Source organism: Cohnella massiliensis (genome assembly GCF_900169535.1).
Classification (GTDB): Bacteria; Bacillota; Bacilli; order Paenibacillales; family Paenibacillaceae; genus Cohnella; species Cohnella algarum.
Genome location: NZ_LT821242.1, coordinates 57,672 through 115,342 on the forward strand (window position 1 = coordinate 57,672; position 57,671 = coordinate 115,342).

At 56.1% G+C, this 57,671-nt stretch carries 52 protein-coding genes (2 of these 52 cut by a window edge); 13 read left to right on the forward strand and 39 right to left on the reverse strand.

What is annotated here, in order from left to right; genetic code table 11:
- From purB to B7E11_RS00735, 8 genes are all read right to left on the reverse strand, one after another.
- On the reverse strand, positions 1-657 hold the 5' end (the start) of the coding sequence (gene purB / locus B7E11_RS00690; RefSeq protein WP_080831737.1) for an adenylosuccinate lyase. Its footprint begins 723 nt before the window's first position; the window shows 657 of its 1,380 coding nt (coding positions 1-657); it begins with the start codon at positions 655-657; its stop codon lies beyond the left edge, outside the window.
- Positions 658-1,586: 929 nt separating this feature from the next.
- Positions 1,587-2,954 (reverse strand): MmgE/PrpD family protein, encoded by a 1,368-nt coding sequence (locus tag B7E11_RS00705; RefSeq protein ID WP_080831740.1) that lies wholly within the window; start codon positions 2,952-2,954, stop codon positions 1,587-1,589.
- Positions 2,951-4,117 (reverse strand): amidohydrolase, encoded by a 1,167-nt coding sequence (locus tag B7E11_RS00710; protein WP_080831741.1) that lies wholly within the window; start codon positions 4,115-4,117, stop codon positions 2,951-2,953. Before B7E11_RS00710 ends, B7E11_RS00705 begins: the two co-directional genes overlap by 4 nt.
- 21 nt (positions 4,118-4,138) lie before the next feature.
- A complete protein-coding gene (locus B7E11_RS00715) occupies positions 4,139-4,459 on the reverse strand; it encodes a 2Fe-2S iron-sulfur cluster-binding protein (protein ID WP_080831742.1) in 321 nt (106 codons plus the stop codon).
- Positions 4,456-6,165: an L-aspartate oxidase gene (locus B7E11_RS00720; protein WP_080831743.1), complete on the reverse strand. Its 1,710-nt coding sequence runs from the start codon at positions 6,163-6,165 to the stop codon at positions 4,456-4,458. The genes B7E11_RS00715 and B7E11_RS00720 overlap by 4 nt, the downstream gene beginning before the upstream one ends.
- Positions 6,166-6,190: 25 nt before the next feature.
- Positions 6,191-7,687 carry a tripartite tricarboxylate transporter permease gene (locus B7E11_RS00725; RefSeq protein ID WP_080831786.1) on the reverse strand — a complete coding sequence of 499 codons (1,497 nt, stop codon included), beginning with the start codon at positions 7,685-7,687 and terminating at the stop codon, positions 6,191-6,193.
- A 43-nt stretch (positions 7,688-7,730) separates the two neighbouring features.
- Positions 7,731-8,210, reverse strand: a complete 480-nt coding sequence (locus B7E11_RS00730) for a tripartite tricarboxylate transporter TctB family protein (RefSeq protein WP_176220555.1) — start codon at positions 8,208-8,210, stop codon at positions 7,731-7,733.
- Positions 8,210-9,271: a tripartite tricarboxylate transporter substrate binding protein gene (locus tag B7E11_RS00735; RefSeq protein ID WP_080831745.1), complete on the reverse strand. Its 1,062-nt coding sequence runs from the start codon at positions 9,269-9,271 to the stop codon at positions 8,210-8,212. Before B7E11_RS00735 ends, B7E11_RS00730 begins: the two co-directional genes overlap by 1 nt.
- A 592-nt stretch (positions 9,272-9,863) precedes the next feature.
- Between B7E11_RS00735 and B7E11_RS00740 the strand changes: the two genes are divergently transcribed.
- Positions 9,864-10,421 carry a hypothetical protein gene (locus tag B7E11_RS00740; RefSeq protein ID WP_139787022.1) on the forward strand — a complete coding sequence of 186 codons (558 nt, stop codon included), beginning with the start codon at positions 9,864-9,866 and terminating at the stop codon, positions 10,419-10,421.
- Between the two features lie 98 nt (positions 10,422-10,519).
- On the opposite strand, the gene B7E11_RS00745 is transcribed toward B7E11_RS00740, so the two are convergent.
- Positions 10,520-11,428, reverse strand: coding sequence for a cell wall hydrolase (locus B7E11_RS00745; RefSeq protein ID WP_176220556.1), 909 nt, complete (start codon positions 11,426-11,428; stop codon positions 10,520-10,522).
- Between the two features lie 220 nt (positions 11,429-11,648).
- Between B7E11_RS00745 and B7E11_RS00750 the strand changes: the two genes are divergently transcribed.
- Entirely contained in the window at positions 11,649-12,179 is a 531-nt protein-coding gene (locus tag B7E11_RS00750) for a hypothetical protein (RefSeq protein WP_080831748.1), read from the forward strand.
- Here B7E11_RS00750 and B7E11_RS30825 read toward each other — a convergent pair.
- Positions 12,096-12,560, reverse strand: a complete 465-nt coding sequence (locus tag B7E11_RS30825; RefSeq protein WP_080831749.1) for an ISAs1 family transposase — start codon at positions 12,558-12,560, stop codon at positions 12,096-12,098. The two genes, B7E11_RS00750 and B7E11_RS30825, sit on opposite strands and share 84 nt — an antisense overlap.
- Positions 12,541-13,836, reverse strand: a complete 1,296-nt coding sequence (locus B7E11_RS00760; RefSeq protein WP_051318378.1) for an ISAs1 family transposase — start codon at positions 13,834-13,836, stop codon at positions 12,541-12,543. The genes B7E11_RS30825 and B7E11_RS00760 overlap by 20 nt, the downstream gene beginning before the upstream one ends.
- 145 nt (positions 13,837-13,981) lie before the next feature.
- On the opposite strand from B7E11_RS00760, the gene B7E11_RS00765 reads away from it, so the two are divergent.
- The gene (locus B7E11_RS00765) at positions 13,982-14,251 is read left to right on the forward strand and encodes a hypothetical protein (RefSeq protein ID WP_080831750.1); all 270 of its coding nucleotides are present in this window, start codon (positions 13,982-13,984) and stop codon (positions 14,249-14,251) included.
- 105 nt (positions 14,252-14,356) lie between these two features.
- Here B7E11_RS00765 and B7E11_RS00770 read toward each other — a convergent pair whose 3' ends face one another.
- The 5 genes from B7E11_RS00770 to B7E11_RS00790 are packed head-to-tail and all read right to left on the reverse strand — an operon-like array spanning position 14,357 to position 19,924.
- Positions 14,357-15,661, reverse strand: a complete 1,305-nt coding sequence (locus B7E11_RS00770) for an ABC transporter substrate-binding protein (RefSeq protein WP_080831751.1) — start codon at positions 15,659-15,661, stop codon at positions 14,357-14,359.
- A gap of 57 nt (positions 15,662-15,718) precedes the next feature.
- The gene (locus tag B7E11_RS00775) at positions 15,719-16,828 is read right to left on the reverse strand and encodes a glycoside hydrolase family 172 protein (protein ID WP_080831752.1); all 1,110 of its coding nucleotides are present in this window, start codon (positions 16,826-16,828) and stop codon (positions 15,719-15,721) included.
- Between the two features lie 26 nt (positions 16,829-16,854).
- The gene (locus B7E11_RS00780; protein ID WP_080831753.1) at positions 16,855-17,700 is read right to left on the reverse strand and encodes a carbohydrate ABC transporter permease; all 846 of its coding nucleotides are present in this window, start codon (positions 17,698-17,700) and stop codon (positions 16,855-16,857) included.
- A gap of 13 nt (positions 17,701-17,713) precedes the next feature.
- Positions 17,714-18,589: a carbohydrate ABC transporter permease gene (locus tag B7E11_RS00785; protein WP_080831754.1), complete on the reverse strand. Its 876-nt coding sequence runs from the start codon at positions 18,587-18,589 to the stop codon at positions 17,714-17,716.
- A gap of 45 nt (positions 18,590-18,634) precedes the next feature.
- Positions 18,635-19,924, reverse strand: coding sequence for an extracellular solute-binding protein (locus B7E11_RS00790; protein ID WP_213084111.1), 1,290 nt, complete (start codon positions 19,922-19,924; stop codon positions 18,635-18,637).
- A gap of 193 nt (positions 19,925-20,117) precedes the next feature.
- Here B7E11_RS00790 and B7E11_RS00795 point away from each other — a divergent pair, with 193 nt between their 5' ends.
- Both B7E11_RS00795 and B7E11_RS00800 read left to right on the forward strand, forming a co-directional pair.
- Entirely contained in the window at positions 20,118-22,016 is a 1,899-nt protein-coding gene (locus tag B7E11_RS00795; protein ID WP_176220557.1) for a cache domain-containing sensor histidine kinase, read from the forward strand.
- On the forward strand, positions 22,013-23,620 hold the full coding sequence (locus B7E11_RS00800; protein WP_080831757.1) for a response regulator transcription factor: 1,608 nt from the start codon (positions 22,013-22,015) through the stop codon (positions 23,618-23,620). The genes B7E11_RS00795 and B7E11_RS00800 overlap by 4 nt, the downstream gene beginning before the upstream one ends.
- An 862-nt stretch (positions 23,621-24,482) precedes the next feature.
- Here the strand turns inward: B7E11_RS00800 and B7E11_RS00805 are convergent.
- From B7E11_RS00805 to B7E11_RS00835, 7 genes are all read right to left on the reverse strand, one after another.
- The gene (locus tag B7E11_RS00805) at positions 24,483-25,970 is read right to left on the reverse strand and encodes an extracellular solute-binding protein (RefSeq protein WP_080831758.1); all 1,488 of its coding nucleotides are present in this window, start codon (positions 25,968-25,970) and stop codon (positions 24,483-24,485) included.
- A gap of 65 nt (positions 25,971-26,035) precedes the next feature.
- A complete protein-coding gene (locus B7E11_RS00810; protein ID WP_080831759.1) occupies positions 26,036-26,929 on the reverse strand; it encodes a carbohydrate ABC transporter permease in 894 nt (297 codons plus the stop codon).
- Positions 26,930-26,931: 2 nt separating this feature from the next.
- On the reverse strand, positions 26,932-27,894 hold the full coding sequence (locus B7E11_RS00815) for an ABC transporter permease (RefSeq protein WP_080831760.1): 963 nt from the start codon (positions 27,892-27,894) through the stop codon (positions 26,932-26,934).
- A 4-nt stretch (positions 27,895-27,898) separates the two neighbouring features.
- On the reverse strand, positions 27,899-29,182 hold the full coding sequence (locus tag B7E11_RS00820; protein ID WP_080831761.1) for a Gfo/Idh/MocA family protein: 1,284 nt from the start codon (positions 29,180-29,182) through the stop codon (positions 27,899-27,901).
- Positions 29,183-29,227: 45 nt separating this feature from the next.
- Positions 29,228-30,328, reverse strand: coding sequence for a DUF4832 domain-containing protein (locus B7E11_RS00825; RefSeq protein WP_080831762.1), 1,101 nt, complete (start codon positions 30,326-30,328; stop codon positions 29,228-29,230).
- Between the two features lie 4 nt (positions 30,329-30,332).
- Entirely contained in the window at positions 30,333-31,628 is a 1,296-nt protein-coding gene (locus B7E11_RS00830) for an acyltransferase domain-containing protein (protein WP_080831763.1), read from the reverse strand.
- A gap of 8 nt (positions 31,629-31,636) precedes the next feature.
- Complete coding sequence (locus tag B7E11_RS00835) at positions 31,637-32,971, reverse strand: DUF4832 domain-containing protein (RefSeq protein ID WP_080831764.1); 1,335 nt, start codon at positions 32,969-32,971, stop codon at positions 31,637-31,639.
- 355 nt (positions 32,972-33,326) lie between these two features.
- Here B7E11_RS00835 and B7E11_RS00840 point away from each other — a divergent pair, with 355 nt between their 5' ends.
- Complete coding sequence (locus B7E11_RS00840) at positions 33,327-34,349, forward strand: LacI family DNA-binding transcriptional regulator (RefSeq protein WP_080831765.1); 1,023 nt, start codon at positions 33,327-33,329, stop codon at positions 34,347-34,349.
- 498 nt (positions 34,350-34,847) lie between these two features.
- Here the strand turns inward: B7E11_RS00840 and B7E11_RS00845 are convergent, their stop codons facing one another.
- From B7E11_RS00845 to B7E11_RS00865, 5 genes are all read right to left on the reverse strand, one after another.
- Positions 34,848-35,942 (reverse strand): Gfo/Idh/MocA family protein, encoded by a 1,095-nt coding sequence (locus B7E11_RS00845; protein WP_080831766.1) that lies wholly within the window; start codon positions 35,940-35,942, stop codon positions 34,848-34,850.
- A 186-nt stretch (positions 35,943-36,128) separates the two neighbouring features.
- Positions 36,129-36,755 (reverse strand): spore coat protein, encoded by a 627-nt coding sequence (locus tag B7E11_RS00850; RefSeq protein WP_080831767.1) that lies wholly within the window; start codon positions 36,753-36,755, stop codon positions 36,129-36,131.
- A gap of 68 nt (positions 36,756-36,823) precedes the next feature.
- Positions 36,824-37,312 (reverse strand): DUF1259 domain-containing protein, encoded by a 489-nt coding sequence (locus B7E11_RS30010; protein WP_342744433.1) that lies wholly within the window; start codon positions 37,310-37,312, stop codon positions 36,824-36,826.
- Positions 37,313-37,425: 113 nt separating this feature from the next.
- A complete protein-coding gene (locus B7E11_RS00860) occupies positions 37,426-38,277 on the reverse strand; it encodes an SPFH domain-containing protein (protein WP_080831768.1) in 852 nt (283 codons plus the stop codon).
- 527 nt (positions 38,278-38,804) lie between these two features.
- Positions 38,805-39,290 (reverse strand): C40 family peptidase, encoded by a 486-nt coding sequence (locus B7E11_RS00865; protein ID WP_080831769.1) that lies wholly within the window; start codon positions 39,288-39,290, stop codon positions 38,805-38,807.
- A 430-nt stretch (positions 39,291-39,720) separates the two neighbouring features.
- Between B7E11_RS00865 and B7E11_RS00870 the strand changes: the two genes are divergently transcribed.
- Positions 39,721-40,068, forward strand: a complete 348-nt coding sequence (locus B7E11_RS00870; protein WP_080831770.1) for a hypothetical protein — start codon at positions 39,721-39,723, stop codon at positions 40,066-40,068.
- Between the two features lie 102 nt (positions 40,069-40,170).
- Here B7E11_RS00870 and ltrA read toward each other — a convergent pair whose 3' ends face one another.
- The 4 genes from ltrA to B7E11_RS00895 all read right to left on the reverse strand — a co-directional run bounded on the left by ltrA (position 40,171) and on the right by B7E11_RS00895 (position 45,454).
- Positions 40,171-41,589, reverse strand: coding sequence for a group II intron reverse transcriptase/maturase (ltrA, locus tag B7E11_RS00875; protein ID WP_080831771.1), 1,419 nt, complete (start codon positions 41,587-41,589; stop codon positions 40,171-40,173).
- 384 nt (positions 41,590-41,973) lie between these two features.
- The gene (locus B7E11_RS29300; protein WP_080831772.1) at positions 41,974-42,333 is read right to left on the reverse strand and encodes a sortase family protein; all 360 of its coding nucleotides are present in this window, start codon (positions 42,331-42,333) and stop codon (positions 41,974-41,976) included.
- Positions 42,334-42,443: 110 nt separating this feature from the next.
- Entirely contained in the window at positions 42,444-43,220 is a 777-nt protein-coding gene (locus B7E11_RS00890) for a hypothetical protein (RefSeq protein ID WP_080831773.1), read from the reverse strand.
- A 128-nt stretch (positions 43,221-43,348) separates the two neighbouring features.
- Entirely contained in the window at positions 43,349-45,454 is a 2,106-nt protein-coding gene (locus tag B7E11_RS00895; RefSeq protein WP_080831774.1) for a pectate lyase family protein, read from the reverse strand.
- A 470-nt stretch (positions 45,455-45,924) separates the two neighbouring features.
- On the opposite strand from B7E11_RS00895, the gene B7E11_RS00900 reads away from it, so the two are divergent.
- Entirely contained in the window at positions 45,925-47,145 is a 1,221-nt protein-coding gene (locus B7E11_RS00900) for an IS256 family transposase (protein ID WP_080831775.1), read from the forward strand.
- 117 nt (positions 47,146-47,262) lie between these two features.
- Here the strand turns inward: B7E11_RS00900 and B7E11_RS00905 are convergent, their stop codons facing one another.
- The 5 genes from B7E11_RS00905 to B7E11_RS00925 form a co-directional block, all read right to left on the reverse strand.
- A complete protein-coding gene (locus B7E11_RS00905) occupies positions 47,263-47,556 on the reverse strand; it encodes a helix-turn-helix transcriptional regulator (RefSeq protein WP_080831776.1) in 294 nt (97 codons plus the stop codon).
- 7 nt (positions 47,557-47,563) lie between these two features.
- On the reverse strand, positions 47,564-47,827 hold the full coding sequence (locus tag B7E11_RS00910) for a type II toxin-antitoxin system RelE/ParE family toxin (RefSeq protein WP_176220558.1): 264 nt from the start codon (positions 47,825-47,827) through the stop codon (positions 47,564-47,566).
- Between the two features lie 409 nt (positions 47,828-48,236).
- Complete coding sequence (locus tag B7E11_RS30015) at positions 48,237-48,557, reverse strand: nuclease domain-containing protein (RefSeq protein WP_240353222.1); 321 nt, start codon at positions 48,555-48,557, stop codon at positions 48,237-48,239.
- 308 nt (positions 48,558-48,865) lie between these two features.
- Positions 48,866-50,314 carry a transposase gene (locus B7E11_RS00920; RefSeq protein WP_080831778.1) on the reverse strand — a complete coding sequence of 483 codons (1,449 nt, stop codon included), beginning with the start codon at positions 50,312-50,314 and terminating at the stop codon, positions 48,866-48,868.
- 317 nt (positions 50,315-50,631) lie between these two features.
- Positions 50,632-51,180 (reverse strand): TetR/AcrR family transcriptional regulator, encoded by a 549-nt coding sequence (locus B7E11_RS00925; RefSeq protein WP_080831779.1) that lies wholly within the window; start codon positions 51,178-51,180, stop codon positions 50,632-50,634.
- 729 nt (positions 51,181-51,909) lie between these two features.
- Here B7E11_RS00925 and B7E11_RS00935 point away from each other — a divergent pair.
- The 3 genes from B7E11_RS00935 to B7E11_RS28665 all read left to right on the forward strand — a co-directional run bounded on the left by B7E11_RS00935 (position 51,910) and on the right by B7E11_RS28665 (position 54,386).
- A complete protein-coding gene (locus tag B7E11_RS00935) occupies positions 51,910-52,650 on the forward strand; it encodes a transposase (protein WP_245809588.1) in 741 nt (246 codons plus the stop codon).
- 20 nt (positions 52,651-52,670) lie between these two features.
- Complete coding sequence (locus tag B7E11_RS30020) at positions 52,671-53,009, forward strand: hypothetical protein (RefSeq protein WP_240353220.1); 339 nt, start codon at positions 52,671-52,673, stop codon at positions 53,007-53,009.
- A 1,173-nt stretch (positions 53,010-54,182) separates the two neighbouring features.
- Positions 54,183-54,386, forward strand: a complete 204-nt coding sequence (locus B7E11_RS28665; protein WP_139787023.1) for a DUF5316 family protein — start codon at positions 54,183-54,185, stop codon at positions 54,384-54,386.
- Between the two features lie 34 nt (positions 54,387-54,420).
- On the opposite strand, the gene B7E11_RS28670 is transcribed toward B7E11_RS28665, so the two are convergent.
- Positions 54,421-55,179, reverse strand: a complete 759-nt coding sequence (locus B7E11_RS28670; RefSeq protein WP_139787024.1) for a hypothetical protein — start codon at positions 55,177-55,179, stop codon at positions 54,421-54,423.
- Positions 55,180-55,495: 316 nt separating this feature from the next.
- On the opposite strand from B7E11_RS28670, the gene B7E11_RS00940 reads away from it, so the two are divergent.
- Both B7E11_RS00940 and B7E11_RS00945 read left to right on the forward strand, forming a co-directional pair.
- Positions 55,496-56,068: a PadR family transcriptional regulator gene (locus B7E11_RS00940; protein ID WP_080831780.1), complete on the forward strand. Its 573-nt coding sequence runs from the start codon at positions 55,496-55,498 to the stop codon at positions 56,066-56,068.
- Complete coding sequence (locus B7E11_RS00945) at positions 56,052-57,032, forward strand: BtrH N-terminal domain-containing protein (protein WP_080831781.1); 981 nt, start codon at positions 56,052-56,054, stop codon at positions 57,030-57,032. Before B7E11_RS00940 ends, B7E11_RS00945 begins: the two co-directional genes overlap by 17 nt.
- On the opposite strand, the gene B7E11_RS00950 is transcribed toward B7E11_RS00945, so the two are convergent.
- Positions 57,021-57,671: the 3' portion of a LysR family transcriptional regulator gene (locus tag B7E11_RS00950; RefSeq protein ID WP_080831782.1), read on the reverse strand. It continues 264 nt past the right edge of the window; only the last 651 of its 915 coding nucleotides appear in the window; the start codon falls outside the window, past its right edge — the gene reads right to left on this strand; the stop codon is at positions 57,021-57,023. The two genes, B7E11_RS00945 and B7E11_RS00950, sit on opposite strands and share 12 nt — an antisense overlap.

The window sequence follows — 57,671 nt, forward strand, 5'->3', positions numbered from 1 at the left end:
CAGTCGCTCCATCGTCAGCCGCTCCACTTCAGGACCTTGCGGCCCGAACGAAGCGTACGTCCCGACGCCGCCGCCCATCACGCCGGCAAACACGCGGGCTTCGGCTTCGCGCAGCCGGTCCAGATGGCGGATGACCTCGTCGAGCAGCACGGCGACTTTGAAGCCGAACGTCGTCGGCAAGCCCTGCATGCCGTGGGAGCGTCCGGCCATCGGCGTTTCCCGGTGCTCGCGCGCCAAGCGGGCAAGCTCGCGGGCTACCGCGCGCAAATCGCGCACGATGATGCGATGGGCTTCCTTCAGTTGCAGCATCATCCCGGTGTCTACGATGTCCTGCGTCGTCGCGCCGTAGTGCACCCATTCCCCGTGCTCGGGACCGCACAGCTTTTGCAGCGCCTTCAGCGTCGGCATCAGGGAATGCTTGACCTTCAGCACTTCCAGCGCGATTTCCTGGATGTTCATCAGCTCTACCTTCGCCTTGTCCGCAATGACCGCCGCCGCTTCGGCGGGGATGAGGCCCAATTCCGCTTCCGCAAGGGCGAGCGCCGCCTCGACGTCCAGATGCTTCTGCAGCCGGCTCTCGTCCGACCACACCTGGCGCATTTCCGCGGTGCCGAAATTGTTTTGAAGCATGATCATATCGATGACATGTGACGGCATGTTGGTTTCCTCCTAGTTGATCGATCTCGAAGTCATATCGCAAATATTCCAACGTTTCACGGTGTACCTATTCCCAGCGGCACTTCGAAGATATCGCGTCCTGCCCGAGGCAACCGGCTTCTTTCGCCGCTTGTCCGTGACCCACCATATCGAATTCGTCGTAATCGGCAAAATCATGAATTCTGTGCGATTTCTCGTACAAATTTATCGATTCCGTCGCTCCGCCGTCGCCACGTCTGACGGCTATGCGCGCGATATTGTATGATTTTTCGTACAAAAGTCTCGCATCTGCCGCTTTCGCGCATGTCTTTGTATGAATTTTCATACAAAACCCTCGCTTCTGCCGGTTTCAAGCGCGATTTTGTACGATTTTCGAAGAAGGACGGCTTTGCCGCTCTCTGCCGGTTCAATTTCATTTGGCGGGCTCGGCTTCGTTGGATTTTGTCCAATCGAAAGCGGCCTTTTCGCGAAAATTCGCCAGCTCCGTTGGATTTTGTCCAATCAGGCAAGGCTTTTTCGAAGATTGCGTCCGGAATTCCCTGTCCTCGTTAGATAAAATCCACTATAGACCGAGGTTTCCTCGTTTCTCACTCCGTCGATTGGATAAAATCCAACATAGGCTCAACCGCCCGGGTCGTTGCAACAAGGTTTCCAGCGACATGAAGCTTATTCTTTCTGAATCGCGAACAGAAACCCATTATCTGCCGCTTCGCGATTCTCATTGTACGACTTTCAATCAAATTCCCCGTTCCCGTCCATATGCCCAGGTCGGCGTTCGAGCGACCCCCCCGCCTTTTCCGAACCGCGCTCAGCTCCCGGAGCGCGCCGGGTTCATCGCATCGCATATGACGGTCGACTCTCGAACCACGTTCTGGGCGACGCATTCCCGTCAGGCCGGCTTCGGCAATCGGATGCGCTCGAACGAACGGCTAGATGTCGGGAATCAACGCAGATAAATCTGCAAGCTGCTCGAACCGGGCCACCCGGCCCGGCAATTCTCTCCAAGCGTCGGGAAGGCCGCGCACGGCGTCCTCGTATTTGGCCGTTCGCTCCGCCGCCGAAAGCGGGCGTCCCGGCGCTCCGCGCGGGCAATCGACCCGCTCCGTCCATGTCGTTCCGTCGGTTAGCGCAACGCTCACGACCGTGAATCGCCCTTTCGGCATCGCGTTCGGCGCGGGGACGAGCTCGCGGTCGCAACGGCGCTCCACCTTGGCCGCCAGCTCCGCAAGATCGGGGCGAATCGGCTTGTCCGAAAACGTCTCGACGCCAAGGTCCCCGTCCGTCAGCGCGGCCGCGACGACGTATTCGACGCTGAACCGCCCCTCCACTCCCGTCTTCGGCTCCCGGATGACGAGAGCGGCGTCTCCGCCGGGCGGAAAGCTGACGGTCACGCTCTCGATGTCCGCCGGCGCCGGCCTGCGGGCCGCCCGGATGGCCAGCGCCGCATCCGCGGCATGGTGCGCCGCGGAGCAGCAGGGATACAGCTTGAACCACATGCCCGGTTCGACGATTTGCCACGGCTGTCCCCAGTCCCGGACGGCCCTGCCGGGAGTTGCCGTTCCCCCGCTGAAAACCGAAAGAAAACCGAGCGGGCCGTCCAGCGGTTCCGCCGCTCCCGCGACTCCCGCGGCGGCCAGTCGCGCGGCCAGCATGCCGGAACGGGCGGCGAAGCCTGCATGAAGCGGCTTGACGTCGCTGCCGAAATGAACCCGGAGGCCGCCGGCCTGCGTGCCGGCCAAACCGAGCGCGCGGCTCGTCGACTCGACGTCCAGCCCGGCAAGGCGCGCGCAGGCGGCAGCCGCTCCAAGCGCTCCAAGCGTGGCCGTGCTGTGCCAGCCGGCCTCGTAATGCCGGGAACCGAGCGCCATGCCGAGCCGGCACATCGTCTCTACCCCGACGATGTACGCCGACAGAAACGCGGCGCCGGTCGCGCGGCGCTCTTCCGCTTCCGCCAGCAGCGCGGGCATGAGGACGGCGCTCGGGTGGCCCCGGACGCTCTCATGAACGTCGTCGTAATCGAGCGCGTGGCTGAGGTAGCCGTTCACGAGCGCAGCATCGGGCGCGGCAAGGCGATACCTCCTGCCGAGCACGGATGCGGCGCCGGCGACCTTCCGATCCGCGCCGACTCCAAGCGCCGACGCGATCTTGTCCGCGCCCGCGTCGTCTCGGGCGGCCAGCGCCGACGCCAGCCAGTCCAGTACGGCGGCGCGGGCGGCTTCCGCCGCCCGTTCGTCGCGCAACGGATCGGAACGGACGATCCGTTCCGCGAGACGGCGCGTGAGGGAATCCGCGCTCATCCGACCGATTTAAGCGCCTGTACGGCCGCTTCGGCGAACAAGGCGGCGCTGATCGAAAGCGCGTCTTCGTTCAGCGTGAACTTCGGATGATGCCACTGCTCCGTCCCGCCGGTTCCCATCCAGATGAAGCAGCCCGGCAGACGCTCCTGATACAGGGCGAAATCCTCTCCGCCCATGGAAGGGGCGGCTTCGACGATTTGCAGCCCTTGGGCAGCGGCGGCCGAATGCATGATTTCCGCCATTCTCGCGTCGTTGTTCACCGCGGGCAGCATCGAAGTCCACTTCAAGCGAGCCTCGGCCCCGTATCCGGCGGCGACGCTTTCGACGACCCGTTTCATTTGCCCGGGAATTTTTTCTCTCGCTTCCCGCTGGAACGTTCTCACCGTTCCTTCCAGAACGCCCGTATCCGGGATCACGTTCCAGGTCGATCCGGCTTGCAGCTTGCACACGCTGACGACCGCCGCATGCTGCGGGCTGGCGTTCCGGCTTACCAGCGTCTGCAGCGCGCCCACGATCGCGCTGCTGACGACGACCGGATCGATCGTCGTGTCGGGCATCCCGGCATGCCCTCCTTTGCCGAACCCCTCGATTTCGAAGCGGTCGACCGACGCCATCAAGGGCCCCGTCCGGATGCCGCCCGTCCCGACGGGAAGCCCCGGCTTGTTGTGCATGCCGAACCCCGCGGCACCGCCTTCGAGCGCCCCCGCCTCGATGACCGCGCGGGCGCCGACAGCCAGTTCCTCCGCCGGCTGGAACAGGATGCGTACCGTCCCATGAAGCTCGCCGGCATGCTCCTGCAGCAGCTTCGCCGCTCCGATCATCGATGCCGTATGGAAATCATGGCCGCACGCATGCATTTTCCCGGGGACGGTCGAAGCGAACGGCAAGCCCGTCTCCTCGTTAACCGGCAGGGCGTCGATGTCGGCGCGAAGCATGATCGTCGGTCCGGGATGAGTTCCCTTTATCTCGGCCAGCACGCCGGTCGGCAGCTTCAAATCCAGCATGCGAATGCCCGCTTCCGTCAACCATGAACGGATCCGCGCCGTCGTATCATGCTCCTCGTTCGAAAGCTCGGGATGCATATGCAGTTCCCTGCGCATCTCGATAAGCCGAGACCCGAGCGATGCGGCTTGCTCCCGGAAAAAAGCGGATATCGTCGTCATTGTGCATTGCTCCTTTGGTTTTCATAGTTGCGAATCGGCCGGCCAAAAGTCTTTTGCGGTTTTGAGCGCGGGCTCCAGCCGCAGCGGACCGTCCGGAACGAGCACCCTGCAGGAAAGGCTGTTTTTGCCGTTGACTTTAACCAGACAGCTCCCGCAAAATCCCCGTTTGCAGGAGTGGTCGTAGAAAGCGAACGTTCCGTCCAACTCGTCCGCGATATGGCGCATCAGATCCAGAACGGTCATTCCTTCCCGATAAGGAACTTCATAGGCCGCGAAAGTCGTCTCTCCCTCGGCGGAAGCCTTGCGCGCAACCTCGCAATTCACGATCGTTCCCCTGGTCATGGGCGCTTCACCTCTTTGTGCCAAAGCTTGCGAAATCGAGCCGTCCCGCCGTCCAAACGGAGCGCGAGACTGCACGTCCATTCTTCGTCCGGGTCCGGAGCATCAAGGCGCACATGCGCCCCGCGGCTTTCCCGTCGTTCCAGGGCGGCAGTTGCCACGCTCCAGCCGGTCTCGACCATATTCCGCAAATCCAGCGCTTTGCCGGCATCTCTATTGTAAACCAACGACGAATCCCGCAAGCCCAGGCGCTCCGGCAGCTCTTCCCGCAGCGCGGCCAAGCGCCGGTTCGCCGACTCCAGGCCTTCGGCGGTCCGGGTCGCGCCGACGAAGCGCTGCATGAGCGACTGGACCTCGGCCCATCCCTCCTGCGGCTTCTCCGCCGCGCCCGCCCCGGCGCCCCGGCGGCTTAATATCCGCCGGACGGGCTCCAGCGCCTCCGCAAGCGCCGGAAAATTCCCGGGCGCCGCGGCCGGAAGCGGATGCCGCAGCGCGAACGCGGCCGCGTTCCGGCCGGCGATGGCGCCGAACACCTGATTTTCCGACAACGCGTTTCCGGCCAGCCGGTTTGCGCCGTGAATCCCGCCCGAACATTCCCCTGCCGCGAATACGCCGGGCAGGCTGGTCGCCGCGTCCGGCTCCATCCGCAAGCCGCCCATGAAATAGTGCGCTCCGGGCGCGACTTCCCGGTCCACGGCGTCCGGGGCCACCCCCAAATCCTCCAGCAGCTTCTGCTGCATCTGCGGAAACTCGTCCGGATCCATCCCCCGGGTGCTGATGTACAAGCCGCCCGCATCCGTCCCTTTTCCCGCGGCAATCTCCTGGGACATGACGCGGGACATCACGTCGCGCGTCGCTTCCTTCAGAGGGCCCGCCCCGTGCCGATCCCAGAAATCCTCGCCGTCGCGATTCAGCAGCCGGGCGCCTTTGGGAATCAAAATGCCGGAATTGAACATCAGGCCTCTTGCGCCGGGCGGGGACACCATGACAGTCGGGTAATGCTGAACGAATTCCATGTCCGCCAATTCGATGCCGGCGCGAAGCGCGAGTCCGTACCCGTCTCCGGTCGCCTCGAGCGGATTCGTATTCAGTTCGTAAATTTGGCTGCCGCCGCCGGTCGCCACGATGGCTGCCGGAGCTTCGTACATCCGAAGCTCTCCGCTGGGCAAATGATACGCGGCCACGCCCCGGAGATGGCCGCCGTCCACGATCAAATCCGTCGCATAGGTAAACGAATGGATGGGGATGCCGGCTTTTCTGACCGCCTTCAGCAGCACCCGGACTACCTCGCGCCCGACGGCGTTTCCGACATGAACCGCCCGGGCGTGCGTATGGCCTGCCAGCCAGCCCAGGTGAGGCTCGCTGCTGCCGGGTTCCGCCGGATCGAAGATTACGCCCAGCCGCTGGGCGAAAGCGACCGCCTCGCCCGCCTGCTCCGCCAACACCTTGACCAGCCGCGGATCCGAAATGCCTTCGCCCGAACGGATGATATCCTCCGCGAACAGCTCCGGACTGTCGCCCGGCTTCGCAGTCGGCAAAACCGCGCAAAATGAATAATGGGCCGAGAGAGTACCTCCCGACCGCTGCGGCTCGCCTTTCGTCAATATGACAGGGCGAGCCCCTTGCTCCGCCGCAGCGAGCGCTGCGCGGAGCCCGGCGCCGCCGCTTCCGATGATCACGACATCGTAACGTTCGCGAGTGATCTCCATAGATGCCTCATCCCTTTTCGTATGATCAAGCTTTGATTCGCCGGGACCGAACCGCTTTGAACAGACGACCGACGACCGGCCAGATCGTCACGATCAGCCCGATGACCAACAGAGTCCCGGAAATCGGACGGGCAAACAGTTGCCACAAATCCCCTTGGAAGATCAGCGCCGATTGGCTGAGCGAATTTTCCAGCGTCGGGCCGAGGAGAACGCCAAGCACGAGCGGCGAAGGCTCCATCTTCGCTTTCCGCAGCAAATAGCCGAGAATGCCGAAAATCATCAGCACGATAACGTCGAACATGCTGCTTCTTACGGAGTAAGCGCCGATAATGCAGAAAATCATGACGATCGGCATCAATACTTTCGGAGGAAGGTTGGATACTTTCGCAAACAACCCGACCATCGGCAGATTCAGAATCAGCAGCATTACGTTTCCGATGTACATGCTCGCGATGAGCGCCCAAAACAGCGTCGAATGCTCCTGCATCATGAGCGGTCCCGGCGTAATACCTTGAATCATGAACGCGCTGAGCAAAATCGCCGGCAGCGGCGAGAACGGAACGCCTAGCGACAGCAGCGGCACCAGCGCGCCGGTGCTGGCCCCGTTGTTGGCGGATTCCGGCCCCGCGACGCCTTCGATCGCTCCATTTCCGAACTCCTCCGGGTGCTTCGAAAGCTTCTTCTCCATCCCGTACGACGCATAGGTGCTGAGAATGTTGGCGGGCCCGGGGATGAGCCCCATCAAAAAGCCAAGCAAGCCGCCGCGGACGATCGGCCCCGAGCTGCGGCGCATTTCCGTCTTGGTGGGCAGCAGCTTCCGGAGCGAAAGATCGGCTTTGACCGGTTTCACGTACGCCTGCTCCATCGATCCCAGCACTTCCGACATGCCGTAAAGCCCCATAATGATCGGAACGAAATCGAGCCCGTCGATCAGATACGGCGAATCGAACACCAGCCGCAGCGAACCGCTCATCTGGTCGATCCCGATCAGGGAAAGCACGACCCCGAACGCGATCAAAAGATAGCTTCTGACGAGCGAAGTGTCCGTCAGTCTCGACAGCACCAGCAGGCCGACGAGAACGATCGCGAAATACTCGGGCGGGCCGAACTGCAACGCCATCCGGGCAAGCGGCGGCGCCAGCAGCGACAGCAAAATCATGCCGATCGTTCCCGCCACGAACGAACCGATCGCCGCGATGGAAAGCGCCGCGCCCGCTCGTCCTTTTTGCGTCATTTTATACCCGTCAAGCGTCGTCACGACCGATGCCGCTTCCCCGGGCACGTTGACGAGGATCGACGTCGTCGAACCTCCGTACATGCCGCCGAAATAGATGCCGGCGACCAGAATCAGGGCGGCAGTCGGCTCCATGGAGAAGGTGAGCGGCAGCAGAAGCGAAATCGCCCCGACGGGCCCCAGTCCGGGCAATACGCCGACCAGCGTGCCGAGAGCGACGCCGACCAGGCAGATCAACAAGTTGGTTAACGAGAACGCGGACGATATGCCCGCCAAGATATCTTCCATTCCGGTCACGGATGCACTCCCCCCAACATCTTCATTTCCAGTTTTACAGCCAGATGCCGGGCGGCAAGGCAATCCCCAACCACAAATCGAAAATGAGCCAGACGGCGGCCGTCGTCGCGACCGTCAACGCCGCAAGCCGCCAGCCTTTGAGCCCCAATAAGTAGGCTGCAACCCCCAAGGATGCGAAGGTCGCCGCTACGAACCCGACAAAATGCGAAACGACGAGAAAAAGAACGAAAATGCCGATGAACGACAGGGCTCCCCGAAGACGGACGGGCTCGTCCGCTTCTTCGTTCGTTTTTTCCGGAGAGGCGTCCCCTTGCTTGCGGGCCTTAAGCAGACCTGCCAGCATGAGGACGCTCAGCCCAGCCGTCAACCCGCCGAAAACGACCGGGAAAAATCCCGGGCCGATGCTTTTGAGCGAACCGAATTTCAGGTCCTGCGATTGCCAAAGGGTAACCAGCCCCAACAGCAAGAACAGGAGCGCGGTAATGACCCGCGCCCTGTAGACCGTTTTGCTCATCATTGGATCTGTCCAAGCTTTCGATAAATTTCGCCGGTCTTTTCATACCATTCTTCGACTTCCGCACGCGCATCGGCGCTGTTTTTGTAGCCCAGCTGATAGCCCGCCTGCTCCATCAATTCCTTGAACTTGTCCGACTCGTATACTTCCTTGGTCAGCTCGTCGATTCTTGCAACGACCTCTTCCGGCACGTTGTTCGGAATAATGATAAAGTGGGCGGCTCCGCCGGCGACGCCTTCGACGCCTTGTTCGGCGGCCGTCGGAACGTCCGGCATCAGGTCGACCCGGTTTTCGCTCAGGACGGCCAGCGCGCGAAGATCGCCGGATTCCACTTGGCCGCGCACTTCGGGAACGTTCATGAACGCCGCCATGACGTGGTTGCCCATGACCGCCGGAAGGAGCGTGCCGCTTCCCTGGAACGGAACGTGCTGGATCTCGGTGCCCGTCGAATCCTCGAGCATGTTCGCCAGCATCGCGACGACCGTAGCTTCGCCGGGGTTGCCGACCGTCAGCTTGCCCGGGTTTTCCTTGGCGTAATTGACCAGATCTTCAAGCGTTTGGAACGGGGAATCCTTCGGAACGACAACGGTGACGACCATGTCGCCGACTTTGTTGACGATCGTGAAATCGTCCATCGTATATTGGGCCGGCGTTATGTGAAGCGCCGAGGAAATGTGGCCGGTCGCCGCCCACAGCCAGGTGTAGCCGTCCGGCTTCGCCTTGACCAGCTCGTAGTTGCCGACCGTGCCCGAGCCGCCGCCGACGTTTTTGATCGTGATCGGTTTATCGATAATGCCCGTAGCCGCTTCGGCGAAGGAGCGCGCCAAAATATCCGAAACTCCGCCCGCGTTGAACGGAACGATCATCTCAATGTTTTCGGTGGGCCAATTCAATTCTTCGGCCGCCGGGGATCCGGACGCCGTTGCGGTCGCACCGCCGGTTCCCGCGCTTTGCTCCGGACTGCTCGTCCCCGAGTTTCCCCCGTTGCTCGAGCATGCTGCAAGCATGACGATCGCCGCGATCAGTACTGCAAGTTTCGATAGCGCTTTTTGTGTTTTCATAACTTTCTTAGTTGCCTCCTAGTTGTGATGATTGCTGAAATGCCGGCTTCCCCTCTGCAACGCAAAAAAACCTACCCGGAGCGATGTTCCTCTGTCGACCCCCTAGATGTACGCTTGCTCACTCTCGCCAGGACGGTTTTTGAAAACTACATCGGAATAGTATGAATTGAATTCGATTCTATAATAGAACTTGTTGAGTGTCAATCCGTTGTTCCTATTTTGCCAGAATGTTCGCGTTTAATCCAGTGCGTAGCGAAAAAAATCGGCCAAGCCGGTACGATCGGGGCAACAACAAACCGCTTGGGCCGCCTCTCCTCGGTCGGATAAAACTCGATCAACGCCGCGCTGCCGGCGGAATGAACGCAGGATCGCCTCTTCCTGCGCCCGATTGGCTCCGCTCGGTGTATTCCCCGCGGGAGATTACGTTGATCTGCAAGTCGGCGCCGATCTCCTTCCACTCGATGACTTAAATGACAAAAAACGTGACTGCGCGTCACTACCCGAGCGGAACGCCCTCGCTTACGATGTGAAGGGGCAAACGCCGCTCCGTCTTGAAAGCCAAACTAAGGATACGGAGGAAATCGATTTGGAAATGAGGCAGGCAATAAACGGCTTGGCGGTGATCGCGATTTTGGGCGGAGTCGCCCGGATCGGCATGGCGCCAAGCGCCTACATTTGGGGAAGCAACAGCATGCAGGAGCTGACGTTCGGCTTTGTCGCCAGCTTGCTGATGGGAATCGGCATCCTCGGCATTTATTTGAATGCCGCGCCGAATGTCGGGATCGTCGGGTTTTTGTCTACGCTTGTCATATCTGCGGGCGGCGCGTTAACGGTGGCGCTCGTATGGTCGAATATGCTGGGGATGACCGAGCCGGATCACGCTTATATCGCCCCCTTGCTCAACGCGAACTCCATTCTGAGTTTAGCCGGCCAGCTCGTCTTCGGCATCGTCATGATTCGGGCGCGCGCTTATCCGTTATGGAGTCTCCTCTTGTTTATGGTTTTTCCGTTCATCTATTTCATTCCCGGGATCTCCGACCTCGGCTCCGTCGCATGGGGAGCCTGCTACATCGCTTTCGGCTATTGCGCGCTGAAAAATCAGAAGCGCGCGGCCGCCCCCCCATTCGTCGGGCGGGCTTCCGCCGGGTAACGCAGCTCCGGCCGCGCAAACAAACGCCCCGCGAGCATCCGCGCGCCCGCTGCCGGACGCAAAAGGCCCTCCGCCGCAAGGCAGAGGGCCGCATTCCTTTATTTGACGAACATGTGGTTGCCGATCGTCTTGACCGCGTCGGCCGTCTTCGCCCGCTCGGGCTCCAACTGCGGATTGAAAAAATAGAGCGCGCCGGGCACGTTGTTCTCGCCGGCAAGGGCCGCCTTGGCCGCGCGGACGCTCTCCGCGGATGCCGTCTCGGTCTTCAGCATCCCTTTCCCCGCCGGAGGGAACTGGCCCTTGGCGTAGATGACGGCTTTCACCGTGTCGGGGAACCTGCCGCTGTTGACGCGGTTGAGGACGACATTGGCGACGGCGAGCTTGCCCTGATAGGATTCGTATCCGGCTTCGACCTCGACCAGCTTGGCGAGCAGCGCGGCGTCCGCCAATTCGGGGTCCAAAAACTCCGGCACGACCACTTTAAGCTGCCGGCCGGCCGCAAGCGCGTCGCCCGGCAGCCCGTTGCGGGCTTTGAGCGCTCCCGCCGTCGTTCCGTAAGCTTCTGCGATCTCCGCAAGGGTGTCGCCGGCCTGGACGGTATATCGGTCGATCCCCTGAACGACCGATCCTTTGCCTTCTCCCTGCCACTCCACGCTGGCGTGCATGGCGTCGGCCAGCGTGCGCAGCGAAACGTAAGCGCTTCCTTCCCTTACTTTGACCGTTTCGGCGATATCGTAGGTTTTGCCGTTAAACGTGACGACCGACGTTCCGGTCCGTACCGTAAGCTTGTCGCCCAGCGCGTTGCCGACGGTAATCGTGCCCGCGTCCCCGTCGTAGGCAAGCTGCCAGCCCATGCGTCCCGCGAGCTCCTTGACCGGCGCGTAAGTCACCCCGCCCGACAGCCACAGCTCCCGGTTCAGTTCGATTTTATCCGTTATGTATGATTCTTTGCCCGTATTCGCAAACGCAGCCCCCGTGCCCACCGTCAGCAGCAATGCGAGGGTCATCAGGGTCATTCCGACGAACCGCTTGATGGCCTTCATCTCCTTTTTGCGGAAAGTAGTCCAATTCGACTGCACTGTTCGATATTATACAGCCAACAAAAAGGAAATTTTTAAATATTAACGATTTTTCATCGAATTCGGCTCGGGTTTGGCGCCGCTTCCAACGGGAACAATTCGGATAAAGGGAAAAAATCACCCCCGCGGATCATTGGAGGCGAGGCATTTGGACTCGGCGCTTTATTTGCTGTTTGCGATTTTGTACGCAGCGTTGTTCGCGTACGGAATGACGGTCTGGGCAAAGGATTCCGCCCGCGGCTTCCGGTATTTGCTGCTGCTCGTTACGGCGGCGCTCCTATGGGACAACGGCGTGCTCGGAGCCGGGAGATGGATCGGGGAGGGCGACTGGCTGGAGCGGCTGAATCGGACGCGCTATTGGCTGCACGCCTTCGTCACCCCGCTGCTTGCGGTGGTCTCGCTGGATTTGATGCGCCGGGCGGGGAGCCCCTGGGCGCGCAAGCCGGCCGCGATGGGGGCGGCCTGGTTGTTTGCCGCGGCCCTGATCGTGCTGGAGGTGACGACCGTAACCTGGTCCGTCAAGCTTAAACCGGTATACGAGCAGGGATTCGTCAAAGTCAGGTTGATAAATGCTCAGACATGTCCTTTGTCGTCTTTAAGCTCCGATCAGTTCCAAAGCCCTTTCTGGTTTTCTGGCACAACGGCGGGTCGCTTTCGCAATGTTGGATTGATTTCCTAAGCGGAACAAGCTAATTGCGAGATTGCGCAAGGTGGCCATGACTCGCGGCCCTTCTTTGGTTCGAATCTGAGAACGGTCTTCGTCAAACGTGACGTCGCGTACCCAATGGAGCCGATTTTCAATCGACCAATGTCCGCGATTCAAATTCAACAATCGAGCGGGATCGGCCCGTTCGACCGATAGGCTGGTGATGCCAAAGACAGTTTCTTCCCGCATCCACTCCCCTTGCAAATTGTAGGTGATTCGGTGGATTCGGCAAACTTGCGCCGCATACGGAAACGTCACGTAGTCGTTCAACTTCGTGCTCGTTTGCAGCTTGCGCACTTCGATGCGCCCGTGCCCTTTATCGCGTGTCACATATTCAGGGGGAAAAATCCTCATCGTCGAGGTCCTCAATCGCTATTTTCAAGTTCGATTGATTCCCTTTGACGGTGAAGAAGTAGTCGGCTTGTTTGTCTTCCACCAAATACCGGGCGTGCTCGACTTGCGTATGCAGCGCATCGGCGGTGACCACTTTCCCTCGCAAGTCCAGAGGGTCCAATACCGATTGAAATTCCCTAATCTCGTTGGTTTTCTTGTCCACCGCCCGTTGCGCAACGACGACGCCTTCCTTGTGCAACAAAGCGGAAAGCAAGTGCAGTGCTTTGCCTTCACCATCTTTGGCACCGCGCACCGTCTTTCCGTCGACCGCGATCGCTTCCGGATCCGTCTGAGCTGTCAGCCACTCGTTCAAGATGCGGTCGAGTTGTTCCGCATCCGCGCTTTGCAGATGTCGTCGCAAGGTCGGTTCACTGGGCGGGATATACCGACGTTGCTCGGGATGGTACCGACACCCCAGGCGACGCAAGAGATCTTGGGACAAATCCGCCGCCCATTCGCCGATTGCCAGAAAACTGCGGGCACCCGAGAGGGTTGCGCAGATTGCGACTGCGAGGGTGGATGTCACGCTGTGGCGAACTCCACGGGGCTTGCGTGGATCCTTGAGCTGTTTCAAACGTTCCAGCAACCCGTCATTCTGATCCAGGTTCACGCCATTCAAATTCACCACAGGCACTCCGCCTCCGCGCAATTCCGGCACCAAAAAAGGAGCGGACAACCACGTGCGGGCGTGCCGATGGAGCGGATACACCAAAACGGTTTTCGTTGTTCCATGATAGTAGTATTGTCCGGCGTTCCGTCCGTAGCCTCGGGTTTGTCCTAGTCGCAACCATCCCGCTGCGATATAGCACGTCCCTGCAAACCGGGCATGATCGACAAACGTTTCGACCAGAATCAACGGATGTCCGTGAACCGCGACCCAATCCGCCGACAACCGTTTTACGTTCAAGGAAAGTACCTTGGAAGCAAGGTTGGGAATGTGTACGCCAGGAAGTATGAGAAAGCGCAGGTTGTTGGCGATAAATAACAACCGGCTCCATTGTTGCTCTTTGGACCAGCCAATCCATTGATCCCGACAGCTGCATTTGAATGCAGCCGTTCCCCAGCCCAGCAAAGCGACCCATCTTCCCTGGATTTCCGCAACATATTTGATCGACTCGCCGACCAATTGGCGAAATCCAAGATAATGATGAGTTCGCATAAGCGTGTTCCATTGTGCTTCCTCGTGAGATTGAATCGGTCGAACGATTAGCGCTGTCAGCTCGATTTGTTTCGTCATACTTGCCCCTTATGGAACCGATAAAATGGGTATTAAGCTCATTGTATCGGTTCTTCGAGGAAAAAGCCAGCGATCTTTAAAATGTTAAGTGGGGCCTCGCATTAGTCTGACTTTGACGAGGCCCTGGGTATACGAGTACGGCGCTTTGCGCTACGCTTCGGCCGGAACGTCTCCGGAAATTCCGTTCATGGTCGTTCTCGTCATGATTCCGCTGCTTGCGGCCGGAGCGGTATTATGGAAGCGCCGCGTCACGTCCGCGCTGTTCTGGGGCACGATTGTGATGGGGGCCGGCAGCGCCATTCGGCTTCCCGTTCGAAGCTCGGCGGTCGCCAACCTATTCGAGCTCGTTCTGATCGGAGCGCTGTGGTTATCCGTGGCGTCCTTGCGTAATCGGCGGCCAGCGAAGGCTTCCTAACGGACAGGCAGGACTACGCGGGAGTCGGCGGACTTGGATTTTGCCCCATCCGGCGGAGCCCTTTCGGAGATTCGGCTCTAATGGCCTGTCTCGCACCCCGGCGGGTCAAGCGCCTTTCCAATCGTCCCAAATGCTCTGAAACTCCCGGACCAGGCGCTCCCTGTCGATGCTGCCTCCGATATACGCCTGAATTTGGGCCGCCATCCGCGACGTGTCCGCTTCGTACCCGGGATAACGCTGCCACATCCACGGAAGCGTCCGTCCCTCCCGCAGCGCCTTCAGCAGGTCGGCCGCCAGCGGACCGAGCCGCTCTTCGGCGACCGGCACGCCCTCGATCGCCGGGATCAGCTTGGCGTCCTCCATAAACCGCCTCCCGGCCTCCGAGGAGGCCAGCCAATCGAGGAAGGCTTTCGCCTCTTTCTTGACCCGGGAGGAGCGAAGCACGACCCAGTAGTTCGCCACGCCGATCTGCAGCTTGTCCATCGCCTCGGCGTCGTCGTTGATCGGCATCGGCAGAAATCCGATGTCGAGGTTCGGGTTGAGCTTGTCGAGCTGCAGCTGCGTCCATACGCCCTGCTGCATCATCGCCGCGCGGCCCGCCGCGAAGTTCGTCACCTGGGTGTTGTAATCGGTTTGCAGCGCGTTGTCCTGTCCGTACCGGACCGTCAAATCGACCAGATCGATCCATTCCGCAAGCGTCGGATTGCCGACCAGCGTTTCCTCCCCGCTCTTCACGGCGTCGATGAAGGCCGACGGATCCGGCTGCTGGGCAAACGCGACGTTCAGCAGATGGTTGCCGATGATCCACCACTCGGCATAGCCGTTCTCGAACGGTTGAATGCCCGCCGCTTCGAGCTTTTCGGCCGCTTCGCGCAGCTGCGTCAGCGTTTTCGGAACGTCCGGAATGCCGGCCTTGCGGAACAACTCCTTGTTGTAAATAAAGCCCCAGCCCTCCAGCGCGAGCGGCATGCCGTACACCTTGCCGTCCTTGACGATCGCCGGCTTCGCAAGCTCGACGATATCGTCGGCCCAGGGCCGATCGGACAAATCCTCCAAATATTCCTGCCACAGCTCGAGATCCGAATAACCCGCCACGAAAAAAATATCCGGCTTGTCGCCCGAGTTGAATCTCGTCTTCAGCCCCGCGCTGTAATCGCAGCCGCCGCCGCACGTATCCACCTCGACGGCCACGCCGGTTTCCGTTTCATAGCGCTTCGCAAGCTCGCTCAGTTGCTCCGCCATTTCGACTTTGAAGTTGAAAATGCGGACCGCCCGGTCCGTTTCTCCGCCCGTCGCCGCCGCATTCGCGCTGTCGCCCGCCGATCCGCCCGCGTTCGGGAGACAGCCTGCCGCGACCGACGCGAGAAGAAGCCAGACGGCGGCCAGCTTCCCGAGCTTGCGCTTCGCCATAGGGTCATTCCTTTCGCTGGCTCATGATGATGTTACGATCAGTATAAAGGGCCGAGGCTATCTCGGCCACCTTTCTTCCTTGGCAATCAATGGCTCGAACGGCCGGTGCGGCTCGGTCTGGTACCAGTACGCGACGGACGCCACGTCGTCCTGGCGCTCGAACAGCCCTTTTTTATAAACTCCGATTTGCTGAATCGTCACCTTCAGGTCCTGGCGGAACCGGATCGGGTCCGGGATATGCCACCGGTAAAACCCCCGCATCGGCGGCACGTCATCGTTGTGGTACGGGTTATGCACAGTATCGTCATGGCGCGAATAGTAAGGATAGCCCATGTACGGCGTGCAGTACGTGTTTTCGACCGTTCTCCCGTCCTTCTGCGTCGCGAAGCTCCAGGCCCCGCCGAAATAATCCTCGGTTCCGGTGCCGCAGATGGTCGGATAGTCGCCGTCTCCGTCGATGTACATTTTGATTTCCCCTTCGCCCCACCAATACCGCTCCAGCGTCGTCAGCGCCATGTACGTTCCGACGTAGTGGCCCGATCCCTTCACCCCGTCCAGAATGACGTAGTCCTCCGCCTTGTTCGTGATCCGCTGCCGCCTCCACAACGCGTGGAAATACGCGGTATGCTCCGGAAGCTCGTCGTGCAGGCAGTAATCGATCTGATAAAACAAGGCGGGAATCGGCGCTTCGTGCTGGTTTTCGATCGTGATTTTCGCCTTGCGCCGGAACGGCATCGGAAAATAGCTGTTGAACCCTCTCGTCGGGTTGACCGCGATCGGGACGGAGTTCACGATGCAGCCTCTCGCGAAGCCGTTGCAGAAGAAATCGCCCAGCGGGCTCTCGACGGAAGGAACCGTCTCGTCGTCCCAGTACATGCGCAGCACCAGGTCGCGCAGCACGTAACAGTCCGCGTCCGTCCGGTCGGTTACGGTGATCCAGATATGCTCGATGACGCCCGGCCCGTCTACCTCGGCCAGCGTCGCCGTCGCGCCCGGCTGCACGTCGCGTATGCAGGGCGAGCCTTTGCGGGAAGGGCCGAGATGGCTCGCGGCCATGCCGCCCTTCCCCTTTTCGCCGCGGGGATTTTCCGCGTTGATCGCCCGGCTGCTGCCGGGCTTGAGCAAAGGAAGGGCCGACAGCCCTCCCATGAACGGGTTCGCATTCATTCTTTTTTCTCCTCCCGAATCGTTTGTTAGCCCTTTACTCCGCCCGCCATAATGCCTTCCATGATCTGCTTCTGAAAAATCGCGACGAAAACGAGGATCGGCAAAATAATGATCCAGCCCATCGCGCTGACGAGATCCCAGGGCACGGCGTACATGTTGTCCCGCAACGGCAACTGCGTAATGGCCGTCGACAGCACCGAGATTCCGTTGGAATAAAAGAGCGGCGTAAAGAAGTTGTTCAGGCACGTGATGAAGTTCACGATGCAGACGGTCGCGAGCGCCGGCCTGAGCAGCGGCAAGGTCACGTAGAATAGCGACTGAAAAAATCCGCAGCCGTCGATCGAAGCCGATTCCTCGATGGAAACCGGAATGTCGTTCAAATAGTTTTGCAAAATGAGGATCGTAAACGGCAAGATGCCGCTGATATACAGGACGATCAGCCCCGTATACGTGTCGTACAGATGCACGCTCCGCAAAAAGTCGTACAGCGGCCGGGCCGTCACGACGTCGGGAATGAGCATGGACGCCAGCAGGAACGCCACCGCGATCGACAGCCCCTTGCTTCGAAAGCGGGCGAAGGCGAAGGCGGCCATGACGGACACGACCATGCCGATCAGAATGGACAAGCCGACGATGACGGCGGTGCTTCCGATTTTGGCCAGCAGTCCCGCGTGCTCGATCAAATACCGGTAGCTTTCCAGAGTCGGATGCCGCGGCCAGTACCGGATCGGCTTCGAGAACAGCTCGCCGGCCGGCGTGATCGACGAGACGAAAATCCACCACAGCGGGAACAGAATCAAAAATGCGACGACGAGCGCGAGCCCCCACATCAACCCTTTCAGCAACCGTTGTTTGAAAATTCCGGGTACCATACGCGATCGCTCCTTAATAATCCACGCGCTTCGTCGCGGACATGCTGATGCCGCCCAGGACGGCCATGACGAGGAACAGGACGATGGCGATGGAAGCGGCGTAGCCGGTGTTCAGGTTCGTAAACGCCTCCGTCGTCACCCGATACGCGATCAGGGCCGTGCTCTCTCCCGGCCCCCCGCTCGTCATCGCGTACACGACGTCGAAGGAGGTAATTCTCCACATCGTGAAGAAAATGCTGAGCACGAGAATGCTTTTGGCGAGCAGCGGGAGCGTCAGCCTGAAAAAGGAGCGGACGGCCCCCGCGCCGTCGATTTTGGCCGCTTCGTAAATATCCGACGAAATAAACTGAAGGCCGGCCAATATCAGAATCGCGAAAAACGGGATGTCCTTCCACAAATCCACCGCGATGACGGCGAACCGGGCCGTGTTCGTATGAATGAGCCAATCGAGCTGAAAGGACGGAGCGAACCAGCGGATAAAATCGTTGACCAGCCCGTAGTCGTTGTTGAACGCCCACTTCGAAGCCATCGCGATGACGACCATCGGCATCGCCCACGGCAGCAGCACGATCGTCCGCAGCACCTTCTGCCCGGCGAATTTCATGTTGAGGATGAGGGCCAGCGCGATCCCCAGGACGAGGTGGCCGGCCATCGAACCGATGACGAAAATCGCCGTAAACGAGAGAGAGGTCAGCATTTTCGAATCGCCGAACAGGTCGATGTAATTTTGCAGCCCGACGAATTCGTTCGTGCCTCGCAGCAGCTTGACGTCGAAAAAACTGATGCGGAACGTCTCGATAATCGGATAGATCGTCGTAAAAATTCGAATCAGCAAGGCCGGCAGCACAAGGATCCACGCGACGGTCAAATATTTTTTGCTCGCATACAATGGGAACGCGCCTTTCTTGTGGATTGTCGGACCCTTACGGTCGGTTTACTTGTAGCGCTCGACGGCTTCCTGCGCTTTCTCGCAGAATTCGTCCAGCGTGATTTTGTCCTGAACGTAGTTCTGGAACAGGGTGCCGATTTCCGAGATGAACTCCATCGTCTGCGGCAGCATCGGGCGGCCGTGCACCTCGTTTGTCGCCTGGATTTCGGAGTAAATTTCCTTGACGTCGCCGGAGACGGCGGGATTGGCCGCAACGTCGGCGCGGGCCGGGTACCGGTCGAAGTTCGTCCAGCCGTTCAGCTCGCCTTCCTCGCTCGCCAGGTATTTCAGGAACTTGACGGCCGCTTCCTTGTTCGGCGAGGCGGCGTTCAGCACATAGCTCCAGGAATCCGTGAAGATGCTTCGCGTCGCGAACTTCGGCATGTTGATCATGTGGATCTGGTCCTTGCCGTACCGGTTCGCCTGCTTGTAGTCGGTTCCGGTTCCCCACATGAACACCATCGCGTATTTGCCGTCGATGAATTTCTGGTTCATCTGCTCGTATTTGTCCGCGATCTGGTCGACCGGCGTCACCTTCCAGGTGTTGGCCATGTCGTACATGAACTTGACCGCCTTCCGGCTGCCTTCGTTCGTCCAATCGAAATAATCGCCGCCGAACAGATTGACGAACGTCGCGATTTCGTTGAACACGTACGTTTTTTCCCAGGAGCCGCCGTAGCCGTATTGTCCGTCCTTGGTGGACGCTTTCATGAAGTTGACGAAATCCTCTTCCGTTTCGATCGAGGTCATGCCGGCGGCGTCCAGCTTTTTCTGGTCGACCCACAGGGCGAGATAGCCGGAATAGCTCGGGACGCCGATAATGTCCCCGTCGGCCGAGGTCAGCATATCCTCCATGTAGCCCTGCGGAAATTGCGGCAGGATGTCGTCCGTCATGACCGTATCCTGCAGCGGCTCCAGCCAGCCGGAGTTTTTAAACGAGGTCGCCATTTCGTCGTTGATCTCGAGAATGTCGACCGTGTCGTCACCGGAAGACAAAATAGTGGAAACCTTCTGCTGGCGGGTGTCCGAATCGGTCGGGGCGGCGATCCAGTTGATTTTGACGCCGCTTTTTTCCTGCGCTTCGTCCAGCCAGGCCTGGAAATTCGGATTCGTGGATTGAATCGTGTAGAGCGTGATCTCGTCGCCGCCGCCGGAACCGGCCCCCGCGGAAGCGGATCCCGGCGCGGAAGCGCCCGTTTCCGGCGAGCCGGTTCCGGAGCTCCCGCTTGAGCAGCCCGACAGGATGACGGATAACGACAAGCCGGCGGTCAAAAGGATGGATGCGATTTTCTTCAAGCGAAACCCTCCCTGTTTGGGCGTTGTGTGGTGTAAGCCCTTACAGCTGAGTATAGCGGCCCGCCCCGGCCCCGGAATACGAACGGATTTGAACAAAAATGTGGAAGATTGTGATCTGCTCGAAAGGAGGTTGATCTTCCCCGGACGCGGTGATAGACTGTTAACCAATTCCGGGAACCGGGGGGCATCCATCATGTTTCGCAGCAGCATACGGAACAAGCTGAGCGCGTTTTTGCTGGTCGCCATTCTACTGCCGATTGCCGCTTCGATCCTGATCTCCTACTTTTACACCCGGCACTCTCTTAAGGAAGACGCCGTTCGGGAAAACTCGAACGCGGTCCGGCAGGGCGCCACGAGCCTGATGAACCAGCTCCAGCAAATGAACGCGATCTCCTTGTCCATTTATAACAACATCCAGGAGCCCGACAGCCTGTACAACATTCTGGCCAGGGGGCGAAGCGATTTCATCGTCGAAAACAAGCTGTATTCCGGCCTTCACGCGATCGAACAATCGTCCAAAGACGTCCAGCAGGTCTACTTGTATTCGGAGCTGGCCGACCGGTCCTATTTGCTGATCGACGGCTATCTGAAACGCGAAGCGGGCCGAACGGGACTCGACGGCCGTTACGTCCAGCCCCTGAACAAGGACGATCCTTTTTTCGAACCGCCTCATCCTTCGCACAACTACGGCATGGAGGAATTTCCGTACAGTCCCTCCAACACCGTGTTTACGATCCATCGGCCGGTGTACCGCGCCCCGCTGAAAGAGCGGATCGGCATCCTGTCGATCGATTTCAAGCTCGACGGGCTGCTCCGCATCGGCGACATGCTCCATGACAAAAACGACGAAAACATTTATTTGGTGGACGATGCCGGAACCGTTATTTTCTCGTCCGAGGAACGGCTGATCGGCCAAAAGCCGTCCGACGCCTGGCTGCAGCATGCCCGTTACAGCCTGTCCGGCGCGGGGCATTTCGAATGGAAGGAAACCGGATTTCAAGGCATCGTCGTCTACGAAAAATTCGAGCTGATCGGCCGGACGTGGATTCTCGTCAAGCAAATTCCGAACGAATACCTGTTCCGGAACGCTTCGAACGTGCTGCAAATGAACCTGCTCGTTCTCGTCACGTTCCTTCTGGTCGCCGTCGCCGCGGCCTTGCTCGTTTCCGTCAAGCTTACGGCTCCGATCAAGAAGCTGACCGAATCGATCAAAAAAATCAAGCTCGGCAAGCTGCAGCTGCACATCGACTCGGAACGCAACGACGAGGTCGGCGTGCTGGGCCACGCGATCAAAAACATGGTCGATACGATCGACAACCTGATCATGCGCGAGCTTCGGCTCGAGCTGGCCAACAAGGACAACCAATTGAAAGCGCTGCAAGCGCAGATCAACCCGCATTTTATCTACAACACGCTGCAATCGATCGGCTCCGTCGCCCTGCAGCACCAGGTGCCCAAAATTTACGAGCTGACCTCTTCGCTCGGCCTGATGATGCGCTACAACATGAACACGGAGGAGTCGGTCGTGCCGCTTTCGAAGGAAATTCATCATGCGGAGGCCTACCTGGAGCTGCAGAAGCAGCGGTTTAAGGAGCGCCTGCGCTACCGCATCGAGCTTGGCGGACCGGACGCTGCGGGGGTGACGGTGCCGAAAATGATTTTGCAGCCGCTCGTGGAAAATTGCTTCAAGCACGGCTTCCGGTCGGGGATGGAGGAAGCGGAAATAGAGATAACGGCGCAAAGAGCCGGGGATGCGCTGCGAATCGAAGTTCGCGACAACGGGGAGGGCGTTTCCCCGGAACGCGCTCGCGAGCTGGAACGGCTGCTGGAGCGCGAGGCGTTCGGCGGCTCGGGGAGCGGCGCGGGTGGCGGTACGGGGGACGGCGCGAGGGGCGGCATGGTTGGCGACGCGGGTGGCGGAATGGGCGGCAGCATGGGCGACGACGCGGGCAGCATCGGCCTGCTCAACGTCGCATCCCGGCTGCGCCTGTACTTCGACGACGCTTCGCGGGTTTCCGTCCGCAATCTCGCCCCGTCGGGCTTCTCGGTCGTCATTGAAATTCCCATGCGAAAGGCGGTGCTTCCGGCATGAAGGCGTTGATCGTGGACGACGAAACCGATGTCCGGATTTCGATCCGGCTGCTGGTGAACTGGGACGAATTCGGCATCACGGACATTCTCGAAGCGTCCGACGGCGTCTCGGCCATGGCGCTCATTCGGGAAGAAAATCCGGAAATCGTCTTTACCGACATGAAAATGCCGAACGGAGACGGCATGGAGCTGCTGCAATGGATCGAGGCGGAGGCGCCCCATGCGAAACGAATCGTCATCAGCGGTTATGACGATTATACCTACATCCGCAACACGCTGAAGCACGGCGGACTCGATTACTTGCTCAAGCCGATCAACCGGAGCGAGCTGCTCGATACGCTTCGAAGCGCCGTCGGCGCCTGGCAGAAGGAAGAGGAGGAACGGCATCTCCGCATTCGGAAAAACACGGAAATCAACCGCACGATACCGGCGTACCGGGACAAAACGCTGTCGGCCGTCGTTTCGCAGCCGGACGCCTATCGGACCTGCGCCGACGAGCTTCAGGAAGCGTTCGGATGGTCGGACGCCCGCAAGTGCCGGGTCGCGATGCTGCTGACCGACCCGCTGCCGCGGTCCGTCCTGCGGAAATTCGGCCGCAACCTCGACTTGCTGTACTTTTTGATGACCAACATCTGCAACGAGATCATCGGCTCCGGCCGGACCGGCTACGCGTTCAAGCATGCGAATCCGGCTTACGGAATCGTCCTGCTGTTTACCGGCGGCTTCGCGGAGCTTAACCGAAAGCTTGCGGACATGAACGACGCTTTCTCGCGCTTTCTCGGCGCCCGTTTTCATTTCGCTTGCGGGGAGGCGGAAGCGTTTCCCGAAGGGATTCACGCCGCTTTTGAGAAAGCGCTGCGGACGGCCCGTTCCGTTTCGTACGCGAAGGAAGGCGGATGGATCCATTTCGATGCGGAGGCTCCTTCTCCCGCGGAGAAGCAGGTCTCTCTGACCGATTACGGCAGCCAGATTTCGACCGCCGTCTACAGCGGCGACGTTCGCCGGATCGAAGACGCGGTCGGCAAATGGATCGAGGCCGTCGGCCGGCTTCGGCACGTCACGTGGGAGCATTTGCAATACTGGCGGTACGAGTTCGAGCTGCTGACCGGCCGCCTGCTGCCGGATTCGGATTCCGCCGCGGCGGGCGATCCCGTCAAGCCAAGCTCCCCCGGGCTGTTTCCGGTCGATGCGCGCGGGAGACTGTCGCCGGACGAGTGGCGGCGGGAATGGACGGAGGCGTTCGCCCGAATCGCCGGGCGGCTGAAAGAGAAGCGCCATCAGGAACACAACGCGATCTATGCGATCAAGCAGTTTATCGAAACGAACTATGCGGAAAGTTTGTCCGTGCAGGAGATCGCAAGCCGGTTCTTCCTCAGCCGCGAATATGTCTCCCGGCGCTTCAAGCAGGAGTTTAACGAGAATATTTCGGAATATATCGAGCGGGTGCGGATCGAGAACGCCAAGGCGCTGCTGGCGAACGGAGAGTATTCCGTCGCGGATGTCGGAGCGATGGTCGGCTACCAGGACGGCCGGTATTTCAGCAAAATTTTCGGCAAGCTGACCGGCATGTCGCCCCGGGAATATCGGAAGAAAAGGCCGATTTGAGGGCCCGATTTTGTTCCCAGGCCGCGAGATGGGTAATATTTACTCAAGTGCGTGCGGCTGAAGGCGCGGGGCGGGGTGAGTTGAGTCGCCATGACTCAACTGGAGCGCTGGCGGGCGTGCGGAGGCCGCGAGATGGGTAATATTTACTCAAGTGCATGCGGCTGGAGGCGCGGGGCGGGGCGAGTTGAGTCGCCACGACACATCTGAGGCGCTGGCGGGCGTGCGGAGGCCGCGAGATGGGTAATATTTACTCAAGTGCATGCGGCTGGAGGCGCGGAGCGGGGCGAGTTGAGTCGTCACGACACAACTGAGGCGCTGGCGGGCGTGCGGAGGCCGCGAGATGGGTAATATTTACTCAAGTGCATGCGGCTGGAGGCGCGGGGCGGGGCGAGTTGAGTCGCCACGACTCAACTGGAGCGTTGGCGGGCGTGCGGAGGCCGCGAGATGGGTAATATTTACTCAAGTGCATGCGGCTGGAGGCGCGGAGCGGGGCGAGTTGAGTCGCCACGACTCAACTGGAGCGCTGGCGGGCGTGCGGAGGCGGAATGAGTTGCGCGGCGGAACTGCGCGGCGAAATTTAACAAGTCCCCGCGCCTCATCGGCACAGGGACTTGTTGTCGCGCAGGAACGGGCCCGCGAAGCCGGGTCTCGCCGCGCCGAACTTCCGCGAGTTCACGTCGCGTTCCATTCGCGCTCTAGCGCTCTACTCGCGTTCCATTCGCGCTCTAGCGCTCTACTCGCGTTCACCTCGCGCTCTATTCGCGGCCACTTCGCGCTCTAGCGCTCTACTCGCGTTCACTTCGCGCTCTATTCGCGGCCACTTCGCGCTCTAATCGAGTTCTCTTCGCGGTCCTTTCGCTCCCTATTGCTGCTTGCTTGCCAGAAACTCGTCGAGCTGCCGCTGCACTTCCGCGACGTATTCGTCGATGCCCGCTTTCTTTAATTTCTCGACCGCCTTTGGATACCCCGTCTCGAAATCGACGAATCCGGAGCGAATCGCGGCCATGTCCTTCGACGCCTCGCGCAAAGCCGTTTCGATCGCCTTGACGTTCTCGTTGTTGAAACGGAAGCCCAGCGAGTCCGAAAGGATCGCGTTCTCGTCCCAGCTTTTGTACGTATCGATCGCTTCCTGATCCACTTCCGGCGCAAACAGCTGGTAGTTCTGGTTCCGGAACATCCACTCGTAGAAAAATTCGCTCGGGGTCAGTTTGTTGATTCTTCCGTCCACGATCTCGTAATCCTTGCCCTCGACGCCGTACAGCGCGAACAAGTAGTTTTCCTGCGACTGGTAGATCCAGTTGATAAACTTCATCGCGCCTTCGGGATTCGGAGCGGTTATCGGGATGCCCAGCACCTCTCCCCCCGTCGAAGTGATATATCGAGGCTTGTCTTCGGCGAGCAGGTAGGACTTCAGCCTGGCATCCGGCGCGTTCGCCTGCACGGCGCTGATGATTTCCATCTCTTTGCCCAGCGACCCCTCGACCCACAGGTAGAGGCCCGTCTGCATCCGGGAATCGCGCTCGTTGTACTTGATCGTCAAATCCTCGGTATATAATCCGTCTTCGTACATGCTGCGGTTGAATTTCGCCATGTCCTGGAAGGCCTTCGTTTCATAATAGCTGTACGCTTTCTTCGTGTCTTCGCCGAAGACGACGAGATCCTCCACCGCGATCCAGTTGTACTGCTCGTCGGTGAAATACCGGGTCAACGGTTTGAAAATAATGTCCGCGGGTCCCTTCAGCTCGGGAAACTGCTCGGCAGCCTTGGCTGCGAATTCCTTCAGGTCGTCCGGAGTTTTCACTTCCGTCATCCCGACCGCCTCCAGGATGTCCTGGCGAACGGTCACGAGCTGGTACATGGCGGAAGACGGCGCATAGGCGGATGGGATGCCGTATGTCTGGCCGTCGATGACCGCGCCTTGAAGCTGTTCCTTGGGAAGCACCTTCAGCATGTCCTGGCCGTACTGCTCGATCAGGTCGTCCAGCGGCATCGCCTGCTTCTTGTTCACGATGGTGGACAAGTCCGGCAGCCCGTCCCAGTACAGGTCGATCGGCTCGTTCGCGGCGAGCATGATGTCCTTTTGCTCCCAATATTGCGCCCACGGCACGAAGATCACTTCCACCTTCAGCCCGAGATCGGTCGCCATTCTCTCCGCAAACTCGTTTTCCAGAAACTCCGTCATGCGGTCGCTTTCTTCCCCGGGATACAAAATCGTCATCGTTTCCAGTTTCTTGGGCGCATCCCCGGAGGCCTCTCCCGCCTCCCCTCCGTTTCCTTGGCTGCATGCCGACATGACCAAAGCCAGAAGCAGCATCGCGACCGTTAAACCAAGCGTTTTTCTCCTTTTCATCCATAACCCTCCCGCGTTTAGGTTCATTTATGTCAAGCCTTCGCAGGCCGATGACCGCGAGCCCCTTATTCCTTGACCGCTCCCGTCATAATGCCTTGAACGAAATACCGTTGAATAAACGGGTACAGGAAAATAATCGGACCGATCGTAATGACGGTGACCGCCATCTTCACGGTTTCCGCCGGCAAGGTGATGTTGCCGGACGCTCCCGACGGAATGCGTCCCGAGCTGATCGCATTGACGTTCGACAGAATGTTGTACAGGTAGTACTGCAACGGGAACAGCTCTTTGTCGTTGATGAAAATGAGCGCGTGCCACCAGTCGTTCCAATACTGCAGGGCGTACATCAATCCGACCGTCAGCAGCGGCGTCTTGCTGAGCGGGAGCGCGATTTTCCAAAAAACCGTGAAATGATTCGCCCCGTCGATCTCCGCCGCTTCGTACAAGGACGGGGAAATGGCATTGAAATACGTGCGCATGAGGAACATATTCCAAACGTTGAAGATGGACGGCACGATCAAAGCCCAGATCGAATTTTTCAGGCCGTAGTAATTGACGCTGACCATATACCACGGGATCAGGCCGGCGGAGAAGATGATCGTGAAATTGGAAATAAAGGCCAGCACGTTGCGGTATCGCAGCTTGCGGATCGAGATGGCGAACGCCATCATGCTCGTAATCAGCAAGGCGCCGATCGTTCCCGCCACGGTGACGAAAATCGTGACTCCGTAGGATTGCAGAATTTTGGTCCCGCTGTTGACGAAAATATAGGTGTACGTATCCAAAGTCGCGTCCTGCGGAAAGATCGAATAGCCGTTTCTCGCGATCGCTTGTTCGGAGGAGAAGGATACGCTGACGGTAAGCAGAAGAGGGTAGAGGCAAGCGACGGCAAAGCAACCGATAAAAACATAGGCAAGGGTCGTCACCAGTTTATCGCTCAGCAACCTGTTCTTTTCCATGGTTAGAATAGACCCTCTCCGTCGTTTATTTTCTTCGCCGCCCGGTTGGCCGCGAGCACCAGAATCAGCCCGAGGACGGATTGCATCAACCCGACCGCCGTCGCGTAGGAGAAGCCCAGCGTGCGCATGGACTGGTACACGTAGGTGTCGATGACCGTCACGGCGTCGCCAAGCACCGGATTGTTGCCGACAATGCCGTAGATCATGCCGAAGTCGCCGTAAAAGATCCGGCCTACGTTCAAGAGCGTCAACACGATGATCGTCGGCTTCAGCATCGGAATCGTCAGGCGGAGGATTTGCTGCATTTTATTGGCCCCGTCCACCTTCGCGGATTCGTACAAGCTCTGATCGAAATTGACCATGGCCGCCATATACACGATCGAGCTGTACCCGCTCCATTTCCAGACGTTCGCGGCAATGACGATCGCTTTCCAGTACTTCGGCTCCGAATACCAGGAGATCGGTTCCATGCCGAAGAGCGCCAGCATGTTGTTCGCCACGCCGACATCGGACGAAAAAATCCCGTAAATGATCGCGCCGACGACGACCCACGAAAGAAAGTAAGGAAAAAACATCATGCTCTGGGTCAGCTTTTTGAACGCGGCGCTCCGGATTTCGTTCAGGAAAACGGCAATGGCTACCGGAAACAGGATCCCGAATATAATGCCGAAAAAGTTAATAAACAGCGTGTTGTACGTGACCCTCCATCCCATGCTGCCCGACGAGAAGAAATACTTGAAATTGTCGAGGCCGACGAACGGGCTGCCGAAGATCCCGTCCACGACATTGAAATCCGTAAACGCCATCCAGACGCCGGAAAAAGGGATGTAGCTGAACATCAGCAGGACGATCAGCCCGGGAACGCTCATCAGGTACAGGATATGGTGCTTTTTCAGCTCGCGGAAAAATCCGTTCTTCTTCCTGGCCGGCGCAGGCGCAGGCGTCTCGTTGGCGGCCGAACGCATGGCGTCACATCCTTTCCACGGTCGCAAGCGGCTCCGCTGCAATCTTTCCTTGCAGTTCTTCCTTCAATCGATCGATCTCGACCACATGGCCGGACACCCTCGCCCTCTCGGCCGCGAACGCCATAATATGGCTTTCCACGGACTTGTCGATGGACGATCGGCTCGTCTGGCCGCCGTTTTCCATCATTTCGAGAAAATCGGCCATCAAGCCCGCGTCGCCGCCGTTGTGGCCCCCCGATACGGCCGCCGGCCGAATGACGGTTTGTTCGCTGCGATCCGTCATATTGGAGGAGAACCTCGTTACTTCGATGACGTTCAGGCTGTCGTCGCCCCGGATTTCCCCGTGCTCGCACATGATTTTGATCGTCCGGTACATTTTGTTCGTGAAGCCGCTCAGGTTGAAGGTGACCGTGACGCCGTTCTTGAATTCGATCAACGTGACCTGATGGTCGCAAACGTCGTTGTCGCACCGGTAGACGCACCGCCCGTAAGGGCTGGTCTTGAGCGCCTCGAGCAGGCCCGCTTCCGATTGATCCGCCCCGATGACGGTGGCCGGCCATTGTCCCCTTATCGGCAGATAGGCCTTGCGCGCGTCGAACCGGCAATCCGTTACCTTGCAGTCCAGGCACCGGTCGGCGCTTCCTTCCGGCGCATTCTCTTCCTTGAAAAAGGTCAGGTCGCCATAGGAAGAAATCCGCTTCGCCTCGCTGCCGACGAGCCAGGCCAAAATATCCATGTCATGACAGGATTTCTGCATGATCAGGGGGCTGGCCAGATCGCTTCGGCGCCAGTTCCCCCGGACGAAGGAATGCGCGTGGTGGTAATTGCCGATATTTTCGTTGTGCTGGATCGTCACCACTTTGCCCAGCTCGTTGCTGTCGATGATTTTTTTGATTTCGGCGAAAAAGTTCGTATACCGCAGCACATGGCACACGATGACCTTGCGGCCCTTCTCGTTCGCTTTTTGCTGAATGCGCAAGCATTCTTCGGGGCTGGGCGAGATCGGCTTCTCCAGCAAAATGTCGTACCCGAGCTCCAGCGCCTCCATCGTTTGTTCGTAATGGTCGCGGTCCATGGAGGCGATCATGACGGCGTCGGCGATTTTCCCCGAGCGAAAAAAGTCGTTCGCCGTTCGAAATCGCAGCTCCGGAGGAATCCCGAACTCGTCCGCCGCCGCCTTTCTGCGAATGTCGTCCGGTTCGACGACCGCGGCGATTTCGGCCTTTTCTTTCGCGTAGCGGGCGTAAATCATCCCTCGTTGTCCTGCACCGATGAGTGCCAGCTTCAAATCGATTCCCTCCAGCGTTTCGTTGATTTTGTCGCGTTCGTGGCGTTAGATCGGCTGTTCCGGAACCTTCGGGTCCTCAAGCGGATAATAGCCTTCCGGATAGTACGAATCCCAAATATTCAGAAGCGGGTCCGCGCTCGTCCGCTCGACCGTTACGGCGCCGGCCGCGTAAAACCCGTCCTCTCCCTGCCCGTAGATATTCAATTTGAGCGGCGTGCCGTCCCGGAACAACGTCCCCAGACTCACCGTATACATCCCCGGCGACAGATCGGGCAATCGCAGCATCTCGTTATGAACGAGATCGCCCGTAAGCCACGAATCCGTATCGGCCCGGACCGGGATGTCGTACGATGCATCGTCCTTCCGGAGCCGAAGCCATAGTCCGAATTCCCGGTACACTCTCGCGCTCCCCGCATTTACGAACCACAGCCGCAGCGGAAAGCTCCCGCCGGACGATACCGTCTCCGGATACGTCATTCTTCTTAGGGAGAGCCGGGCGCCAAGCGCGCCGCCCGCGTCCGCGTTCGCCAGGCTCGCATGCCAGCGAAACGCCTCGCGCCGCACGTTCGGACCGCAAACGGGGTCGGTGACGTGAAGGATAACGGGCCGGCGTTTCCAGATCCCGTTCAGGTTTTGCCTGGCGAAGGCTTCGCAGCATTCGATCCAGTTCGCCTCGCCGCAAGTTACCCTAAGTCCGAACTCCCGGCCGTTCGCCCGAAGGTGGCGAATGAGCGCGGCATTTTGCAGGTCCGCGAGAATCGGCGTTTCAACGAACGCCTCCATGTACGCGTTCCATTCCTCTTTGCTGTCCGTCGGCCCCCGGATGACGACGCCGGCAAGGCGGCCGTCCGAATCGAACCGGCTTCCCGCCTTGCGGACCAAAGCCGCGAAGCAGGCGCTCTCGGCGGACTTTGCCCACGCGGGCGGCTCGGGCGAAAGCGCAAGCACGGGATGGGCTGCGGCCTCAAGCGCCTTCTCGATCCCTTCGAGCCGGTATTCCCCGCGCTCGGGCTCCAGCTCTTTCCACGAGAGAGAGAGGTAGGTCAGCCGTTCTTCCCCGGCGGAAGCGTCGGCCCGAGGCAAGGGAACGGGCCTGGCGACGACCGTTTTGTATTTCTCGTAGCGGTCAAGCGAGTACATGCACATCGCGTTACCTCCCCGCCAGACGGCCGAGGGCCGCTTCCCGGAATTTCTCGATCTCCTCCGCCTCGACATAAGGCCTGCTTCCGATGCGATCGACATCTTCCTTCAGCACGATCATGCCGGACGTATGAAAGCGGCCGCCCTTTCGCATATACTCCGCAGCCGCCTTCTGCAGCGACGTTCGCGCGGGAGCGGTCAGCGGGTCGGCGTTCCGGTCTCCGAACAATTCGAGGCGAAGCATGCGGTCTCCCTCGGATACCGGATAAACGTACATTTGCCTTTGCACCTGCACGATATTGCTCTTCTCCGGGTCGAGCAGCAGCGACAACGCCGGGTCGTACAGCCAGCTTTCGCTCCAGAAGCCCCTGATCGGCAGCTCGGGGAAATATCGCGCATAAAAATCGAGGGCCATCCGCATCGAGGCCTTCAGCCGTTCGGGCGTATACCCGGGCCCGGACGGAATGTGGAGCGCCAGCAGCATATCCCCTTTGCGCAGCACGGGCTCCCACTCCGACTTCGCGAGAACGACCGGCTCCCGCTCGACGAAGCCCATCGGGTTGATCCGGTTCGCCCGAACGGTTTCGTTCGTTTCGCTCCATTCCGTGACGAAGCGGCCGGCCGCATCCGAGATGCCGTTCACCCCGTCCTTTTGCCCGTCGCCGCGAAACGTCTCGCCCGCATGCCTCAGCGCCGCGACTTTCCCCGTCCGGACATGGCGGAACATCGTAAATTCATCCTGAAAACGGTGAACAATAAAATAGAAGCGGTCGTGAAGAAAAATGGAACAAGTGTAAAAATTCATCTTCCATTGAAAATCGTCAACTGCGGCATCCCCGCGTTCGGCGAGCTTGTCGAGCTGCGGCTTCAGGAATTGAGTCGCAATCTCCTCGTAATGCGCCTCGGGAACGCCGCGGTCGGCCAGAAAGTTCTTGGAAGGAACGACGCAGGCGAGGAGCAGGAGAAAGGAGTAGAGCTCCCGGGAATGCGTCATGCAGCCCGGCGTCATATTCGTGTAGAACGCTTCGTCGCACCGCCAGCGGGCGGAACAAAGGACGTCGACCAGAAACTTGGTAAAATGAAACAGCGTGCCGTCGCCTTCGATCGCTTCGATGCCTCGCAGCAGCGTTTGCCGGACCGTTTCGGGCACCTCGTAACGCGCGAACAGGTCGGTCAAAAAGCTTCGCGGAATCAGCGCCGCGTCTTGATTCGGCACGTATGCCTCGTACTTCTCCTCCAGCCCTTCCGGCAAAAAATCGAATCGGCAATAGGCCAGGCACGTCTGAAAGTCCAAGCGGGCCACCATCACTCTTTTTATCCCCTTTCCAGAATCAACGTTCCCATCGGGTAGTAGCCGTCCGCATTTCCTTCGATCGCAAGATTGAGATTTCCGATTTCCGGCACTCCGGTTTCGATTCCGATTTCCAGACGGTATTCGCCTTCCGCCAGATCCTCGGGAAGGACAAAGCTTTCTTCCCACCAAATATCGCGGTCCGGCAGCCATTCCCGGATATCCTCCCGGGCCCGGAAGGCAAGCGTCCGGTCCTTCCCGGCCAATCGGACGACCAGCGGGTACCGATTGTAGATCGGAGCCACCCCCACATTCGCCCAAAGACCGGCAACGCGCAGCTCCCCGCCCGCCTTGACTTCGGCATCGAACGTGAATTTTCTCAGTTCGAACCGGTAGCCCATCTTCTTGAGCCAGCGCTCGACGTTTTCTTTCCAGGGCTGCGGCACGATCGTCCCCTTGCTATGAAAGGAAGAGATATGCCATTTCAACGACTCGTCGAGGATATAATCGATATCCCAGCCCTGCCGGTACCAGTCGTGCATATGCCAGCAGGCTTCGAAGACGACCGGCGCCTTCTCCCAGGCGTCCCCCATCCGGAAGTTTTGAATATTTTGCGGGTAAAAGTCCGTCATGTGCGACCATCTTTTCCCATGAAAACCGCCCATATCCCCCAGGCAATCGACGCGGAAGCCGACGCTCGCTTTCCGTTCCCGAATGATGGCGCTCGACGCCGGGTCGTGCAGCAGCGATTGCACCGGCGTAAGCTTGAACCCGTCCAGGTACGCGTTCACGATCCGTCTGATCGCGTCCGGCGCCATGAATTCGGTTCCCCCGCCTTCGCCCCACGCCCCGACGATCGTCAAATCGACGGAGCTGATGACGGGGTGTCCGTCGAACCGGGCCGCGAAAGCCCGAATGAAATCGGACCAGTGCTCCGCGTAAGGCGTCGAATTCGGATCGATCCTCCAAAACGGAAAATCGGGCTCGTCCGGGAAATCCGCCCGAAACCAATCCGGAATATCGTCTTCTTCGTTCAACGCGTACGGGGAACAGCGGACGATGGCCGAGCAGCCGGCGGATTTCGCCGCGTCGAGCTTCTCTTCGATGCGCTCCCAGCGGTATTCGCCTTTCGCGGGCTCCAAATCCCTCCAACGGACGCTGAAGAAAGACACCCTGCTGTCCGGGTGATTGCAGGTTTTGCTGTCATCGGTAAACCGGTATTTCTCAACCTTCTCCCCACCCGGATCATAGACCTCGTCCGGATCGCCCATCAGCCCGGGCGCGGCCGTAAATCCGATGCCCGGATTGGGAAACCACTCGTCGAGAATCGAAGGATATACCGTCTTTTGCTTTCTCATGAACCGTGCGCCCCTCCCCTCGAAGCAACAGGTAAACCACTATTTTGTTACGTTATTTGTTACGTTTGTTTAGTAAACCTTATGGCGTAATTATAGCATGAGAGGCTGATCATGCAAGCGTTTTTTTAAGAAATTTGTTCGTTTTGTGTAGTTTTCATTAATTTTTTCCGTTAAAATTGAAAAAGTTTATTGCATTTATGCGAAAATTGTGATGATGTATTGCGTAAACGTTACGTAACATGTGAGGAAACGATTTGCGCAATTATAACCGGTTTTTGTTTCGTAAACACGGAAAGGCATGATACAATAAACTCAAAATAGAGCCGTGCGTTTCGGAAAAGGAGATTCCATACCCATGAGTACAATCAGGGATGTCGCGAATTTGGCCAACGTGTCGACCGCGACCGTGTCCAGAGTGTTGAACAACGACTCCACCTACAAAATTACCGACGAGACCCGCGCCAAAGTGTGGGAGGCCGTCACCCGCCTGAATTACAAAATCAGCTCGAACGCAAAGCGCAGCGGATCCGCGGCGGATATTCCGGCCGCCAGAACGAACATCCGGATCGGATGCGTCTTGAGCGTAACGAAGGATAAATACAACGATCCGTACTTCATGTCCATCTTGTCGGGAGCGGAAGAACGACTGATCGGGGAGGGCTATGACGTGGCCTTCATTCGCACGGGTCACGAATTGAACGACAAGAAGATTCTGTTCAACACCTTCAGCGAATCGGTTACGGGCCTTATTTTGATGGAGACATTGAACGCGGAAACGTATGAATATATGCGCAAGCAAGTTCCCTACATCGTCGGGATCGACACCCAACGGTGGGATATCGACAACGTGGGCTACGACCATCACCATGTCGCTTCCATGGCGGTCGAGCATTTGATCGAAAGGGGGCATACGCGAATCGGCTTCATCGGCGGCAGCGGAATCAGCGGGGATATCAAGCTCAGCCAGCGCTACCGGGGCTATTATGCCACAATGCATGCCGCCGGATTGGAGGTGAACCCGGATTGGGTCATCGACTGCATGTGGGACGAGGCGGTTTGCATCGAACGCGTTCAGCGGCTGATCGAATCGAAGCCGTATCCGACCGCCTTCTTCGCGGCAAGTGACTTGATGGCGATGGCGGCTCTAAGCGGGTTGTACGACAAGGGCATCGCCGTCCCCGACGATGTGGCCGTCATCGGCCTGTCCAACATCGAAATGTCGAAATACGCCAGTCCCCCGCTGTCCACGATCGACGTCCCGACGAGGGAGATTGGCATGGTCGCCGCGGATCTGCTGCTGGAGCGCATCAACGGGGTTCCTCATCTCCCCCGAAAAGTGCTGCTGCCCGCAAAACTGGTCGTCCGCAGCTCGACGTGAGGGGACGATGAACAAATGTACCGCGCACGCGGAAGGGGACTTCCGCATGCGCGCGGTCTGCGGATCAGCATTTCCGCCTTCACGACCGGCGCTTGATTCAACGTTAGCATCCCTTGGCACCCTCCTCTTCGCTTGATATCGTCATTGTATCATGCGCAAAACAGGGGCGTTTCTCTTCGATTGCCCGTATTCACGGACGGAGCAGGATCGGCGATGCGTATTCCCGGAACGCTTGCGTCTCTTGGCAAACCATAAAAAATGAGGGCAATCACACATAATATGGAAAGGAGCCGTGCTGCTAACACGACTCCTTGCACGGATGAGAACGACCAGCGACGCAAACGAAATCATCAGCGTCAGGGTCTCCTATACCTCTATGGCATCACCTCCCTTCCGGGAGACTAGCCGACCGCCCTTGCAAGCCTATTCTGTTGCGACACCCCGATTGTATCCGCAATGATTCCTCATGTACATTAACATGGTGAAAAACTAAATCGATTAAAACCCGCCCACCGGCATCATCGCCGGACGCTCGGCCAGCGGCTCCAGCGCCACGTGGCGCTCGGTCGCCGACGCTTCGAGCAGCCCGTGCATCGCTTCCAGCACGTGCAGCGCCATCCGGCCCGTCGCCCGGTGCGGTCGGCCTTCCGCGATCGCCCGGGCCATGTCGATGACCCCGATGCCTCGCATATTGTCCGCGTAGCCGAACGCGAGCGGAACCTCTTCCCAATCCCCGCCCGGCTTGCGGAGCAGGACGGGACCGCCGAACGTGTTCGGGTCCGGCGCCTTCAGCGTGCCTTCGGTCCCGTGGATTTCGATCGTGTTCGCCAAATTCGAGCCGCCGTTCACGTTGAAGCTCGTGATCAGCGTGCCGACCGCGCCCGACGCGAAATCGAGCACGCCCGAAATATGCGTCGGCGTCTCGACGACGATGCGGGCGCCCGCCTTTGGCTGGCTCTTGATGACGCGCTCCGGCACCGGGATCGTGGCGGAAGCCGTCACCCGGCGAATGCCGCCGAGCAGGTAGATGAACGCGGTCAAATAATACGGCCCCATGTCGAACAGAGGCCCGCCGCCCTTTTTGTAGAAAAACTCCGGATCCGGGTGCCACGCTTCGGGCCCGCCCCCCATCATGAAGCCGGTGGCCGAAACCGGAAGGCCGATCGCGCCTTCGTCCAGCAGTTTGCGGCACGTCTGGATGCCGCCGCCGAGGAACGTCTCCGGCGCGCACGCGATGCGCAGCCCTTTGGATTCCGCGAGCGCCACGACGCTGCGGCCGTCTTCCAGCTCGACGGCGAGCGGCTTCTCGAGGTAGACGTGCTTGCCCGCTTCCAGCGCGCGCCGGCTCACCTCCGCATGGGACGCCGGAATCGTCAGATTGACGACGATATCGATGTCGGGATCGGCGAGCAGCTCATCGACGCTATAGGCCTTCGGCACGCCGAATTCTTGCGCGCGCGCTTTGGCCCGCTCCACGTCGATATCCGCGCAGGCCACGACCTGCACGTCCTTTGACGCCGTCAAATTTTTTAAATAAATCGCGCTGATGTTGCCGCAGCCGATCAGGCCGATGCGATTGCTTTTCCCGCTCATGAGTGAAATCTCCTCCGCAGCTTACGCTAATGTTAATCGCTTTCATTATAACTCCTCGATCGGATGCAATGTTGTCCATTTTTTGTTCCATTTGGCTGTTTCGCGGCTCTTCCCCCAACGCAAAGAAGCGCCTTAGCCGATTAACCGGAAAGGCGCAACGGAACTGGTGCCGCTCGCGATTTCGAATTACTGGTAAAGCTGGTCGCTGGCTCCCGCCGTCGGATTCGGATACTGAGCCGCAAATTGCTGGATTCGTTCTTGTTCCTCGGGTACGACCCGGTACATCGCCCCGATCTTCTGAATCGCGGCAGGGTTCGCCGGCTCCAACGGATAAAACCCTTTTTGAACCATGTACTGCCAAACGTCGTAGGCGTGGGAGCAGCTCATCATGAACGCCGTTTGGCAAAAAGACCGAATTTCCGGATTCGCCATCTCCATCGCAGCCCAAGCGTATTCGCGTCCGGCGCGTTTGAGCGTCAACAAATAGGCGGTTGCCATCTCGCGGTCGTCGAAATTTTGCACGGAAATTCTCGGCTGAACGGGCGGGTACTGATTGAAAGCCGAAGTCGTGAACTCGCCGAGCGTGCCGTTTTCCTTCAGAAGAGGAAGCTCCGTTTTGGCCCCCGTCGCCTCATTCAGAAACTCCACCTTCATATTGTAGTCGCGCACGTGAAGAGGAAAGTGCCTTTCGACGATTTTTTTCAGCTCCGGATCCGTAATATGGTCGATCATATAGGCCATGTTCGTAATGGAATTCACGCAGCTCATCGTCAGCTCGTTCAAATCGTGAAGTTCATGGGCAGCCAGCTTCATTTTACGCATATCTCCTTGCTTGCATGGGATTTTGGCATCCCGGTTATGATGCGGAAAGGCTTCTCTTTTTATCCTCCAAGGCCCGTTCTTTCGGCCAATGTCCCGATGGAGGGCGGCTTCGGAAAAGGTCTTACGGCCGGCTTCGAAAACCTTTCAGCAGGACAAGCAAAGCCTCCTCGGCCTCGTTCATCGCAGTCTCCGCATCCGGATGCTCCGCAATCCAATTCTTGATCGCTCCGGAGAGACAATGCGTCAAGGCGTCGATCGATACCGCCGAGCTGCCGCGAAATGAAGGGATTGATTTCCTCCGTCAAAATGACGGTTTCGCCCAGGCAAAGCGCCCGCCCGTCTCTCCCGACGCTTTCAAAGGAAAAAGCTTGCGGAATCGCCAAAAACGAACGGGTTTTCTTGCCCAGAATCGTCGCCTTGATATTGTTGCGAACCGCGGAAGCGGTGCAAACGCCGTTGATGACCTGCGGCTGCGCCTGGAGGATCGCCGCGAACTGACGGAAAAGCGGACTTGGAGTTAAGGCCATCAAATGAATCCCTCCACACATTGAATAAAAATCTATCCTATGTTATGGAGGGGGACTGCCTTTCGGAAGAGCCATTTATACTTGTCCGAAAACCTATTTTTGAGCCTCGACGAAGAAGATTCGACTCTAGCGAATCATCCTCTCAGCGATTGCCCGCAATTCGGACAAAAGTTTGACCCTTCGTTTTTCGCGCCGCAGTTCGGGCAGAAATTGGGCCTTGCGGCTCCATCGGAGGAGGGAGCGGCGGAAGCCGCAGCCTTTTCGGCCGCCGGCCGGGCATTCGGAGGAGGAACGGCCGGGGTGCCCTGCATATTTTTCAGCATTTCGCCCGCCATGTTCATCCCCATCGCCATGCCCGCCATATCCGCGGCGGCGCCTCCGCCCCGCACGCGAACCGAAGCGATGCCGTCCGTCATGCTTACCTGCTGGTACCTGGACAAATTCCCGATCATTTCGTGGGAAGCCGCCTTCGTGATCATCTCCTGAATTTCTTTCGGGTAGCTGAAGCTCATCACCTGGAAGCCCGTAATCGCCATCCCTTTGTCCATGACCTGCATGTCCAGGTCTTCCCGGATGCCTCGGGCGATATCGGCGGCGTTCGCCTGCAAATTGAACATATCCTTGCCTTCCTTGCTTATCCACTTCATAAGCAGCTGGTCGAGCGCGGACGTGATCAGGATTTTCATCTCTCCCACGAGGTAACTTTCCTTGATGCCGGCGATTTTGTCGATGAACGTCACGTAGTCGTTGACCTTGAAATTGAACGTGCCGTTGGCGCGAATCGGCATGCCGCTGTTAAAACCGAACTTGAACCCTCTCAGGGTCGACAGAAACGGAACGATGTCCGACTCGATCGAATAGGTGCCTTCGTCCTTGAAAATTCCCTCGATTTTGCCGTTTTGGATGAAAATCGCGTCCTGGTCGGCGCGGATCACCAATTTGCTCCCTTTTTTGATCTCCCGGTTGTTCCATTTCCAGAAAATCATATCGTCCCTGATGGATATTGCCGGTCTGACGGATATTGTCGGCTATGTCGTGGAGCAGGACGAAACATTGAAGGACGGAGAAACATTGGCTTCACGGAGGAGCAGAAGCTGCCGATTTCGAGGTCGGAGGGCGTCGGCGTGGGCGAGGCGAGTTTGAAGATCGGGTTTTAAACCGCTTCCCGGAACCAGGGGCCTTGCGGAGCATCCGGCGGACGAGGGCTTCTAGCTTGTTGGGGTTGCTTGTTGGTACGCTTGTTGGGTGCTAGGTGAGCTTCTTGACGGGCTTCTTAGCGGACTTCTTGGGGTTTAACGAAGCTTCGTTGATTTTTGTCCAATCAGGCGAGGCCTTTTCGGACCATCGTCCTTAATTCTTCGTTGCTCGTTGGATAAAATCCACTTTAGCTAGCGGTTTCCCCGCCTTCCCGCCAATCGCACCGCGCGCAGCTTCCGGCACGCGGTGCGGCGTATTTTACCAGGGATCGACCGACTACCCTATTTCCGCATTCGCACGTCGGCGAAAATCGTCATCAATAGTGGCGCGCCGTAATATATCGGCTGCTCCAATAACCGGTATTCAAGCTGGAGATGCCGACGCCTTTGCTGGGCGAATTGTGGATGAATTGCCCGTTTCCTATGTAGATTCCGACATGGTTGATTTGACCCGGCGTATTCACGCTGAACATGACCAGATCCCCGATGGCAAGATGCGCCTTGCTGGCAACCGGAAGCCCCCATCTTGCTTGCGCCTTGGAGCCCCACGGAATGCTCATGCCGTTTTTCTTGAACACGTATTGGGTGAAGGATGAGCAATCGAAAACCAGGCTCGAAGGATTCCGTACGCCGAACTTGTAGGAGACCTTGCCGATGTAAGACTTGGCGATGCTTACGGTGCGGTGCCCGTTCGTCGCATAGATTTCCTGCGCGGAAGCCGTCTGCGCCGGCAACGCAAAGGCCGCGGCGGAAGAGAAGAGAACCGTCAGGGCGAGGGAGGAGGCGGCAACTATTTTTTTCATTAAAAATTTTTCATCCTTTCCCCTATGTTAGTATAATTGGGTGCACTTGGAGTATAGCACGCCGGCAATCCAAATTACTTTAGTAGATTAATGGGTATAAAGTTGATATTATCCTAGCGGCAATAGCCGTACTTCCGCGGGCCCCGCTCGTCCTGCCTTCTATGAAATAAAGCCGGCTCCTTTCGCCCCGAAACTGCAGGCGATAAAGAAGCCGATCGATATCCGGATCCGAGGCGAAAATAAGCGGGATCCGGGCCGCGGTCCAAGCGCCGGTTTTTTCGGCGTCTGCAGGATCATAAATCGGTTTCCCGTTTGTAAAATCGCGGGCACCTTGGGCTCAAACCCAAACATAACCTATTTCGGATAGATCCAATAAGGAGAAGATGACCCATGTATTCGTACGATTACCGTCCGCCCGGTTACGAGTCCTATGGATATCCCCGATCCGAGCTTCCCGACAGAGCGTTCGGCTTTCCGATCGGCCAGCAACAATTGGGTTGAATGGCGCGAACAAGAAGACGGCTGGACCGGGGTATGGCGCAGGCTGGGAAACAGCAACATTTTCGATGCCAGGTGGACGATGCCCGGGGCGCAGGATATTACGGCCGTACTGACGATCAACATTTTCGACAGCAACGTCCAGGTTTTGCGCCGGAACAGCAGCGACGGAAACGACTGCAACTACACCGGCACCATTGCCGCGGATGGCCGTACGGTTACGGGGACTTATTTATGTACCCGAGGCGGAGGGTCCTGGAGAGCCACGATCACGTTTTAGGCGGGCCAAAATTTTGGAATCGGGTAGGAGGCTACTCATTAGTTGAGTAGCCGACCTCCCACACCACCGTACGTACCGTTCGGTATACGGCGGTTCCTAAGTTTACATTCGAACAGACTTGAAATACGCTGAGAAGGTTGTGTAACCGGCTTTCTCCAGAAGTATGTCGGTTACAGTCGTGTGCAGGATTGGGCTTTTGGCTGTTCGCCAATAGCCTTTTCTTGTACTCGCGAACTTGAAGGCGGTGTTGTGGTCGTTTCCGAGTTTACGTAGCATGGCATATCGGGTTCGTACGCGTTTCCAACGTTTCCAAATGTACATGCGTATTCTTCTTCTGAGCCATTGATCGGTTACCTTAAGCAGGCTCTTCATATCCGCGAGTTTGAAGTAATTCAACCATCCCGTTATGAATTGTTTCAGCTTTAATTTCAGCTCGTCATATCCAAACCCTTTGCTTCTTGCCGTGAGCTCTTTTATTCTCGCTTTCATTTTGCTGATGCTCTTGGCGTGGGTACGTAATTTAATTCCGTCCTTGGACGGATAGAATCCGTAGCCCAGAAATTTGATCTTTCCGATGTAGGCCACCACTGTCTTCTCTAGGTTCACCCGAAGTCGCAATTTTCCTTCGATGAATGGCAGAATGTGTTCCAGCATCCGCGCCGCTGACCTTTTCGTCCTTGCGAAAAGGAGCATATCGTCCGCATATCTGACGAACTTGATTCTTCTGCGCTCCAGTTCGCGGTCCAACTCGTTCAGCATGATGTTACTGCACAGGGGACTAATATTGCCGCCCTGTACAAGTCCCAGCTCTGTCTCCTCGAATTTCCCCTTGTTGATCGCGCCTGCCGCCAGATATTTGTGGATCAGCGATACGACTCTGCCGTCTTTAATCGTTCTGGACAGCAGTTCGATCATCTTCGCTTGATTGACTGTGTCGAAGAATTTCTCCAAATCCATGTCTACGACATAGGTGTATCCTTCGTTTGCGTAGGCCTTACATTTCCTTAAGGCATCGTGCGCGCTTCTCTTGGGTCTGAATCCATAGCTGGTTTCAGCAAATTGGGGTTCGAAGATGGGTTGTAGCACCTGTGCCACGGCTTGCTGCAGCATTCTGTCCACTGCGGTCGGTATGCCCAGCGTTCGCATCTTCCCGTTGTCCTTGGGGATCTCCACCCTGCGGACCGGATTTGGACGATATTTTCCGTCCAGAACAAGCTTTACGAGTTCATCTCCGTTGTCTTTGAGATATTGTAGCAATTCCTCTACTTCCATCCCATCGACGCCGTGTGCGCCTTTGTTCCTCTTCACTTGCTTGTAGGCATTGTTCAGATTCTCCCGGCTCAAGATTTGCTCTAGTAGCTTGTCCCCTCGGCTGTTGGTGTTGGTGTTGTTGTTTTCAGTTATCCGCTTGTCGGTAAGCGCTCCCGCATACCCTTCGTGTTCCGCACTATCTCTTTGCGGGCAGCCCTTGCTACAGCAAGGTATTCTGCTTTCTTTTGTCCCGACTTTGGTAACTTTCATTGACTAACACCTCCTTAGGTTCAACCCTTCATAACGCTTGTCGCGTTACTAATATGGTCTCTGCTGACTTCTCACGATAAATCTTGTTTCAACCGCATCTCGCTCATCTGCTTCATGCGTCCGTGAGACCTCCCACGGTAAGACGCGTCGCTTTCATCCCATGTACCCGCCGTATTTACATCCTCGTGTCCGTGCAGTTTATTGGATTTTGTCTTGTTTAGCAGACTCGTCCCACTTTGGATGCCTGATGCGATTCGTGTTCCTCGGGTCGGGACTTTGCCTCCAGCTTCCTTCAGATTCCACCTCGCGATGGACACCCTTGCTCTTGGCTAATGGTTGGCAACTGCCAGCCCCCATAGCGGACTTTCACCGCCTAGCTGCGCGTCATGCGTGGCGCACTAAAAAAGCCCCCTCAGACCGGCATCGGTCCGAGGGGGTGTCGAAGGGATAGCACGCGGTGACGACGAGAACTTCCTCGCCCATCGAACGAATGACCGAAGTATCGTCTTTATCGACGATTTCCGTACTCGTAATTTCGTATATCCAGCAGCTCGTTGCTCGAAACCGCGTTCCATAATGGGACACTTGCGAAGTCATCGAACCGGAGATTTCCGTCTGCAGCGTTCGGATTCCCCAGTTATAGATGACGACCGCCAACGTATACAGCGGCAATAGAATGCAGATGAAGGATAAAATAAGCCGATTAAGCGCGACCCGCTTCCACGGATTCCGAATCAATTTCACGATGAGCGCCTCCCGTGACCGTCACAGTCTTCGTCAAATTATAACACCCGAATAGCCGTGACCGTCAAACAGGCTATATTTCCTTCCGTGGAGGCGCACCTTTCGTCATTTCATCTACCGATCCTGTCGGCCAATCGCCGTATTTCTTCGCTCAGCCTGCGGTTGACGGGATACACTTCTTCCAGGTAACTCAAAATGCAAAGCGCCGATTCGGGGACACGATCGTATCCCTGTATCATGCTTCCTGCAATGGCCGCAAAACGGGGGTATCGTCTTTCCAGGCGCCTGTCATTGCCGAAGGGGTCGGGAAAGCCGTCCGCCTCTTCCTCCAGCAGGTGCAGCACGGAAAGGATGCTGTCCACGGCATACCCTTGAACGAATCTCGTCGCGGACAGCTTCTCTCCCCTGGCATAACGGCAAAGTCCCACATATAGATTGGTCAGCGCTTCATTCAGGGGATGATCAAGGGAATCGTTTCTGATGCTAGGCATATTCCGGGATGATTTTGCTATTCCCGTATTCGCGTACGAAGGAGCCTTCCAAACGACTCGGCCTTCGGCGTAAGAACTATTCTCCAGCTCCCATTCCTCGAACACCGCGTATTCCCCGTAAATGCCGTCCTCGAACAGAATTTTGCAACCGACGCTCGTATTCTTGAAAGAGTAGGCCAAGGGGCGAACTTCTTCCAGCCAGTCCAAACGGTCGATAAATCTGTTCTTCTGTCCGGGCTCTACGATGATGAAGAAATCCAGATCCGAATGCTCATCCAATCGCTCTCTTTCGACGCCGACGGACCCAAGTCCCAACAAAGCCAGAGCTCCTCCTTCCCGCTCAAGGGATTTGCCGATTTCGTCCAGCCGCTGAAGCAACAGTTCCTCTTTTTTCATCCTATGAATCCTCCTCCGGTTTTTTGGAATGCAAAAAAGGGTCCAACCCCCTTTTCAGCGAGGTTGAACCCGAAGGTACATGGCCTTTATGTTGTTAGCCTAAACGATATCAGGGCTTCCTGTTGCTGTCAAGCGTATGCCAATTCCATGTAAAACAGATTTGCCACATTGTCTTTTGTAAGGGTATGCGCGCCCGGCGCGAGAGGTACGCTGACGATGCCGTTCGTCATCGGGTAACTAGTTCCGTCGATCTTGATTTTGGTTCCGTCCGCCGAATTGAACACCAAGGTTAAGGTCGAAGCCTGGGCCGTCGTAAACTCAATGCGGGTCGAGCTCTCGATTTTCAAACATTGCGTCAGGGTGAGTCCGTTATAGACCACCGTGCCCTTCGTTGTGGAAAGACTTCCTTGAATATCGAAAAAGTCGCTTGCCGTTCCGTCCGTCGTAAAGTTATGGACGTATTGTCCGGCCGGCGGAGTCGAAGTGGGCGTCGGCTCAGGACTCTCCGTCGGATTCGGGGATTCCGTCGGGTCTGTCGGGTCCGTCGAATTTCCTCCTACGGACACGAGTTGCGTGGCGTAGCTCTTGATTTTAGCCATCAGTGCCGCATTCACCGCAGACGAGGCGTCATCGACCGAATCGTTGAATTCCCATGCGAAGTCTCCGTTATTCAGCCGCCCGGCTTCCGCCGTCACGATTTGCTTGACATCGCTTACAGGATCAATATCGGACACGTCTACTCCCGTATCGATGCCGCTCGTGTCGAAATTGTTATAGGCTGTTCCGCCCACCAGGGTTTTGTAAGAGCTTGGCACGGTTTCATTTCTCGACGAAGCCAGGTAAGCATCGAACGAGGTCGCATGAGCCGGAGCCGTTCCCGCATTGGAATTGGCATAAATCAGGCTTTCGGCATCCGTAATGATATTGTTGAATGCTTTAATCATGCCTCCGTCTTCGCCCGAGAACGTCCCGTCCCCCAAAGCATCCGTACCTTGCAAGGAACTCATCATTGGATTCGGGGCATGTCGGAAATCATTCGATTCTACAAAGGCCGAACCTCCCGTCGTCACGCCGACGCCGTATTTGGAGATGCCGTCAAAAAAGTTATTGTAAATATGAACGGAAGCCAACCGGATGCGCGGATGACGCGAGTCCGAATGATCGAACCAGTTATGATGGAAGGTCACAAAAAACTCCGACGATTCGCTCAAGCCGACGAGAGAAGCTTTCCCGGAGTCCCAGTAGTGGTTGTAAGATATAGTAATGAAAGTCGATCCTTTTTTAAGATCCGTGGAGCCGTCGCCTTTCGCTTGGTCCGCATCTCCTCCGGCGGTTCCATAGAAAAGATCGTTGTGATGCACCCAAACGTTCACATTGCCGGTATCCATGGAGATGCCATCGTCGGGGAATAACATCAAGCCCAGGTTTCTTACTTCCACATTGCCGACATATCGGAGAAGCAGTCCCCAACCGTAAGCATAAGCGTCTTCGCCGATTCCTTCGATCGTTATGTTCATTTCCGAATAATTGTTTTTGCCTTTGATTTGAAGATATCCGCTGCTATTCAACTGCCCGTTCATGTCGTCGTCCGTAATTTTCCCGATCAGTCGGATGGCGAGCGGCGTTGTGTCGTAGCCCTTTTGCCTGAGTTCCAAAATTTCGCCAAGACCGACGCCTGTTTGCGTACTTCCCGAGCTATTGATTTTCACGTCAAGCGTTACGGTTTGCGCCGTGTCGGCTGTGATATAAAGAACTTGAGCTCCGTTCTTAAGCGTTCCGTTATCCTGGTATGCGCCTGAACCCGTGCCATAGGGGGAATCTGCCGAAAAAGCGAATCCGGATCTGTCATAGGCCGCTACGGACAGCGTGTCGGAAACGGCGCTTGCCGTTGAGCCTCCAGGCAGGAGAGCTTCAACCTTCATCACATAATTTCCGGCGGCAAGGCCTACGGCATCGGCTCTCCAATAGGAAGGGTATTTTCGGATCAATTCGTCATCGAGTTGTCGATATTGGGAGTCTGCGGCGCCTGCGGGCTTAACATATACATTGTAGCCCTCCGCGTTGCTTACGGGCGACCATTCCACATAGGCCGTTTCGTTCCAGCCTCCGCTGTCGGTGATCGCCAGATTGGCAGCATGCACGACCGCGCTTGCCCCCCAGTTGCCTGCGATTAAAGCGATTACAAGAGAACACGCCAATAAAATGCCGGATCCGTTTGCCACTCTTTTCTTCATCAGTTTTCCCTCCCGAGCGTAATTGTAGTGCGGAAACCTTTGAGACCGCTTACAAAAATGCTGCTGCGAAGTTTCTCCGTTCACCTCCCCCTATTTATGACAAGAATGAACTGCATTTCCAGAATATCAGCCGTGAAAGCGGTTCCGAAACAATCATTAGTTCACATCTCCCGCATCCCGCGGCGATTATGAACTAATGATTATAGGGCAGGGAAATGACACGTTTTGGAAAAAAGGTTACGGAGCGCGCAAGGGCCTGCTCGTCAGGATAAAACGTACGCTTTTTGAGATTTCTATACCATTCGTAGTGGCAACGCGAAGGGCGCAGACGGAAGGAGACAGAGGACAGAGGAGGGGAAAGAACTACAGGGAGAATGGCTGGGTCGGTGACGATCGCCGAGTCTGTAAAATACTTTGTGTAAACTCTCAAACCTACTAAAATGAAATCATGGAGAGGTTGGGGAGCACACATGGGATTATGGACGAAAGAGCAGCTGCGGAGTTTCATCAAGGAGAATAATCTGGTCACCGCACAGGATGCGCAGAATGCGCTAAAGGACCTGTTTGCCGAAACGCTGCAAGAAATGCTAGAGGCCGAAATGGATACGCACCTGGGCTATAGCAAGCATGACGTGCAGAACAAGCAGACGAAGAACAGTCGCAACGGTAAGAGCAAGAAAATCGTCACTAGCGAGTACGGCGACCAGGAGATTGCCGTGCCACGGGATCGCCTGGGCGAGTTCGAGCCGCTCGTGGTGAAGAAGCATCAGTCCAACGTGACGGGGATCGAGGATCAGATCGTCGCCCTGTACGCCAAAGGCGTCAGCACGCGGGAGATCCAGGACCATCTGCAGAATCTCTATGGTTTGGAGGTCTCGCCAACCTTTATTTCCAATGTCACGAATAAGATCATTCCGCTCATCAAAGAGTGGCAGAATCGGCCGTTGCAGGGCGTATACGCGGTCGTCTTCCTGGACGCCATCCACTTCAAGGTGAAGCAAGACGGGGCGATCGTGAACAAAGCTGCCTACATGGTCATTGGGATCGACATGGACGGCAACAAGGACGTGCTGGGCATGTGGATCGGCGAGAACGAGTCCGCGAAGTTCTGGCTGAGCGTCTTGAACGATCTTAAGAATCGCGGCGTTCAGGACATCCTTATCACCTGTGTCGACAACCTCACGGGCTTCTCCCAGGCGATCTCTGCCTGTTATCCGAAGACGGAGATTCAGAAGTGCATCATCCACCAGATCCGCAACTCCACGCGCTACGTCTCCTACAAGGATCTGAAGAAGGTGACGGCCGATCTGAAGCCCATCTACAAGGCTGCTACGGAGGAAATGGCTCTGCTGGAACTCGACCGCTTTGAGGAGACGTGGGGCGCCAAGTATCCCCTTATTGTCCGCTCATGGCGCAGCAATTGGGACGAACTCGCCACCTTCTTCAAGTATCCGCCTGAGCTTCGTAAGCTCATCTACACGACGAACATGATTGAGAGCTATCATCGCCAATTGCGAAAAGTCACCAAAGGGAAAAGCATCTTCCCAAGCGACGAGGCGCTACTGAAGATGCTGTACTTAGTCACGATGGACGTCACCCGCAAATGGACCGGTCGTGTTCAAAACTGGGGACAGATGCTCCTGCAGCTCTCCGTCTTCTTTCCGGACCGGATCGGCCAGCACTTACCTTGAGGAGGCTAATCTCCCCTTCGGAGAGATGCCTATAAAAGAGTTTACACAAAATTATTGACAGACCCCGATCGCCGAATACTAAAATTTCTTATTTAGTGACTCAATATTCTTTAGCCTTTAGCCGATGCTTGCAGCCGCAGCTTCCTCCGTACCGTGCAAAGTTAGCTTCATGCCCAATGCGATCGCTATTTTTAACACGGTGTCTAGCCGAGGCACGACTCCCCCGTTTTCGATACGAGCGATGGATTCTTGATGCAAACCCACTTTATCGGCTAATTCCTTTTGCGTCCATCCTAACTCTACGCGTCTTTGATGAATAGCATTCACCAATTGTGCCACAGCTTCGAGCTCATTCATCCTTACGGGATCGATGGATTTCAATTCTTTTTTTTTCTCGCTCCAGCTCTTCATTCTGGAATCACTCCTTTTGTTTTCTTGACAACCAGCTTTGCATTCTCTTTTCAGCTATTGCAATCTCTCTTGGTGGCGTCTTTTGTGTTGTTTTGATAAACTGGTGCAACAGTACAAAGTGGTTTCCGTTCCATCCCATGAATAAAATCCGATTATATCCTGGCCGAAGCTCCCAGATATCACCTGAGATCCGTTTGGTGAACTTTTCACCTGCGCGTGTCCCCTTCTCTTCTAAACGATTCAAGCAATAAACAATCTGTTCTAATTGCACTCGTGCATTCTTATTAGCCCTTATACTCGTTTATTAATCTAATTATAACATATAGATCATATAATCGGATGCTCTCTTATGTCAGGTTCCCCTATCATCCCGCACCAACCGAATCCCCACTACGCCGCTCGCCAAATCCACCTGTTCATGATCCAGCTCGACGGCTACGCGTCCGATTCGCCGCTGCTCGCGCCATTGCTTGATGTCCTCCTCCGTCTCGAGCCGAAGCTCCGCGATCTCCGCGGCCCGGTCGAAGATGTACTTCGACGTATAGAGCAGCCTGTAAATCCCTTGCCTTGATAAAGCGCCACATATTCTAACTGTGTTAATCGTTTATGATCCGAAATATTCGCAAACGGCACGTGATAAAACCTGAACCGAAGCGCATCCTCCAATTGCGATGCGTTTCTCAGGGAACCGACGAGCATGTTTTTCCCCTCGAACTTGTTCCGGTAATACTCAGGGGTTCCCCGAGGACGAGTGGATCGCTCGTAAGCTTTCTCGGGACTGTCATGATGATTTCATCCAGGAACGCTTCCATCAGCTTCGTCGAATTCGGCGAAAAAGGAAACGCCCCGACGTTCACCAGCTCGATGCTTTTGTAGAATTTGTGCTCGCGGAACTTCTCCTCGTCGTGATACGGGAACAGCACGTAAGCCCCGAACATGCTGCGCTCCAGCTCTCCCCGGTTTCCGTCTTCGTACACGATTGCGTCCCGATACCGGTGCATCGTGTTGATGTCCGACTCCTCCGGCCCCGGAAGCCCATAAACCCGATGGTACGGCGGCTTAAGGCTCAGAGAGTAGTAACAGCAACTTGAATTATGACTAATTAATGTTCTAAGAAAAAATATGATAAAATCATAAATATGCCATTAAAATTATTGAAATGTTCTTTTGTGAAAATGAAGGAGGTGAAGTGTGAAAATCTTCAAGCTTGTGTTGACGTTGTTGTTGATTTTATTGGTTATAGTATTTGTGTATTATCGATATTTACTCACAAGTACAATTATTATTGCAACTCTAGAAGTCCGGTGATTTAGGTCAGTTGTAACCGTCTCTTCGGCATAAAAAAAGAGGAAAACAACCCAACCAGCGCCGAAATGAGCAGGTCCGACACTGCCTCCATCATCACGGATTTCGGTTTTGGACATGCCAAAACACCGGTTTGTGGTCGCTTTTTCTTAAACCGGCACAGTCTTTTCAGATTTTGAACGATGGCCGTGAGCACCGCCTGCTCTTGCATGCAGTCCAATCCACGGCTCCGTGCGCGGCCCAGGCCATGCGCGACTTTGCTTTCGGCAAACACATGCTCGCACCGCGTCCGCAACTTTTGCAGATGACGGTAAGAACCCATAAGCTGAATTCGTTTGGCTTTGTTTCGAATTTGGATTTCCCGGATTTTGGCCAGCCGTTTGCGTTGTTTCTCCGGATCGTTCGTTTGACGTTTCCAAGCAGGTACATCTTCCAGTGTCAGGTTGCGAAGCGAAACCAGGGGAACAATCCCTTGCTCGAACAACGCTTGCAGATAATCTGTCGTACCGTAGGCTTTATCGGCAGAAAGCGTCCGAATCCGGATTTGCGGATGGGCAAAACGGATCGCGAAGAGCTGCCGCAAGCTCGTTTCACGCTCAGCCGTTCCGGACGCGATGCTCGCTTGCGTAGACAGAATGACGCCGGATTTGATATCCGTCACATCATGCACCAAATACCGCAAATGCGCTTCCTGACCGTTGCTCTTTTTGTACAAGCGGGCATCCGGATCCGTTACGCTGCGGTGGGTCTTGGTCGAGAAAGTTTTGCCATGAAAATCTTCATGCGTCGCTTCGTCTTCCAGCAGCCGCTCTTTTTGCGCGGGCGGTGCGGGCGGCTGTCGGTCATCATCGGAATCATGGGCGACACCACCGGTCTCTTCATCTTGCCGGGCCATGCGAGCCAAATAGTCTTCAATCGACTCCACCGGGGCCAGGGTGATTTCTTTCAAGCTGTGAATGGATGCGTTGGCCCGTACCTGGGTGCCGTCGACGCCGACATGCACATCGGGTTGGACCAGTCCCGCGGCGATGCACTGATCGACGACATGTTTCATCAGCTTCTCAAAAACACCGTGCGTTCGCCACAATTTCCGGGTCTTCACCAAGGTCGTCCGATCCGGCAGGGACGGCCGCGATGAGTCCGGGCGCACGACGGATTCGAAATCCAGTCCGCAAAACCACAAATAGCCCGCATGCATGGGCAACAGTTGATACAATTCCCGTTCGGAATGGTTGAACAAATACGAAAGCAGCATCAGTCGAACCATCCGCTCCGGGTCAGCCGCCGGGCGGCCGGTACGTTCCGTATATAGAGGCGCCACCCAATCATGAACGATGGAAAAATCAAGCGCTTCGTTCAGTTGGCGCAGGATGTGCTTTTTCGGCACGAGTTCATCCATATCCACGAATTGGAACATCTGAGGCTGGATAGCCGATGACTTGCGGGCTTTCATACCTAATCACTCTTTCGATAGTCGTGTTACGATATTAATTCGACAAAACCGTGATAAAAGCCTGCTTACGCGGACTTTATCACCGGACTTCTAGAGGAAAAAATTGAGACGCCTAAAAATCATATTATTAAAATCAGATCCGAAGACAACAGAGTTGTACAAATAAAGGTTCCAGAAATTGTGTGGCCTTTTTTGGTTGAGGGTTCAGAATATAGTATTAAATATAAGCAAAATGAATTAAGATCTCCTTTTCTAACTGGGATAACTCCAATTGATAAGAAATAAATAAACTGCGGCTGTAAGTAACAGTGGGAGAATTAAGATGTGGCATCCCCCCCAATAATCCCGGCAAGCTCCCCCGGACTCTGCCGGCAACCGGAAGAAATCCAATACGTCAGCACGCTCCACAACCCTCCGGATGTATAGGCGAGTCTAACGGCGAATTCCTCTTCATCTGGAGCAGCTGCTTGATCGTTCAGCCACAAGACATTCGAAAACTGATGCAGGTAATGAATATACAGAGTAAAAACGATATGGATCAATTGATTTTTGCTCAGCAATAACAGCAACCAAGCATGCTTTTCCCAAAATGTAAAATAGGCCGTGACGACGGTTTTGAAATCATCATGAACGTGTGCCTGCATCTCTTTTACGAACTCCTCCATCATGCCGGCGATAGAAAAGGACAGAACATCCTCAATGGTTTCAAAGTTGCGATAAAACGTTCTTCTGGCAATTTGCGCACGTTCGCATAATCGGGTAACCGTGATCTCTTTATATTCTTCTTCTCGCAAAAGTTCGACAAGCCCTTGCGCAAGCATCCTTTTTGAGAGAATGGCTGAAGGATGCGTTTGGCCTTTTCTCATCTGTGTCCTCCTGTCCCCGGTTCGCCTGCGGATTCTGTCACAAAAACGAAGCGAATGTAGCACTTGTCCGGAAAGGATTGTACCGTCCTATTCGCGGCTCTATACTTCTACATGATTGCACAATTGTGACACAATGCAAGAGCTTAAAGCGCAAAGGGAGGCACCACTGGAAATGGATCACGCAAAATCGAAGACGCCATTACAACGAGCAAAGGCACCCTGGCATCTTTACCTCGCAGGAATATTCTTTTTCTTCCTTTATGCGAACGGGATTTACGATTACTTTATGACGCTCGGGCATAACGATGCCTATTACAGCTCCAAAAACTACGGAGAGGAAGTCTATACGTATTTCACGGATTACCTATTTTGCCTCTCGTCTTCTGGACCCTGAATGTTTTTTCCGGTCTGATGGCACCGATTTTGCTTCACATCCGTTCCCGCTGGGCCGTGCAGGTCGCGCTTGTTTCGTCCGTTTCGATTTTGGCGCTAGAGCTTATTACGTTTGCCTTTATGGATCGCTGGAATATCCTTGGCCCCTGGATTTCGCTTTTTGATATCGGAATCCTCATCCTGACGTTTGGGTTGTTCTTCTATTGCAGGGTCATGACCAGGCGCGGCGTATTGAAATAATCTATTTTAAAACTACGACAGCATAATTAACTAACAGGATTTTCCTGGAGGATGTCGAATACATAAGGGACACAAAATAAGTTGGAGTGTGCCCTTATGCTTTCGAAAAATCGCCTCGGCGCCGCGCCGAAAATCTATTTCCGACCCGAGTTGACTAACTGCCCGCATTGCGGGGTCAAGCTTAAGCGATCCCATACCGCCTGGAACAAAAAAATCACTACACTAACTGGTGTTATTCATGCCTGGAGCATGGCCTACATGTGTCCTAATGCAAGCTGCGTTCACACAGGCGTAGCCTATAAATCAGCGGAAGCCGAAATGCTGAGCATGAAGTATTCTTCTTATGGCTACGATGTGCTCGGCCTCGTTGGGGAGTTGCGTTTTAAGCAGCACCGCACGTGTAAAGAGATTGCAGAGTTGCTAAACGAGCGCGGGATTGTAGCTAGTGAGCGATATGCGCAAACACTCTATGAACGCTATCAAACCCTGCTGGCGGCCAGTCTTGACGAGCATGTAAGACAAAGCTTGGCGGAAACCACGGCACAAAATGGCGGCATCATTCTCTCCATGGACGGCGTCCAGCCGGAAAAAGGAAATGAGATGCACTATGTCATTCGAGAGGTGTTCAGTGGCACAGTTTTGGCGGCTCAGAACATGAAAAGCGGAGCCGCTGGCGAATTACGCAGCCTCATCGAGCCAATTATTGAGTTGGGCTTCCCCGTCGTCGGAATCGTCAGTGACGGACAAGTTTCCATTCGTCAGGCATTCGAAACGCTTCTGCCGGATGTGCCGTATCCCAGTACCACTACCTTAAAGATATTGCCAAACCTGTTGTAGATGCGGATCGCAAACTCAAGATGGAGCTAAAGAAGAGCATGCGCGGCTTGCGGGAAGTCGAAAGGAAGATCGAGCAAGTTGAGAAGAATGCCGTGGAAGCTGCTCAAGCAAACGAAGGCGTAGCCACAGACACTTCATGTGTTAGGGCGGAAACCATTGCAAGCGAAGCGCAGGTTGCAAAAGGTTATGTCGCTGCGGTTCGCGCTCTGCTTCTGGAGGACGGGGAACCGCCGCTCAAATTGCCCGGGATGCTTATTTATGAACGAGCTCAAGCCATACAGGCGTCGCTTGCGCGGTGCTTGACTAAAAAAAGAGCCTCATCTCCTCCAAGGTCTGGTCAGAATTTTCAGCAAACTTGATGAGCAGGCTACCAGATATGCGTCTGTCGTTCGCTGGGCTACACCGCTAGCCCATATCGCGGCTACCTTGGCGCCAGACGAAGACAAGACGAGCGAAACGGTTGAGTGGGAAATGACCCAATTGCTCGGGTGGCTGAACAGACTTACATCGATGAACAGGATGCCCCTATGGTGACCACTGTACTACTACTCTCGCGGCTTCTGGAAGGGACTGTTCACTAGTTACGATCACTACCACATCCCTCGTACGAACAACGATCTGGAACAGTTTTTCCGCCGAATGAAGGCTGTTCATCGCCGAATTACTGGGCTACGCAATTGGAACAGCTACATTGTGCGTAATGGAGAAATGATTGTACTTGTAGACGATGCACTTCGACAAAAACACATCATCGCCCGTTTAAGAACGGTGGGCTATGAAAAATATGCAACGCGCAAAGCACGATGGGACCGGCGGCTATCCGAAAGCGTTCAGCGTAGAAGATTTAACCGCCAGCCCATCGCTTTTCTAGAGAAACTGGAGGCACAATGGGATCAAATTATGTGAGTTAGTTAATTGTGCCGTCGTAGTTTAAAAAAGGAAAGGCTGCCGTTAGGCAACCTCTTCCTCGACCTTCCGTTGCCTTGGGTTTAAACCAAGCTCAGCTCGCGCTTTCCGTTCCGGCGCCCGGTTCAAATCGGGTTCCGTTCGTTTCATCCATTCCTCTACTCCGCAGTGCCCTTCCGCAAGCTGCTCCTTGCTCTCCGGTTGCCGGGGGAAGTAATGCGACGAAGCCGGGACGCGGATCCGAACGGCGGAAAGCTTCCGAGTTCGAATACGGTCCTGCCGATCCCACCTTTCCCCCACGTCGGCCAGTGGGAATCCAGCCTTCGCTCGATTTAATCCGCTTCATTGCCTGGACCACGGCCTCTTACGCATAAAGGTGCCAGCTTCTCTTCCGGCATTCTCCCGTATTTTTGCTGTTATCTGTCTAATTCCGTTACTAAGCCTAAATCACAACATCGAACAAAATGGGGAATGATCCGGATCCTCACGTCAATCATCTTTACTCTTCTCAAATTTTTAACAATGAGCTAATATAATCATTGTATGGATTAAACATGTTATTATGGTTTTGGTATTTATTTAATGTTATTAAAAGTATTATTTTAAAAATTTTAAGGGGGTATACGATGGATTGGTTATTGTATGTCGGAATTATTTTTCTGTTTATCTCCGGGATTCTGATTGGTGCATGGACTACAGGTACTCAACAGAGAGGAAATTACTATTCGGAAAATCAAAATGAACGAAAGCTTAAAAGAAAATTGGCCGCAATCACAGCACTTATTTCCTTACTTGCATTTATTATTTACGGTTGTTTTTATTTATTATAAAAAACCCAGCCCATATTTAGGCCGGGGTGGATCATCAAGCTACCAGATTGGATAAATGTAGTTCCCATTCAGAACTTGTCCCTCGTTTTATTGTAACCCATGAGTTTGTACCGAAAATCATATACGATTGCCAAACCGGAACCCAGTTTGAAGGAGCGGTATAAGAATAGGTATCACTAGTAGGGTAAAGGAATCCTGATGATTGGTTAGCAAATCCCCCTTCTTTTGTTGTTCCCGTTGCTCCATAATTCACTTTTCTGTCAGATAATACGTAAGATGAGTCATGACGTTCCCAACCTCCACTAACAGAAGTTAATTTATACAAATATAGATTTCCGTCAATACTTCTATCATAGTTTACTGTGGAATAAGCTCTTACTCCTCCTGCGGTGTCCCATCTAGATTCACTTTTGCTTCCTTCTGCTAAAGGTGCAACGATACCTTCATCTTCGTCTTCATCAGAAACAATTGTCAATGTCACGACCTTATAACTTTCAATAATTTTATCGCCCTTTTTCACGGCACGCAATTTCTGTGTTGTTTCAAGCTGTTCAACAGTGCCGACGCCCTCAACATTAGAAACTCTGTTTTTTAAAATTCCAATAGATCTATCGATTATATCAGCATCTGTAATACCTTTTCTTGCGCGTTCATACAATAAACTCAAATTTGTGATTTCCTCTGCTTCGAAAATGACCTGTTCTTCGATAACATCTGCCGATGCAAGGCTACCAGTTAAGGAGAATGAAAGAATAAACGACATTAGAACAGGAACAAATCTTCTTATCACCATATAAATTACCTCCATTAAATTTTTTTATTATATCAGAACAATTAATTCAATTTAATCAATAGAAATGGAAATAATCACGACCATACTACTATTCATTCGACAGTATTCATCTTATAGGCACAGAAATGTTAGAAATTAAACCATCCGGACTTTTAACGAATACGTCCGCCAAATCTTCCGCTCTGAACACCTTGCTCCGTTGCAACTCAAGCTTAGTGGCCAACTGCATTCTCCAATAAATCCGGTTCGGCATTGACCTTTTTATTCCACTAGTGTTATATTACATATGTGAAATATAAAATGAAGGAGCCCCACCATGCACCCGATCTCGAATGTCGAATTCATGCTGCTGCAAATGATCGCGGAAGGCGGTCAAACTTCGGGGTACGATATCAAGAAGCTGGTCGATCGGCGAGGCTATCGGGAATGGGCGAATATCGGCACGACTTCGATCTACGGAGGACTGAAGAAGCTGAGCGACAAAGGCTGGATCGCGCCCGAGGATTCCGACGAAAAATCCGGCAAGGGGCCGATGCCGACCCGCTTCGCCCTCACCGAAGCCGGCAGGATCAAGCTGAAACATGAAATCCTCGACAGCCTGTCGTCAACGCGGGAACGCGACAACCGCTTCGATCTCGGCCTGGCCGCTTTGCCCTTCATCGGGAAGGACGAAGCGATCGCCGCTTTGCGGAAACGGCTGGACTTTCTTCATGGCGCTTCAATCAAAGTAAGGCGGAAGTTCGAATCGCAAGGCGGCGCTCGATTGCCGCTGAACGTAAGGGCGCTGTTCTTGCATCCGATAAGCCTGATCGAGAGCGAGACAGCGTTCGTTGACCGTCTAATTCAAGAATTGTCGGAGGAGACAGGGGACGATGGCCAAAATCATTGAAGGTTTCGTACCGTACCGAGGCGAACATTGCGAAACGACCGCCCTGGGCAACCTGCTGCAATTTGCGGGAATCCGACTGTCGGAACCGATGCTGTTCGGACTCGGGCAGGGGCTCGGCTTCATTTACTGGGACTCCAAGGGAATGGACTTTCCGTTCATCGGCGGAAGGGTGAAGCCGGATGTATTGACAGCCAACCTGGCCAGCGCGCTGGGTTTGACCGTCCGAACTCAGGAAACGTCGTCCGTCGGCGTAGCGTGGCAAAACGTGCGGCGCTGCATCGATCGCGGAATTCCGGTCGGCCTGAAGCTGGATTCCTATTACTTGGACTATTTTACGAACAAAGTGCACTTTGCCGGCCACTATGCGGTCTTATACGGCATGGATGACGAATACGCCTACATGGCGGACACCGGACAGCAGGGCGGACAGGTGAAAACGAGCCTCGCAAGCCTGGCCGCGGCCCGGAACGCAAAGGGACCCATGAGTTCGCGGAATCGTTCGTTTTCGCTCGATCCGATCAACGCTTTGCCTCCGCTCGTTCCCGCGATACGCGAATCCTTGACCAGGAACGCGCATGATTATTTGAACCCGCCCATTCGCAATGTCGGGAACAAAGGCGTTGTCAAAATGAGCCGCGAAATCCTGAAATGGCCTTCCCGCAGCCGCAATTTCGAACATGATTTAGGCCTGGCCGCTTTGCTGATGGAGCGGGCGGGAACCGGCGGCGCTTTGTTCCGGAATCTGTACCGGGACTTCCTGAAGGAATGCGCCGAGCGCTTGGAAGACCCGAAAATCGGACAAGCTTACCGTATGTTTGCGGAAATCGCTCCGATGTGGACCCGTGTCTCCGCCTCGATCGAACGTGCGGGAAAAACGGGCAGCCACGAGGAGCTGCAGCAGGCATCAAGGCTTCTGCTCGAGATTGCGGATAAAGAGCGAACGGCCATGGAGTTATTGTTGTGAAACCAGACCTGCCGGGTCCGAGACGGGCATGCCGTGCGGAGGGAACAAGCCGAGCGCGGTCCGGATAAAAAGCTTGACGGCGTGGGAGGATTCGGCGATGGAAGGCACCGCGAGCCGAATGTCACGAAACGCTTCCGGCTCCAGCTCGCGCTTGACCAGCCCGGGAGGGAGCGCCTTCAGCGCCAGCTCGGACAGAATCGGAAAGCCGAGGCCTTCTTCCGCCATGCGGAGAGCCATGCTGACGCTTTGAACGATGTACTTCGTTTGCAAGCGGGCTGACGCCCGTTCGAACAGGTCGATGATCGGCGGCTCGTATCCGGCTTTGCACGTAATGAACGGCTCCTTGGCCAACTGTTTGACGGGGATGACGGACAGGTCGCTTAACGGATGATCCGCTCGCAGCACGGCGTACATTTTCTCCCGATAGAGCGGAATCGTCTCCCAGTCGCCATCCGGCGGAATCAGGAACGCGACGTCGATTACCCTCGTCTCCAGCCAGCTCCTCAGCTCGTCGATGTTCCCTTCGTGCAGCTCGAACTCGATGCCCGGATGCTTCTTGGCGATGGCGCCGATGATCCGGGGCAGGAAGTGAGCCCCGGCCACGGGAAAAGCCCCGACGCGAATTGTACCGACCTGAAG

Excerpts from the sequence above, each read along its gene's own strand:
- B7E11_RS00705 (WP_080831740.1), bottom strand. The coding sequence starts at position 2,954 with ATGAGCGCGGATTCCCTCACGCGCCGTCTCGCGGAACGGATCGTCCGT.
- B7E11_RS00710 (WP_080831741.1), bottom strand. The coding sequence starts at position 4,117 with ATGACGACGATATCCGCTTTTTTCCGGGAGCAAGCCGCATCGCTCGGG.
- B7E11_RS00715 (WP_080831742.1), bottom strand. The coding sequence starts at position 4,459 with ATGACCAGGGGAACGATCGTGAATTGCGAGGTTGCGCGCAAGGCTTCC.
- B7E11_RS00720 (WP_080831743.1), bottom strand. The coding sequence starts at position 6,165 with ATGGAGATCACTCGCGAACGTTACGATGTCGTGATCATCGGAAGCGGC.
- B7E11_RS00725 (WP_080831786.1), bottom strand. The coding sequence starts at position 7,687 with ATGGAAGATATCTTGGCGGGCATATCGTCCGCGTTCTCGTTAACCAAC.
- B7E11_RS00730 (WP_176220555.1), bottom strand. The coding sequence starts at position 8,210 with ATGAGCAAAACGGTCTACAGGGCGCGGGTCATTACCGCGCTCCTGTTC.
- B7E11_RS00735 (WP_080831745.1), bottom strand. The coding sequence starts at position 9,271 with ATGAAAACACAAAAAGCGCTATCGAAACTTGCAGTACTGATCGCGGCG.
- B7E11_RS00740 (WP_139787022.1), top strand. The coding sequence starts at position 9,864 with ATGAGGCAGGCAATAAACGGCTTGGCGGTGATCGCGATTTTGGGCGGA.
- B7E11_RS00745 (WP_176220556.1), bottom strand. The coding sequence starts at position 11,428 with ATGACCCTCGCATTGCTGCTGACGGTGGGCACGGGGGCTGCGTTTGCG.
- B7E11_RS30825 (WP_080831749.1), bottom strand. The coding sequence starts at position 12,560 with ATGAGGATTTTTCCCCCTGAATATGTGACACGCGATAAAGGGCACGGG.
- B7E11_RS00760 (WP_051318378.1), bottom strand. The coding sequence starts at position 13,836 with ATGACGAAACAAATCGAGCTGACAGCGCTAATCGTTCGACCGATTCAA.
- B7E11_RS00770 (WP_080831751.1), bottom strand. The coding sequence starts at position 15,661 with ATGGCGAAGCGCAAGCTCGGGAAGCTGGCCGCCGTCTGGCTTCTTCTC.
- B7E11_RS00775 (WP_080831752.1), bottom strand. The coding sequence starts at position 16,828 with ATGAATGCGAACCCGTTCATGGGAGGGCTGTCGGCCCTTCCTTTGCTC.
- B7E11_RS00780 (WP_080831753.1), bottom strand. The coding sequence starts at position 17,700 with ATGGTACCCGGAATTTTCAAACAACGGTTGCTGAAAGGGTTGATGTGG.
- B7E11_RS00795 (WP_176220557.1), top strand. The coding sequence starts at position 20,118 with ATGTTTCGCAGCAGCATACGGAACAAGCTGAGCGCGTTTTTGCTGGTC.
- B7E11_RS00800 (WP_080831757.1), top strand. The coding sequence starts at position 22,013 with ATGAAGGCGTTGATCGTGGACGACGAAACCGATGTCCGGATTTCGATC.
- B7E11_RS00805 (WP_080831758.1), bottom strand. The coding sequence starts at position 25,970 with ATGAAAAGGAGAAAAACGCTTGGTTTAACGGTCGCGATGCTGCTTCTG.
- B7E11_RS00810 (WP_080831759.1), bottom strand. The coding sequence starts at position 26,929 with ATGGAAAAGAACAGGTTGCTGAGCGATAAACTGGTGACGACCCTTGCC.
- B7E11_RS00815 (WP_080831760.1), bottom strand. The coding sequence starts at position 27,894 with ATGCGTTCGGCCGCCAACGAGACGCCTGCGCCTGCGCCGGCCAGGAAG.
- B7E11_RS00825 (WP_080831762.1), bottom strand. The coding sequence starts at position 30,328 with ATGTGCATGTACTCGCTTGACCGCTACGAGAAATACAAAACGGTCGTC.
- B7E11_RS00830 (WP_080831763.1), bottom strand. The coding sequence starts at position 31,628 with ATGGTGGCCCGCTTGGACTTTCAGACGTGCCTGGCCTATTGCCGATTC.
- B7E11_RS00835 (WP_080831764.1), bottom strand. The coding sequence starts at position 32,971 with ATGAGAAAGCAAAAGACGGTATATCCTTCGATTCTCGACGAGTGGTTT.
- B7E11_RS00840 (WP_080831765.1), top strand. The coding sequence starts at position 33,327 with ATGAGTACAATCAGGGATGTCGCGAATTTGGCCAACGTGTCGACCGCG.
- B7E11_RS00845 (WP_080831766.1), bottom strand. The coding sequence starts at position 35,942 with ATGAGCGGGAAAAGCAATCGCATCGGCCTGATCGGCTGCGGCAACATC.
- B7E11_RS00850 (WP_080831767.1), bottom strand. The coding sequence starts at position 36,755 with ATGAAGCTGGCTGCCCATGAACTTCACGATTTGAACGAGCTGACGATG.
- B7E11_RS30010 (WP_342744433.1), bottom strand. The coding sequence starts at position 37,312 with ATGTGTGGAGGGATTCATTTGATGGCCTTAACTCCAAGTCCGCTTTTC.
- B7E11_RS00860 (WP_080831768.1), bottom strand. The coding sequence starts at position 38,277 with ATGATTTTCTGGAAATGGAACAACCGGGAGATCAAAAAAGGGAGCAAA.
- B7E11_RS00865 (WP_080831769.1), bottom strand. The coding sequence starts at position 39,290 with ATGAAAAAAATAGTTGCCGCCTCCTCCCTCGCCCTGACGGTTCTCTTC.
- B7E11_RS00870 (WP_080831770.1), top strand. The coding sequence starts at position 39,721 with ATGGATATCCCCGATCCGAGCTTCCCGACAGAGCGTTCGGCTTTCCGA.
- ltrA (WP_080831771.1), bottom strand. The coding sequence starts at position 41,589 with ATGAAAGTTACCAAAGTCGGGACAAAAGAAAGCAGAATACCTTGCTGT.
- B7E11_RS00890 (WP_080831773.1), bottom strand. The coding sequence starts at position 43,220 with ATGAAAAAAGAGGAACTGTTGCTTCAGCGGCTGGACGAAATCGGCAAA.
- B7E11_RS00895 (WP_080831774.1), bottom strand. The coding sequence starts at position 45,454 with ATGAAGAAAAGAGTGGCAAACGGATCCGGCATTTTATTGGCGTGTTCT.
- B7E11_RS00900 (WP_080831775.1), top strand. The coding sequence starts at position 45,925 with ATGGGATTATGGACGAAAGAGCAGCTGCGGAGTTTCATCAAGGAGAAT.
- B7E11_RS00905 (WP_080831776.1), bottom strand. The coding sequence starts at position 47,556 with ATGAAGAGCTGGAGCGAGAAAAAAAAAGAATTGAAATCCATCGATCCC.
- B7E11_RS30015 (WP_240353222.1), bottom strand. The coding sequence starts at position 48,557 with ATGCACCGGTATCGGGACGCAATCGTGTACGAAGACGGAAACCGGGGA.
- B7E11_RS00920 (WP_080831778.1), bottom strand. The coding sequence starts at position 50,314 with ATGAAAGCCCGCAAGTCATCGGCTATCCAGCCTCAGATGTTCCAATTC.
- B7E11_RS00925 (WP_080831779.1), bottom strand. The coding sequence starts at position 51,180 with ATGAGAAAAGGCCAAACGCATCCTTCAGCCATTCTCTCAAAAAGGATG.
- B7E11_RS00935 (WP_245809588.1), top strand. The coding sequence starts at position 51,910 with ATGCTTTCGAAAAATCGCCTCGGCGCCGCGCCGAAAATCTATTTCCGA.
- B7E11_RS30020 (WP_240353220.1), top strand. The coding sequence starts at position 52,671 with ATGGAGCTAAAGAAGAGCATGCGCGGCTTGCGGGAAGTCGAAAGGAAG.
- B7E11_RS28665 (WP_139787023.1), top strand. The coding sequence starts at position 54,183 with ATGGATTGGTTATTGTATGTCGGAATTATTTTTCTGTTTATCTCCGGG.
- B7E11_RS28670 (WP_139787024.1), bottom strand. The coding sequence starts at position 55,179 with ATGGTGATAAGAAGATTTGTTCCTGTTCTAATGTCGTTTATTCTTTCA.
- B7E11_RS00940 (WP_080831780.1), top strand. The coding sequence starts at position 55,496 with ATGCACCCGATCTCGAATGTCGAATTCATGCTGCTGCAAATGATCGCG.
- B7E11_RS00945 (WP_080831781.1), top strand. The coding sequence starts at position 56,052 with ATGGCCAAAATCATTGAAGGTTTCGTACCGTACCGAGGCGAACATTGC.